56 protein-coding genes are annotated in these 54791 nt (G+C 64.0%); 30 read left to right on the top strand and 26 right to left on the bottom strand.

The genetic code is table 11. The features are described from left to right. The first annotated feature begins 72 nt into the window (after positions 1 to 72). Positions 73 to 1212, top strand: coding sequence for an amidohydrolase/deacetylase family metallohydrolase (locus YUA_RS0141280; protein ID WP_027535868.1), 1140 nt, complete (start codon positions 73 to 75; stop codon positions 1210 to 1212). Positions 1213 to 1284: 72 nt separating this feature from the next. Here YUA_RS0141280 and YUA_RS0141275 read toward each other — a convergent pair whose 3' ends face one another. Further along, on the bottom strand, positions 1285 to 2895 hold the full coding sequence (locus YUA_RS0141275; RefSeq protein WP_027535867.1) for an ABC transporter substrate-binding protein: 1611 nt from the start codon (positions 2893 to 2895) through the stop codon (positions 1285 to 1287). Positions 2896 to 3091: 196 nt separating this feature from the next. Next, positions 3092 to 3817, bottom strand: a complete 726-nt coding sequence (locus tag YUA_RS0141270; RefSeq protein ID WP_027535866.1) for an alpha/beta fold hydrolase — start codon at positions 3815 to 3817, stop codon at positions 3092 to 3094. 158 nt (positions 3818 to 3975) lie between these two features. On the opposite strand from YUA_RS0141270, the gene YUA_RS0141265 reads away from it, so the two are divergent. Further along, complete coding sequence (locus tag YUA_RS0141265) at positions 3976 to 4956, top strand: helix-turn-helix domain-containing protein (RefSeq protein WP_027535865.1); 981 nt, start codon at positions 3976 to 3978, stop codon at positions 4954 to 4956. Between the two features lie 7 nt (positions 4957 to 4963). On the opposite strand, the gene YUA_RS0141260 is transcribed toward YUA_RS0141265, so the two are convergent. Beyond that, positions 4964 to 6109: an acyl-CoA dehydrogenase family protein gene (locus YUA_RS0141260; RefSeq protein WP_027535864.1), complete on the bottom strand. Its 1146-nt coding sequence runs from the start codon at positions 6107 to 6109 to the stop codon at positions 4964 to 4966. Positions 6110 to 6249: 140 nt separating this feature from the next. Further along, positions 6250 to 7194, bottom strand: a complete 945-nt coding sequence (locus tag YUA_RS0141255; protein WP_051383652.1) for an SDR family NAD(P)-dependent oxidoreductase — start codon at positions 7192 to 7194, stop codon at positions 6250 to 6252. A 71-nt stretch (positions 7195 to 7265) separates the two neighbouring features. Between YUA_RS0141255 and YUA_RS0141250 the strand changes: the two genes are divergently transcribed. After that, positions 7266 to 7916 carry a TetR/AcrR family transcriptional regulator gene (locus tag YUA_RS0141250; RefSeq protein ID WP_027535862.1) on the top strand — a complete coding sequence of 217 codons (651 nt, stop codon included), beginning with the start codon at positions 7266 to 7268 and terminating at the stop codon, positions 7914 to 7916. A 19-nt stretch (positions 7917 to 7935) separates the two neighbouring features. After that, on the top strand, positions 7936 to 8610 hold the full coding sequence (locus YUA_RS0141245) for an alpha/beta family hydrolase (RefSeq protein WP_027535861.1): 675 nt from the start codon (positions 7936 to 7938) through the stop codon (positions 8608 to 8610). A gap of 3 nt (positions 8611 to 8613) precedes the next feature. Here YUA_RS0141245 and YUA_RS0141240 read toward each other — a convergent pair whose 3' ends face one another. Then, positions 8614 to 9588 carry a ketopantoate reductase family protein gene (locus tag YUA_RS0141240; protein ID WP_027535860.1) on the bottom strand — a complete coding sequence of 325 codons (975 nt, stop codon included), beginning with the start codon at positions 9586 to 9588 and terminating at the stop codon, positions 8614 to 8616. Positions 9589 to 9746: 158 nt separating this feature from the next. Between YUA_RS0141240 and YUA_RS0141235 the strand changes: the two genes are divergently transcribed. Then, a complete protein-coding gene (locus tag YUA_RS0141235; protein ID WP_027535859.1) occupies positions 9747 to 10550 on the top strand; it encodes an enoyl-CoA hydratase-related protein in 804 nt (267 codons plus the stop codon). A gap of 29 nt (positions 10551 to 10579) precedes the next feature. On the opposite strand, the gene YUA_RS0141230 is transcribed toward YUA_RS0141235, so the two are convergent. Then, on the bottom strand, positions 10580 to 11464 hold the full coding sequence (locus YUA_RS0141230; protein ID WP_027535858.1) for a LysR family transcriptional regulator: 885 nt from the start codon (positions 11462 to 11464) through the stop codon (positions 10580 to 10582). A gap of 109 nt (positions 11465 to 11573) precedes the next feature. Between YUA_RS0141230 and YUA_RS0141225 the strand changes: the two genes are divergently transcribed. The 4 genes from YUA_RS0141225 (at position 11574) to YUA_RS0141210 (ending at position 15730) form a co-directional block, all read left to right on the top strand. Then, entirely contained in the window at positions 11574 to 12938 is a 1365-nt protein-coding gene (locus YUA_RS0141225; protein ID WP_027535857.1) for an FAD-dependent oxidoreductase, read from the top strand. 33 nt (positions 12939 to 12971) lie between these two features. After that, complete coding sequence (locus YUA_RS0141220; RefSeq protein WP_027535856.1) at positions 12972 to 13976, top strand: ABC transporter substrate-binding protein; 1005 nt, start codon at positions 12972 to 12974, stop codon at positions 13974 to 13976. Between the two features lie 166 nt (positions 13977 to 14142). Continuing rightward, a complete protein-coding gene (locus YUA_RS0141215) occupies positions 14143 to 14916 on the top strand; it encodes an ABC transporter ATP-binding protein (protein ID WP_027535855.1) in 774 nt (257 codons plus the stop codon). Then, on the top strand, positions 14909 to 15730 hold the full coding sequence (locus YUA_RS0141210; protein WP_027535854.1) for an ABC transporter permease: 822 nt from the start codon (positions 14909 to 14911) through the stop codon (positions 15728 to 15730). Before YUA_RS0141215 ends, YUA_RS0141210 begins: the two co-directional genes overlap by 8 nt. A 173-nt stretch (positions 15731 to 15903) precedes the next feature. Here the strand turns inward: YUA_RS0141210 and gtdA are convergent, their stop codons facing one another. Next, positions 15904 to 16944, bottom strand: coding sequence for a gentisate 1,2-dioxygenase (gene gtdA / locus YUA_RS0141205; RefSeq protein WP_027535853.1), 1041 nt, complete (start codon positions 16942 to 16944; stop codon positions 15904 to 15906). A gap of 110 nt (positions 16945 to 17054) precedes the next feature. On the opposite strand from gtdA, the gene maiA reads away from it, so the two are divergent. Both maiA and YUA_RS0141195 read left to right on the top strand, forming a co-directional pair. Continuing rightward, a complete protein-coding gene (gene maiA, locus YUA_RS0141200) occupies positions 17055 to 17687 on the top strand; it encodes a maleylacetoacetate isomerase (RefSeq protein ID WP_027535852.1) in 633 nt (210 codons plus the stop codon). Further along, positions 17677 to 18189, top strand: a complete 513-nt coding sequence (locus YUA_RS0141195; RefSeq protein WP_027535851.1) for a MarR family winged helix-turn-helix transcriptional regulator — start codon at positions 17677 to 17679, stop codon at positions 18187 to 18189. Before maiA ends, YUA_RS0141195 begins: the two co-directional genes overlap by 11 nt. Before the next feature lie 196 nt (positions 18190 to 18385). Here the strand turns inward: YUA_RS0141195 and YUA_RS0141190 are convergent, their stop codons facing one another. From YUA_RS0141190 to YUA_RS0141170, 5 genes are all read right to left on the bottom strand, one after another. Continuing rightward, complete coding sequence (locus tag YUA_RS0141190; RefSeq protein ID WP_027535850.1) at positions 18386 to 19999, bottom strand: benzoate-CoA ligase family protein; 1614 nt, start codon at positions 19997 to 19999, stop codon at positions 18386 to 18388. Beyond that, on the bottom strand, positions 19996 to 21135 hold the full coding sequence (locus YUA_RS0141185) for an FAD-dependent monooxygenase (RefSeq protein WP_027535849.1): 1140 nt from the start codon (positions 21133 to 21135) through the stop codon (positions 19996 to 19998). Before YUA_RS0141185 ends, YUA_RS0141190 begins: the two co-directional genes overlap by 4 nt. Positions 21136 to 21324: 189 nt before the next feature. After that, positions 21325 to 21540, bottom strand: coding sequence for a hypothetical protein (locus tag YUA_RS0141180; RefSeq protein ID WP_027535848.1), 216 nt, complete (start codon positions 21538 to 21540; stop codon positions 21325 to 21327). 109 nt (positions 21541 to 21649) lie between these two features. Next, on the bottom strand, positions 21650 to 22495 hold the full coding sequence (locus tag YUA_RS0141175) for a cysteine rich repeat-containing protein (RefSeq protein ID WP_027535847.1): 846 nt from the start codon (positions 22493 to 22495) through the stop codon (positions 21650 to 21652). Between the two features lie 210 nt (positions 22496 to 22705). Further along, positions 22706 to 23707: an NADP-dependent oxidoreductase gene (locus YUA_RS0141170; protein ID WP_027535846.1), complete on the bottom strand. Its 1002-nt coding sequence runs from the start codon at positions 23705 to 23707 to the stop codon at positions 22706 to 22708. Positions 23708 to 23916: 209 nt separating this feature from the next. On the opposite strand from YUA_RS0141170, the gene YUA_RS0141165 reads away from it, so the two are divergent. Both YUA_RS0141165 and YUA_RS0141160 read left to right on the top strand, forming a co-directional pair. Then, a complete protein-coding gene (locus tag YUA_RS0141165; RefSeq protein WP_027535845.1) occupies positions 23917 to 25212 on the top strand; it encodes a dicarboxylate/amino acid:cation symporter in 1296 nt (431 codons plus the stop codon). A 12-nt stretch (positions 25213 to 25224) separates the two neighbouring features. Then, positions 25225 to 26145 carry an amino acid ABC transporter substrate-binding protein gene (locus YUA_RS0141160; RefSeq protein WP_027535844.1) on the top strand — a complete coding sequence of 307 codons (921 nt, stop codon included), beginning with the start codon at positions 25225 to 25227 and terminating at the stop codon, positions 26143 to 26145. A gap of 190 nt (positions 26146 to 26335) precedes the next feature. Here YUA_RS0141160 and YUA_RS0141155 read toward each other — a convergent pair whose 3' ends face one another. After that, positions 26336 to 27139 carry a RimK family alpha-L-glutamate ligase gene (locus tag YUA_RS0141155; RefSeq protein WP_027535843.1) on the bottom strand — a complete coding sequence of 268 codons (804 nt, stop codon included), beginning with the start codon at positions 27137 to 27139 and terminating at the stop codon, positions 26336 to 26338. A 386-nt stretch (positions 27140 to 27525) separates the two neighbouring features. On the opposite strand from YUA_RS0141155, the gene YUA_RS0141150 reads away from it, so the two are divergent. From YUA_RS0141150 to YUA_RS0141140, 3 genes are all read left to right on the top strand, one after another. Then, entirely contained in the window at positions 27526 to 28299 is a 774-nt protein-coding gene (locus YUA_RS0141150; RefSeq protein WP_027535842.1) for a ferredoxin--NADP reductase, read from the top strand. A gap of 271 nt (positions 28300 to 28570) precedes the next feature. Continuing rightward, positions 28571 to 30256, top strand: coding sequence for an FMN-binding glutamate synthase family protein (locus YUA_RS0141145; protein WP_198029601.1), 1686 nt, complete (start codon positions 28571 to 28573; stop codon positions 30254 to 30256). 107 nt (positions 30257 to 30363) lie between these two features. Continuing rightward, positions 30364 to 30603 (top strand): PilZ domain-containing protein, encoded by a 240-nt coding sequence (locus tag YUA_RS0141140; protein WP_027535840.1) that lies wholly within the window; start codon positions 30364 to 30366, stop codon positions 30601 to 30603. Between the two features lie 212 nt (positions 30604 to 30815). Here YUA_RS0141140 and YUA_RS0141135 read toward each other — a convergent pair whose 3' ends face one another. The 4 genes from YUA_RS0141135 to YUA_RS0141120 form a co-directional block, all read right to left on the bottom strand. After that, a complete protein-coding gene (locus YUA_RS0141135; RefSeq protein ID WP_027535839.1) occupies positions 30816 to 32114 on the bottom strand; it encodes a hemolysin family protein in 1299 nt (432 codons plus the stop codon). Positions 32115 to 32239: 125 nt separating this feature from the next. Further along, complete coding sequence (locus YUA_RS0141130; RefSeq protein ID WP_027535838.1) at positions 32240 to 34216, bottom strand: carbohydrate porin; 1977 nt, start codon at positions 34214 to 34216, stop codon at positions 32240 to 32242. Positions 34217 to 34627: 411 nt separating this feature from the next. After that, a complete protein-coding gene (locus YUA_RS0141125; protein ID WP_027535837.1) occupies positions 34628 to 34891 on the bottom strand; it encodes a hypothetical protein in 264 nt (87 codons plus the stop codon). Positions 34892 to 35030: 139 nt separating this feature from the next. Continuing rightward, positions 35031 to 35837 carry a creatininase family protein gene (locus YUA_RS0141120; RefSeq protein ID WP_027535836.1) on the bottom strand — a complete coding sequence of 269 codons (807 nt, stop codon included), beginning with the start codon at positions 35835 to 35837 and terminating at the stop codon, positions 35031 to 35033. A 139-nt stretch (positions 35838 to 35976) separates the two neighbouring features. Between YUA_RS0141120 and YUA_RS0141115 the strand changes: the two genes are divergently transcribed. The 7 genes from YUA_RS0141115 to YUA_RS0141085 all read left to right on the top strand — a co-directional run bounded on the left by YUA_RS0141115 (position 35977) and on the right by YUA_RS0141085 (position 42382). After that, positions 35977 to 36999, top strand: a complete 1023-nt coding sequence (locus YUA_RS0141115; protein WP_027535835.1) for an ABC transporter substrate-binding protein — start codon at positions 35977 to 35979, stop codon at positions 36997 to 36999. 210 nt (positions 37000 to 37209) lie between these two features. Next, the gene (locus YUA_RS0141110; protein ID WP_027535834.1) at positions 37210 to 38025 is read left to right on the top strand and encodes an ABC transporter ATP-binding protein; all 816 of its coding nucleotides are present in this window, start codon (positions 37210 to 37212) and stop codon (positions 38023 to 38025) included. Then, positions 38022 to 38840, top strand: coding sequence for an ABC transporter permease (locus YUA_RS0141105; protein ID WP_027535833.1), 819 nt, complete (start codon positions 38022 to 38024; stop codon positions 38838 to 38840). The genes YUA_RS0141110 and YUA_RS0141105 overlap by 4 nt, the downstream gene beginning before the upstream one ends. Continuing rightward, positions 38840 to 39829, top strand: a complete 990-nt coding sequence (locus YUA_RS0141100) for a 2-hydroxyacid dehydrogenase (RefSeq protein ID WP_027535832.1) — start codon at positions 38840 to 38842, stop codon at positions 39827 to 39829. Before YUA_RS0141105 ends, YUA_RS0141100 begins: the two co-directional genes overlap by 1 nt. Beyond that, complete coding sequence (locus YUA_RS0141095; protein WP_027535831.1) at positions 39829 to 40521, top strand: AprI/Inh family metalloprotease inhibitor; 693 nt, start codon at positions 39829 to 39831, stop codon at positions 40519 to 40521. The genes YUA_RS0141100 and YUA_RS0141095 overlap by 1 nt, the downstream gene beginning before the upstream one ends. A gap of 141 nt (positions 40522 to 40662) precedes the next feature. Then, the gene (locus YUA_RS0141090; RefSeq protein ID WP_027535830.1) at positions 40663 to 41070 is read left to right on the top strand and encodes a YciI family protein; all 408 of its coding nucleotides are present in this window, start codon (positions 40663 to 40665) and stop codon (positions 41068 to 41070) included. Positions 41071 to 41101: 31 nt separating this feature from the next. Beyond that, the gene (locus YUA_RS0141085) at positions 41102 to 42382 is read left to right on the top strand and encodes an RNA polymerase sigma factor (protein WP_027535829.1); all 1281 of its coding nucleotides are present in this window, start codon (positions 41102 to 41104) and stop codon (positions 42380 to 42382) included. Here the strand turns inward: YUA_RS0141085 and YUA_RS0141080 are convergent. After that, the gene (locus YUA_RS0141080; protein ID WP_027535828.1) at positions 42379 to 43776 is read right to left on the bottom strand and encodes a peptidoglycan-binding protein; all 1398 of its coding nucleotides are present in this window, start codon (positions 43774 to 43776) and stop codon (positions 42379 to 42381) included. The genes YUA_RS0141085 and YUA_RS0141080 overlap by 4 nt on opposite strands. A 283-nt stretch (positions 43777 to 44059) precedes the next feature. Here YUA_RS0141080 and YUA_RS0141075 point away from each other — a divergent pair, with 283 nt between their 5' ends. Together YUA_RS0141075 and YUA_RS0141070 are read left to right on the top strand one after the other, a co-directional pair. Continuing rightward, on the top strand, positions 44060 to 44434 hold the full coding sequence (locus tag YUA_RS0141075) for a hypothetical protein (protein ID WP_027535827.1): 375 nt from the start codon (positions 44060 to 44062) through the stop codon (positions 44432 to 44434). A gap of 153 nt (positions 44435 to 44587) precedes the next feature. Then, positions 44588 to 44893 carry a YMGG-like glycine zipper-containing protein gene (locus tag YUA_RS0141070; RefSeq protein ID WP_027535826.1) on the top strand — a complete coding sequence of 102 codons (306 nt, stop codon included), beginning with the start codon at positions 44588 to 44590 and terminating at the stop codon, positions 44891 to 44893. Positions 44894 to 44972: 79 nt separating this feature from the next. Here the strand turns inward: YUA_RS0141070 and YUA_RS0141065 are convergent, their stop codons facing one another. After that, a complete protein-coding gene (locus tag YUA_RS0141065) occupies positions 44973 to 45398 on the bottom strand; it encodes a hypothetical protein (RefSeq protein ID WP_027535825.1) in 426 nt (141 codons plus the stop codon). Between the two features lie 160 nt (positions 45399 to 45558). On the opposite strand from YUA_RS0141065, the gene YUA_RS0141060 reads away from it, so the two are divergent. Next, positions 45559 to 46140, top strand: coding sequence for a TetR/AcrR family transcriptional regulator (locus YUA_RS0141060; protein ID WP_027535824.1), 582 nt, complete (start codon positions 45559 to 45561; stop codon positions 46138 to 46140). Positions 46141 to 46165: 25 nt separating this feature from the next. Continuing rightward, positions 46166 to 46570 (top strand): VOC family protein, encoded by a 405-nt coding sequence (locus YUA_RS0141055; protein ID WP_027535823.1) that lies wholly within the window; start codon positions 46166 to 46168, stop codon positions 46568 to 46570. Here the strand turns inward: YUA_RS0141055 and YUA_RS0141050 are convergent. From YUA_RS0141050 to radC, 5 genes are all read right to left on the bottom strand, one after another. Further along, complete coding sequence (locus tag YUA_RS0141050; RefSeq protein WP_027535822.1) at positions 46567 to 47388, bottom strand: DUF4239 domain-containing protein; 822 nt, start codon at positions 47386 to 47388, stop codon at positions 46567 to 46569. The genes YUA_RS0141055 and YUA_RS0141050 overlap by 4 nt on opposite strands. Positions 47389 to 47587: 199 nt before the next feature. Beyond that, positions 47588 to 48007, bottom strand: a complete 420-nt coding sequence (locus tag YUA_RS49590; protein ID WP_084293246.1) for a hypothetical protein — start codon at positions 48005 to 48007, stop codon at positions 47588 to 47590. 33 nt (positions 48008 to 48040) lie between these two features. Next, positions 48041 to 48265: a DUF4926 domain-containing protein gene (locus YUA_RS0141035; RefSeq protein WP_027535821.1), complete on the bottom strand. Its 225-nt coding sequence runs from the start codon at positions 48263 to 48265 to the stop codon at positions 48041 to 48043. After that, entirely contained in the window at positions 48262 to 48609 is a 348-nt protein-coding gene (locus YUA_RS0141030) for a DUF6883 domain-containing protein (RefSeq protein ID WP_027535820.1), read from the bottom strand. Before YUA_RS0141030 ends, YUA_RS0141035 begins: the two co-directional genes overlap by 4 nt. A 71-nt stretch (positions 48610 to 48680) precedes the next feature. Next, complete coding sequence (radC, locus tag YUA_RS0141025) at positions 48681 to 49394, bottom strand: DNA repair protein RadC (RefSeq protein WP_027535819.1); 714 nt, start codon at positions 49392 to 49394, stop codon at positions 48681 to 48683. A gap of 297 nt (positions 49395 to 49691) precedes the next feature. On the opposite strand from radC, the gene YUA_RS0141020 reads away from it, so the two are divergent. From YUA_RS0141020 to YUA_RS0141010, 3 genes are all read left to right on the top strand, one after another. Continuing rightward, on the top strand, positions 49692 to 50942 hold the full coding sequence (locus YUA_RS0141020; RefSeq protein WP_084293204.1) for a serine hydrolase: 1251 nt from the start codon (positions 49692 to 49694) through the stop codon (positions 50940 to 50942). A gap of 104 nt (positions 50943 to 51046) precedes the next feature. Further along, complete coding sequence (locus YUA_RS0141015; RefSeq protein ID WP_051383650.1) at positions 51047 to 51487, top strand: antibiotic biosynthesis monooxygenase; 441 nt, start codon at positions 51047 to 51049, stop codon at positions 51485 to 51487. Positions 51488 to 51553: 66 nt separating this feature from the next. Continuing rightward, positions 51554 to 52471: a sigma-70 family RNA polymerase sigma factor gene (locus YUA_RS0141010; protein WP_371259953.1), complete on the top strand. Its 918-nt coding sequence runs from the start codon at positions 51554 to 51556 to the stop codon at positions 52469 to 52471. Positions 52472 to 52491: 20 nt separating this feature from the next. Here the strand turns inward: YUA_RS0141010 and map are convergent, their stop codons facing one another. Together map and YUA_RS0141000 are read right to left on the bottom strand one after the other, a co-directional pair. Beyond that, entirely contained in the window at positions 52492 to 53310 is an 819-nt protein-coding gene (gene map / locus YUA_RS0141005; RefSeq protein WP_027535815.1) for a type I methionyl aminopeptidase, read from the bottom strand. Between the two features lie 134 nt (positions 53311 to 53444). Then, complete coding sequence (locus YUA_RS0141000; RefSeq protein ID WP_027535814.1) at positions 53445 to 54761, bottom strand: mechanosensitive ion channel family protein; 1317 nt, start codon at positions 54759 to 54761, stop codon at positions 53445 to 53447. Positions 54762 to 54791 lie beyond the last annotated feature (30 nt).

Raw genomic sequence — 54791 nt, 5'->3', positions numbered from 1 at the left:
CTAGAGTGGGAGGCTTCCTTCCCTTTGGCTGACTGGCGGCCAGCCGCTTCAGTGCGACATCCGGAGACCAGAATGCCTTTCGACTTGATTCTGCGCGGCGGGCGGGTGATCGACCCGTCCCAGAAGCTCGATGCCGTGACCGATGTCGCCTTTGCCGGCGGCAAAATAGCCGCCGTCGGCAGCGGGCTCAAGGCGGATCCCGGCACCGAGGTCCGCGACGTTTCGCAGCTCATCGTCACGCCGGGGCTGATCGATCTCCATACCCACGTCTATTGGGGCGGCACCTCGCTCGGTATCGATGCCGAGGAGTTCTGCCGCGCCTCCGGCGTCACCACCTCGGTCGACACCGGCAGCGCCGGCCCCGGCAATTTCGCCGGATTCCGCAAGCATGTGATCGAGCCGAGCCAGGTCCGCATCCTCGCTTATCTCCACGTCTCCCACGCCGGCATTTTCGGCTTCTCGCACCGGATCATGGTCGGCGAGAGCGAAGAATTGCGGCTGATGAATCCGGTCGACGCGGCCAAGGTCGCCGATGCCAACCGTGACCTCATCGTCGGCATCAAGGTGCGCGTCGGGCTGCATTCCTCGGGTACGTCGGGAGCCGTGCCGCTCGACATCGCGCTCGAGGTCGCGAACGAGGTTGGCATGCCCCTGATGGCGCATATCGATCATCCGCCGCCGAGCTACGAGGAGGTGCTGGCCCGCCTGCGCCCCGGCGACGTGCTGACCCACGCGTTCCGCCCGTTCCCGAACACGCCGGCGACCGCGCAGGGTACGGTGAAGAAGGCGGTGCTGGACGCGCGCGAGCGCGGCGTTCTGTTCGATATCGGCCACGGCAAGGGCTCGTTTGCGTTCAGGACGGCGCGCGCCATGCTCGCCAACGCCTTCTATCCGGACACCATTTCGTCCGATATCCATCAGCTCTGCATCGACGGCCCGGCGTTCGACCAGGTGACGACCATGTCGAAGTTTTTGTGCATGGGCATGGAGCTGTCGGACGTGATCGCGGCGTCGACGGAGAATGCCGCGATGGCGCTGCGGCGGCCCGAGCTCGGCAGCCTCAAGCCGGGCAGCGTCGGCGACGCCACGCTGATCTCGGTGAAGCAAGGCCAGTTCGACTATGAGGACGTCGTCGGCGAGCACCTCATAGGTGATCGCAAGATCGTGTCGGAGGGTGTCGTCATCGGCGGCCGCTGGTGGCACCCGAACTAGGGTTTCGCCTTTCTCCGCAACAGCGGAGAGAGGCGCCTTCCACGCGGCGGTTTGCTGCGCTTGAACCGCAGCTCACTCGTTCTTGTCCACGTTCCAGAACATCGGCGTCGCCGGACCGTCGATCACGCCGGTGAGCGATTTGCGCCATGCGCTCGGCGCCTGGAATTGGCCGAGCGGGACGTAGATTACCTGATCGTACGCTTCCTTCTGCACGTCGAGGGCGATCTTCTTCTGCTCTTCCGGTGAGGTGGCGCGGGCAAAGGCGTCGCGCAGCTGCTCGAGCTTGGGGTCGTCGGACCAGCCGAACCAGCCGCCCTCCTTGCCCTTGCCGACCATCGCGCCATTGACGAGCGGGTTCATCGAGTCGGCGGCGCCCTGGTAGGTGAAGAACATGCTCCAGCCGCCTTCCTTCGGGGGCTTCTGGTTGGCGCGGCGGGTGACCACGGTCTGCCAGTCCATCGCCTGAAGGTCGACTTTGAAGCCGGCCTCGCGCAAAAGCTGCGCGACCACGACCGGCTGCGCTTTCAGCAGGATCTGATCGGTCGGCGCCAGGATCACCACGGGCGTGCCGTCATAGCCGGACTCGACCAGCGCCTTCTTCGCGTCCGCCATGCCGTTGCCCTTGATCAGGGTCTCGCCGCCGGCGTCGCTGGCCAGCGGCGTGTCGCAGATGAAGAATGCGCCGCAGAACTTGTAATATTTGGGATTGCCGATCTGCGCGTCGAGCACGTCCTTCTGGTTGATCGCGAGCAACGCGGCGCGACGGACCTTCACATTATCGAACGGCGGATGCAGGAAGTTCATCCGGCCGAACGACTGGAAGCCGAACTTGTTCAGGATTGCCACGTTGATGTCCGGATTGGACTCGAGCGTGGGCAGCAGGTCGAACGGCGGCGTCTCGACGAAATCAACATCACCGGATTGCAGCGCGTTGAGCGCGGTTTGCGCGTCCGGCATCGTCAGCCACTCGACACGGTCGACCTTGACCACCTTGCCGCCCGATGTCCATTCGGCCGGCTCCTTGCGCGGCAAATAGTCGATGTTCTTCTCGTAAACGGCTTTCACGCCAGGCTGGAATTCGGCAGCCACGAACTTGAACGGGCCGGAGCCGATCTGCTCCGGAATCTGTTTGCTGATCGGCGTCTCCGCGAGCCGCTTGGGCATCATGAAGGCGCAGATCGACGATGGCTTGGCGATCGTCTCCAGCACAAGGCCATAGGGCTCCTTCAGCTTGAGGACGATTGTTTTGGCGTCTGCGGCTTCAATGCCTGCCGTGAAGTCCATCAGCTTGCGCGCCATGCCGTCGACGCTCGTGCCCCAGCGCTTCAGCGAGGTGACGCAATCCTCCGCCGTCACCGGAGCGCCATCATGCCATTTCAGGCCGTCGCGCAGGGTGAAGGTATAGGTCAGCTTGTCTGCGGATACCGTCCAGTCGGCCATTTGCGGCCGCACCTTGAAGCTGGAATCGATGCCGAGCAGCGTATCGTAGACCATGTAGCCATGGTCCCGAGTGATGATGGCCGTCGTGAAGCCGGGATCGGTAACGCGAAGATCCGATTGCATCACCGCAATCAGGATCTTCTTTCCGCCCGCGGCAGACGCAACCGATGTCCAGGCCGCAGGAAGGACCGATGGTGCAACAGCCGCAAGCTGAAGCAGTTTCCGTCGCGAGACGTGAATCATTCGCAATTCTCCCGACTTGAGGCAAACGAGACCAGACGGCGGCTGCCGACGACAGGGAGCGTATGGCGGGGAGCCACACCTGACAAGCGGGGTTGCTTCGACCGATCTGAACTCATTGGTGACCAGGCAAAGGCTGTACCGCCCAAGCGGGCGCCGCAGCAATGCCGAAAGTCGTCTCGCTTTTGACGGACGCGCGCTAGTCGCGTCCCGCCTCGATGATCGCTTTGGCGAGGCGTGCCGGATCGGAGAAGCACAATTCGTGGCTGCCCGGCACCTGCACCAGGCGGAACAGGCCGAGCTTCTCTGACAGCCGCGGATGCCAGCCATAGCTGTGCGGCATCGCGGTGTCCTCAGTACAGTTGATATACGATTTGGCCAGTTGCATCTCCGCCGGGTTGGCCCTGAGCGCGATCTTGTCGGTGAAGGTCGCCAGCGGATGCGGATTGAGCACATCATAGGCGCGCTGAGCCGTGGCGAGATCCGCATCGTTGATGAAGGCTTCGCGCCAGACCGGGAATGGCAACACCACCGAGCCGTCGCCGCGCTCGGCCGCGATGGCGTCGAACAGCCCGATATAGTGCGGCGGCACCATGTCGTTGAGGCATTCGCCGTTGTTGGGCACGAAGGCGTTCCAATAGACCAGGCGGCGGATGCGCTCGGGCGCGAGGTCGGCGACGCCGGTGATGATCATGCCGCCATAGGAATGGCCGACCAGAATGACGTCCTTGAGATTGTTCTCTGCGAGGTAGTCGGCGATCGACTGGATCGCTTCCTTCAGCCCTGTCGTCTTGGCATCGCCCGGGCGGTTGCCTTTGATCGTCGGGAGGTAGACCTGATGACCGGCCGCGCGGATCGGGGCCGCCACAGGCTCGAATTCGGCACCGGTGTGCCAGGCGCCATGGACGAGAACGTAGGTCGACATGTTGTGGCTCCTCCTCAGGATGTGGTTAGATCGGCATGAACTGGGTCCTTTGCGGCGCTGGCGAGGCGCCGTGGACAACTCTTGTTGTGCGAAGTGTGAACCAACTGGCCATTGTTCGCTTGGCTGGGAGTGAACCGGATTGGTCTCGGAGTGAACCGATGCAGCAGATCGAGCGCGCCGCTCCGTCACGCCAATCCGCCTGGAACACCGCAGGCGTGCGTCCGAATGAGCAATTCGCCTATTATCGTGAGGCGATCTGCCAGGCTTTCATGAAGCTAACGCCGGAGCCGATGGCAGAAGCCGGCTTCGCGGCCAGTGTTCAAAGCATCCGTCTCGGCGATGCCGCGATCAACCGGGTCAGCTTTCCCGCGCATGTGGTGCGCCGCTCTGCGGCCGACATAGCGGCGTCAGACCGCAGCTGCTTCTATCTCAACCTCAAACTGGCCGGCCGCTGCCGCATCCGGCAGAACGACCGCGAGATCAGCCTGTCGCCCGGACAGGTCGGCATCTTCGATAGCGATCGGCAGTTTGCGCTCCTGCATGATCGTGGTCCGCAATTACAGGTCGCCTCGTTCTGGGTGCCGGCGGAGGCCTTGCGCGAGCGGTTGCCGGCCTCGTTCGACGTCACGGCGGCCCGCGTCTCCGACGATCCATTTATTGGTCACCTCATCGCCGAGACGGCGCGCACGCTCAGCGACGGTGCGCTGCGCATGACCGAAGATGAGGGCGTACGTCTGTTCCGGGCGTTGATTGAGCTGGTCGCGATGAGCCTGTCACGGCGGGCCCGCGCGCGCACCGCAGAGGCCGAGAGCCTGACTCATGCGACCATGCTGGCGCTGAAGCGGGCCATTCACCGGCGGCTGCGCGAGCCCGGCCTTGCGGTTGCCGATATCGCCGAGGCGGTGGGGATCAGCGAGCGCTATGTGCACAAGCTTCTGGCGCGGTCGGGCTCCGGCTTCACTAATTATGTGATCGACCGTCGTCTCGATGGCATCGCTAGGGACCTCGTGGATCCCGCGATGGCGGACCGCGCGATCGGCGCCATTGCGTTCGACTGGGGCTTTTCGGACCTCTCCCATTTCACGCGGCGCTTCAAGCAGCGCTTTGGCTGCCGCCCGCGTGATTGGAGAGCGCGTTAGCGCCGTCCTACAACGACCTGGCGATCAGCAGTTTCATAATCTCGTTGGTGCCGCCATAGATCTTCTGGATGCGGGAATCGATGAAGATGCGCGAGATCGGATATTCCTGCATGTAGCCGTAACCGCCGAACAGCTGGAGGCATTCGTCGGCGGTCTGGACCTGCTTGTCCGAGCACCAGTATTTCGCCATCGACGCCGTGACGGTGTCGAGATCCCCGGCGACCAGGCGCTCGATGCACCAGTCGACGAAGACGCGCGCGATCATCGCCTCCGTCTTGCGCTCGGCGAGCGTGAAGGCGGTGTTCTGGAAGTCCATCAGCGGCTTGCCGAACGCTTTCCGCTCCTTGGTGTACTCGGTGGTGAGCTTGACGGCGCGCTCCATCGAGGCCACGGCGCCGACCGCGAGCGCGAGGCGCTCCTGCGGCAGCTGCTGCATCAGCTGGGCAAAGCCCTGGCCCTCTTCCTTGCCGAGCAGGTTTTCCGGGGCGACCTGAACATTGTCGAAGAACAGCTCTGACGTGTCGGAGGCGTGCAGGCCGATCTTGTCGAGGTTGCGCCCGCGCTTGTAACCGTCCGCGCCTGCGGTCTCGACCACGATCAGAGAAATGCCTTTGGCGCCGACGTCGCCGGTGCGCGCGACCACGATGACGAGATCGGCGGCCTGTCCGTTGGTGATGAACGTCTTCTGCCCGTTGATGACGTAGGAATTGCCCTGCTTCTTCGCTGTCGTCTTCACGGCTTGCAGGTCTGAGCCAGTGCCGGGCTCGGTCATGGCGACAGCGCCGACCATCTCGCCCGAGGCCATCTTCGGCAGCCAGCGCTTCTTCTGCTCCTCCGAGCCGTAGTTGAGAATGTAGTGCGCGACGATGGCGCTGTGCACGGAGACGCCGGTCGTCAGCTCCGGCACCGTGCTTTCGAGGTCGTCCAGCACCGCTGCGTCGTAGGCGAAGGTCGCGCCCAGCCCGCCATATGCCTCCGGCACGCTCGCCAGCAGCGCACCCATCTCGCCGAGGCCGCGCCAGGCGAAGCGATCGACCATCTTCTGCTCGCGCCATTTCTCGGCATGCGGCGCCAGATCCTTGGCGAGATATTTGCGGAACTGGTCGCGGAAGACGTCGAGCTCTTCGGTCATCCAGGAGGAGCGGTAGGACATGGTCACCTCGGTTGATCTTCTCGTCAACGGCGCGTGCAGATCACGCGTGCCACAACGGCCAAGGCGGGCGCAAGCCCGCCCGCCGTGGTACGCCAACCCCTGGTGCCGATAATTGTGTTTTCAGGCTGCTGGCGCTGCCGTTATCCGGCCTGCGCGGTCTTGCCGCCGTCGATGACGAATTGGCCCCCGGTGGTGTAGGGATGATCGTCCGAGGCCAGCACCAGGGCGAAGGCCGCGATCTCCTCCGGCGTTGCAACGCGTTGCAGACCTGGAACATGTGACTTGGCCCATTGCGCAATGGCGACATGCCAGGCGGCATCGGGGAGATTCTCCATGCCGGCCAGGCGGCGGATGAACGGCGTGTCCGTCGTGCCGGGGATCAGCGTGTTTATGCGGATGCCGTGCTGGGCATATTCCAGCGCTGCAGCCTGGACCAAGCCGACGAGCCCGCGCTTGGCTGCCGAATAGGAGGAACGGTTGGCCGTGGTGGCGATGGCGTTGGATGAAGAGGTAACGACGATCGATCCACCCTTCTGCAACATGTGGGGGATCTGGTACTTCATCGACAGGAATACGCCGCGCAGGTCGGTGCCGATCACGTCGTCAAATTCCGCGGCGCTCAGCTGATGCAGGGGCTTCTCGATGGAAATACCGGCGTTGTTGAAGGCGACGTCGAGATGGCCGTAGCGATCGATGGTCTTCTCGACCAGGGCCTTCACCTCGATCTCGTTGCGCACGTCGGCGCGAATGAAGGCTGCCTCGCCGCCGGCCTCGCGAACCTCGTCCTCCACCTGTTTGCCACGATCGGTGTTGCGCCCGCAGAAGGCGACCCGGCCGCCCTCGGCAGCAAACATAAGCGTCGCGGCACGGCCGATGCCGGAGGTGCCGCCGGTGACGATGACGACCCTGTCGGCAAACCGGCGCTTGCCGCTGGCCTTCTGCTGGGGCAGCGTCGCGCCCTGGCCGAGCGCCACGCCGCCTGCGAGGCCGCCCAGGGCGCCTGCGAGCATGCCGAGGGCTGCGCCTCCGACCAGATGACGACGCTTTACGGGAGGCGTCGTGGTGATATCCTGGATTTCGGTCATTTCGAACTCCGTCCGATCTATCTAAACACTGTTAAGATAGATATGTCGCAATCTGAACAGTGTCAAGTTACATGAAGAAGCCTATCCCTTCCGCAAAGCGCAGCGCCGGGGTCACGCGGCCAAGGCCGGAGCCCGGTTATCATCACGGAGAGTTGCAGGAGGCGCTGATCGCCGCTAGCGAAGCCATTCTGGCAGAGCAGGGTGCTGAAGGCTTTACGTTGCGCGAAGCTGCGCGCCGCGCCGGCGTCTCGCCGGCTGCTCCGTCGCACCATTTCGGCAATGCGCAGGGCCTTTTGACCGAAGTGGCCATCCGCGGTTACGATGCGCTTGCGGACGCCCTGAGGAAGGCGGTATCCGACAAGCGGAGCGCGCGCGAAAAGCTTCATGCACAAGGTATGGCCTATGTCGGGTTTGCGCTCAGGCATCCCGGCCGTTTCCAGATGATGTTTGCGAACAAGCGCCTTCTTGCCGACGATGCACGTCTCCGGCAGGCGAGCAGAGCCGCTGGCGCCGAATTCGAAATGGTCGTTGCTGAACTGGTCGGCGGGACGCCAAAGCAGGCGAAGACGGCGGCTGCGGCGGCGTGGTCCACCGTTCACGGGTTTGCCAAGCTTGCGCTCGAAGAGAAATTCGGCTCTGTGTCGAACGAGGCCGGACGTCGCGAGATCACGATCACGCTCGATCGGATCTTGAACTATCTTTGGCCCGCGAGCGGCGCATAGGTCGAGGCTGCAAGGCGCCATGACGAACACAACAGAGCTCAAGCTTGACATCGATCGCATCGGCGCGGTCTCCGCGATTCTGATGCAGCCGGGCAATGCGCGCGCCTGCTACGTTCTGGCGCACGGCGCGGGCGCGGGGATGCGGCATGCGTCGATGGACAAAATTGCGCAGGGGCTCGCCGAGCGCGGCATCGCGACATTCCGCTTCAATTTTCCCTACATGGAAAACAAGCAGGGCCGTCCCGACCAGCCAGCCGTCGCGCAAGCCGCCGTCCGCGCGGCGGTCGAGGAGGCGGCGCGGCTCTGCCCCGGATTGAAGCTCGTCGCCGGCGGAAAATCCTTCGGCGGACGCATGACCTCGCAGGCGCAATCGAAGACTCCGCTGCCGGGCGTAAAGGGGCTCGCCTTCCTCGGCTTCCCCCTGCATGCCGACAAGAAGCCATCGACCGAGCGCGCCGAGCATCTTGGTGGCGTCGCCATTCCCATGCTGTTTCTTCAGGGCACGCGAGATGGGCTCGCCGATCTCGGCCTTCTCAGGCCCGTCGTCGTGGCGCTCGGGGCGAAGGCGACGCTGCATGAGATCGAAGGCGCCGATCATTCCTTCGCGGTGCTGAAGAAGTCCGGCCGCACCAACGAGGAAGCGCTGACAGAGGTGCTCGACGCGCTCGCGGCCTGGATCGATAAACTCGCTTGAAGCTCAGGCCGAATAAAGCCCCTTGTCGCGCGCCTTCTGGATCGCGAGCGCTGCAATGAGATCAAGCGTCGGTGTCGATAGGCCGGCGGTGCGCGCGAAGGCGGCGGGCGCCTTCACCAGCACGTCGATCTCCATGGCGCGCCCGAGCTCGTAATCCTGCAGCAGCGACGGCTTGTGGTTTGGGGCGGGACCGCTGCGCGTCACGCGCTTGACCTCGGGGATGAAATGGTGGGCGATGTCGTTGGCCTCGTTCAGCATGCGCGGAATGAGCTCGGCGAAGGCGGGATCGTCGCGCACGCCGCGCGCGGTCTGTCCGGTGAGCAGGCACAGCACCGACAGCGACATGTTGGTCAGCAGCTTTGACCAGATCGCCTCGCGGATCTCGGCCACTGACGGCGATTCCAGCCGCGCGTCGTTGAACACGCTGCGGAGTTTGGTGATGCGCTCGCAATTGCGGTCGTCGCATTCGCCAATCAAGAGGCGATTGCGGTCCGGCGTCAGGTTCTGCACTACGCCGGGCGCGGTCACCTCGTTGGAGGAGAAGATCACCCCACCGATGATCCGCTCCTTCGGGATGCAGGCGCGCAGGCGTCCGCCAGGATCGAGGAAGGAAATGTCCGGCGGCGTCGGGTGTCGCGGCGGCAGGCCGATACCGTACCACCAGGGAATGCCGTTCTGGGCGAACACGATCGCGGTATCGTCCTGGAGCAGCGGTTTGATGCTGGAGACCAGTCCGGTGAGTGCCGTGGCCTTCAGCGTCGAGATCACCACGTCCTGCGGGCCGAGCTGGGCCGGGTCGCCGGAGGCGCTCACCTTGGCCGAGACCTCGGAATCGCCGACGCGCAGCTTGAGGCCGTTGGCCCGCACCGCCTCTAGATGCGCGCCGCGCATCACGCATGAGACCTCGTGGCCGGCGCGCGCAAGCCTGACCGCGAGATGGCTTCCGACGGCGCCCGAGCCGAAAATGCAGATGCGCATAAATATGTCCCGTCCCTAATCTCTTGGTCGTCGCCCGGCGGCAGCATGACACAACCCGCCATGCGATGGGCGCGGCTGCCCCACGCTGGAAAGATATGGATCCGGATGCGTTGCCTCGTCCATAGTGCGCGGCAATCAAGTTGATCGGAGGATCGCCGATGACTGCCAGCCCTGTCCTGTGGACCCTCGACGAGCGTGGGGTTGCGACCGTCAAGCTCAACCGCCCGGAGGTCAACAACGCCTATGACGGCGCCCTGATCGCCGGCGTCCTCGCGGCCATGGACGAACTCGGCAAGAAGCCCAACCTTCGTGTTGTCGTGCTCAGGGGCAATGGCAAGCACTTCCAGGCCGGCGCCGACCTCAAATGGATCAACGGCGTGCGGCCGCAATCGCCTGAGGCCAACGAGGCGGCGTCGCGGGCGACGTTCGAGGTGGTGCAGCGGCTCAACACATTGCCGATCCCGACCGTGGCGCTGGTGCAAGGCGGCTGTTTCGGCGGCGGAACTGGCGTGATTGCAGCCTGCGATGTCGTGATCGCCGCCGACAACGCCTTGTTCTCGATCACCGAGGTGCGCTGGGGCCTGACCGCCGCCATCATCATCCCCCAGCTCTGCGACGCCATGAGTGTACGGCAAGTCCGCCGTTACGCGCTGACCGGCGAACGTTTTGGCGCCGAGGACGCCCGCCGCGTCGGCCTTGTCCACGACGTCGTGCCGCTCGCCGATCTCGAAGCCGCCGGCGCCAAGGTGGTCGAACAGCTGCTCGCCAACGGCCCGGAGGCGATGGCGGAGACCAAGCGGCTCGCGCTGGAGAGCTCATTCGGCGGAATGGCGGTGGACGATGCGGCGTACGCGCGGCTCGTCCAACTGCATTCGCTCAAGCGCCAGAGCGCGGAGGCGGCGGAGGGCCTGGCGTCGTTTGCCGAGAAGCGGGCGGCGAATTGGGGCGGCGGGAAAGGCTGAGGCTACGGCTGCTGCATATTTGACAAGGCTTACAGCGAAGGTGCGAGTGACGTTTTCAGCAAAGTCAGCAGCGCCTGCACCGCGGCGGCGTTGCGCCGACGCTCGGGGATGGCGGCCTTCACCCACAATTCCGGAATCGGAAAGTCGAGCAGCACCGGCTTCAGTGTGCCGTCACGCAAGGCGTCGGCGACCAGATAATGTGACATCAGCGCGATGCCGTTGCCGGCGATGGCGCTGCGCGCCAGCACATGTCCCTCGTTGGACGAGAGTAGCGGGCTGACCTGAATGCTGATGCGGCCGCGCGGTCCGTCAAAGATCCATTCCGGGCCGGTCGGCAGGAAGCTGAGGCAGCGATGCTCGACGAGATCGCGCGGATGTTTTGGCGTGCCGTGCTTTTTCAAATAGGCTGGCGAAGCGCAGAGCAGCCGCTTCAGCGCGCACAGCGGTTCGTCGACCACACCGCCGAAAGAATGCGGGAAGGCGCCGATGGCAATGTCGAATCCCTCGGTCACCGGATCGACCGGACGATCGATCAGCACGATCTCGAGCTTCAGCCGTGGATTCTGGGTCTGAAACGCGCTGAACGCGTCCGCAAGTCGCGCCACCGTCAGCGAGGTCGGCGCCTTGATGCGGAGGTGGTCGACGAGATCGTGGCCTTTCTCGCCCATGCGCGAGAGCAAATCGGTGGCGTCGGTGACCACACTGCGCGCGCGATGCACATAGCGTTGACCAGCGTCGGTCAGCCGCAATTGCCGGGTCGAGCGGTGAAACAGCGGCGTGCCGATCCGCGCCTCCAGCTGGGTGACGCGTTTTGCCACCACCGAGGTCGAGACACCGAGTTTTCGCGCGGCGGCGGAGAAGCCGGCTGCGTCCGCGGTGGCGAGAAAAGCCTGCAAGTTCACCAGAATGTCCATCTCGACCTTTCGCGATTCGAGAAAGCTGATCGCATATTTTGGTGGATTGTAGCGTGAGCTGCGTTAATTCATAGTCGGCCTCAAGCAAGAGATTTGGGAAGGACGCGCCATGCGGGCCACGACGATCGAAGAACCGGCGCGCCAGGTGCCGCTTTACGGCGAATATGAAGTTGTCGTGCTCGGCGGCGGCCCGGCCGGCATCGTCGCTGCGGCCTCGGCCGCGCGCGCTGGCCGCAAGACGCTGCTGGTCGAGCGTTACGGTTTTCTCGGCGGCATGGGTACGGCGGCCGGCGTCACCAATTTTTGTGGCCTGCATGGCAATGTCTATGGCCAGGCCCATCGGCTGGTGCAGGGCATGGCGTCCGATCTGCTGGCGCGGATCGATCATCTCAACGGCCTCAACGCGCCGCATCTGATCCTCGGCAAGGTCTTTGCCCAGGCCTATGACACCGCGGCCTACAAGATCGCGGCCGACGAATTGCTGGCCAGCCACAAGGTGCACATTCTCTTCCACGCGCTTGGTGCCGGCGTGGTGATGGGCGGTAACCGCCGCATCGATGCGCTGATGGTGGAGACCAAGGCCGGTCGGCAGGCGGTGCGCTCAGAGATCTTCATCGACTGCTCCGGCGATGGCGATCTCGCCGTCTGGGCCGGTGCGCCGTTCGACATTGGCGATGAGCACGGTCATCCGATGTACCCGTCGATGATGCTCCGCCTCAACGGCATCGATCCCGCAAGGGCGGGCGATGCCTGGCGGACCATCCCGCAATTGATGGAGCAGGCGCTCGCTGCCGGCACCCACGAATTTCCGCGCAAGAGCGCGATCGTGCGGCCGCAAAAATCCGGCATCGAATGGCGGGTGAATTTTACGCAAGTGGCGCGCGAGGACGGCCACGCCATCAACGGCGTCGAGCCCGACGATCTCACCCGCGGCGAGATCGAGGGCCGCAAGCAGGCGCTCGCCGCCTTTGAATTCCTGCGCACCGTCCCCGGTTTTGAAAAGTCCTATATCGTCGATCTGCCGCCGCAACTCGGCATCCGCGAGACCCGCCGCATCAGGGGCGGCTACCAACTCAGCGGCGAGGACGTGCTCGGCTGCGCCTCGTTCGAGGATTCCATCGGCGTCAATGGCTGGCCGATCGAGGCCCACGTTCCAGGCGATGTCGTCTTCACCTTCCCGCCGATCCCGGAATCGCGCGGCTATAACGAGCTGCCGTACCGGATGCTGGTGCCAGAGGGCGTCGATAACCTCCTGGTCGCCGGCCGCTGTGCCTCGATGACCCATGAGGGCCAGTCGGCGGCGCGGGTCTCCGGGGCCTGTTTCGTGATGGGGGAGGCGGCCGGTTCCGCAGCCGCCCTGGCGCTGTCCGGAAACCGGATCCCGCGTGACTTACCCATTGAAAAATTGCAGGAAACGTTGAAACAACAGGGCGCCTTCATCGGGCGGAACCAGCCGGTGCCCGAGGGCCTGTAACGGACTGCAAGAAGAACCATTGGAGGAAGCGGGATGATCGGGATTGCGCGGCTCGCGGCAGCTGGCCTTTTGGCGATGATGGCGATGGGCACGGCCAGGGCCGACGACGCACTGAAGGCCAAGATCGGCGTGCTCCGCCTGTCGTCCTCCGCGCCGGTCTTCATCGCGCAGGACAAGGGCTATTTCCGCGAGGCCGGCCTCGACGTCGAGCTGAAATTCTTCGATGCGGCGCAGCCGATCGCGGTCGCCACCACCTCGGGTGATGTCGATTTCGGTGTCACGGCTTTCACCGCAGGCCTCTACAATCTCGCCGGCAAGGGTGTGCTGAAGGTGATCGGCGGCATGAGCCGCGAGAAGGCCGGCTATCCCCTGATCGGCTATTTCGCCAGCAACAACGCCTACGCCGCCGGGCTCAAGACGCCGAAGGATCTCGCGGGCAAGCGCATCGCGATGACCCAGGTCGGATCATCCTTCCATTATTCGCTCGGCCTGCTCGCCGACAAATACGGCTTCAAGCTCGCTGAGGTGAAGATCGTGCCGCTGCAGTCATTGTCGAACGCAGCCGCCGCGCTGAAGGGCGAGACCGTCGATGCGGCGCTGCTTCCCATCTCCACCGCGCGGAAGCTGATGGACGAAGGCGGCGCAAAATTCCTGGGCTGGGTCGGCGACGAGACGCCCTGGCAATTGGGCGCGGTGTTCGCCTCGCCGAAGACGCTGACCAACAAGGTGCTGGTGACGAAACTGCTCGGCGCGCTGGCCAAGGCCGATCGCGAATATCACGACGTCATTCTCGCTTCGATGAAGGACGGCGTTGCGCCGATCAACGACAAGACCAGGCCGCTGCTGGAGATCATCGCCAAATACACTAACCTGCCGGTCGAGCAGGTGGTCGGCAACTGCGCCTATATCGATCCGGACGGCAAGCTCGACGTGAAGAACGTCGACAACCAGATCAAATGGCTGCAGGAGCAGGGCTTTGCCGACAAGGGCTTTGATGCGAGTGCGATCATTGCCAAGGATTTTGTGAAGGCGGATTGATGCTGCGCGCACCTTTCCAGACCCGTCATCCTGAGGTGCTCGACTTGCGGTCTTCCGCAAGGCGAGCCTCGAAGGATGAGCGGCCCCGCTGCATCCGGGCCATGCATCCTTCGAGGCTCGCTTCGCGAGCACCTCAGGATGACGGGTCGAGAGTGGAAGGCAACGCATGGACCTGATCGCCAACCACATCTCCCACCATTTCGGCGATCTCGCCGTGCTCGACGACATCTCGTTCACCGTCGGGGCCGGCGAGGTGGTGGCGATCGTGGGGCCCTCGGGCTGCGGCAAGAGCACGCTGCTGTCGATCCTCGGCGGGCTGCTGCAGCCGACCTCGGGCGCGGCCGAGCTGCGGAGCGCGCCGCCGGCGGATAGTCTCAATCCGCTGACCTTCGTGTTCCAGGATTTTGCGCTGCTGCCCTGGGCGACGGTCGAAGAGAACGTCGAATTCCCGCTGCTGCACGCGCGACTCTCGGCCGCGCAGCGTCGCGCCCTGGTCGAGGATGCCTTGCGCCGCACGGGCCTCACCGATTTCCGCCAGACCTATCCCAAACAACTCTCCGGCGGGATGCGCCAGCGCGTCGGCATTTCGCGCGCGCTTTCGGTCAAGCCTGCGATCCTGCTGATGGACGAGCCGCTGTCGGCATTGGATTCGCAGACGCGCGAGCTGCTGATGGAAGATTTCGTCCGGCTGCTTGCCGATGGCGGCATGGGGGCGGCCTATGTCACCCACAATCTCGAAGAGGCCGCGCGGTTGGCGGACCGCATCGTGGTGCTGTCGCGCCGGCCCGGCCGCATCCGCGAGGTCGTGACCGTGCCAATGACGCGCGCCGAACGCGGCGAAGGGGCGGCGCGTGAAAAGCTGCTCGCGCTGCAGAACCAGATCTGGTCGCTGATCCGCAACGAGGCGATCGATGCCGAGCGCGAGGTCCAGCATGCTTGATCGCGCGACGGATATATCAGCCAAGGACGACACGACGCGGCGTGTCCGCTTTCGCGGCGCGGGCTTCGTGCCCGCGAGCAGTCGTTTCGGCGGCTGGATCGCGCTCGCGATCGTCATTGCGATCTGGCAGGCAGCCGGCAGCACCGGCCTCGTCAATCCGTTGTTCCTGCCGGCGCCGTCGGCCATCGTGCGGGCGATCTACCAGCTCGCAATGTCGGGCGCGCTCTGGCAGCACCTCTCGGCGTCGCTGCTGCGCATCGGCGTCGGCTGGCTGCTCGGCACCGCGGCCGGCATTGCGGTCGGCTTCGCCATCGGCTTGTCGCGGCTTGCGCGCAGCGTCGGCATCACCTTCATCTCGGCGCTGTTCCCGATCCCGAAGATCGCGCTATTGCCGCTCTTGATCCTCTGGCTCGGCATCGGCGAAGAGCCGAAGATCGCGACGATTGCACTCGGGGTGTTCTTCTCGACCGCGATCTCGGTCTATAGCGGCGTCGACGCCGTGCCGCGCAACCTGATCCGCATGGCGCAAAGCTTCAACGTTCCCTTCGCCACCATCGTGCGCAAGGTGGTCTGGCCCGGCGCACTACCCGCGATCCTCGCCGGCTTCCGCATCACCGCCTCCGTCGCGCTGCTGCTCGTCGTCAGCGCCGAGATGATTGGCGCGCAATACGGCATCGGCGCCTTCGTGCTCCAGGCCGGCAATCTCATGCAGACGGATCAGCTGCTCGCGGGCGTGGTGATCCTGTCGGTGTTCGGGCTTGTGGTGGGGAAGGTGATTAATTTGCTGGAGACGCGGTTGTTGCACTGGCGGTAGCCAAACCGTCGTCCCGGCGAAGGCCGGGACCCATACCGCGTGATCTATCGAGGAAGGGCAGTCCCTGTACCGACGAAGACCTAACTACGAATCTTCGCCAAAACTTCTGCCTGGGGTTATGGGTCCCGGCCTTCGCCGGGACGACACTGAATGTGAGGCGCGCGCACTCCGCCTCACGCGTTCCCGCGATCCTCGCGAAACAGATCGAGCTTCTGCTGCACCGGCCGGTCCGAGAAGCTGAACAGCACGGCATCCTCATCCGCCTCGTGAGTCACCCACTGCCAGCTGGGCACCACGAACAGATCGCGCGGGCCCCACTCGAAAATGGTATCGCCGATGCGGCTGCGGCCTCGGCCTTCGATCGGACAGAACACGGTCGCATCGGTCGCGCGGTAGCGTGCGGTTTTGAACCCCTTGGGCAGCAACTGAATGAACGTGCCGATGGTCGGCATCGCAAAGTCGCCGGTCTCGGGGTTGCTGAACTTGAGCTTTAGCCCGTGGCAGGCGTCCCACTCCTGGCTCGTCCTGGCCTTCTCAAGCGCTTCGCGGGTGTAGGCATAGGGATAGCTGAAAATCGGCGAGGTCTTCGATGACCGCTTCACATCAACCGGCAGCAGATTGTGGCCGTAGCGGGCAAAGCTGTCGCCGGCGGGCTTTGTGATCTTCTGCTGGTCGTCCTTGGAGCCTTCGGCAAACGAGCAATCGAAAAACTGCACCAGCGGAATATCGAGACCGTCGAGCCAGAACATCGGCTCATCAGTTTCGTTGGAATGATCGTGCCAGGTCATCGACGGCGTGATGATGAAATCGCCGGGCTCCATTGCCGTGCGCTCGCCGTCGACAGCCGTGTGGGCGCCTTTGCCTTCGAGCACGAAGCGCAGCGCCGACTGGCTGTGACGGTGCGCGGGCGCGACGTCGCCGGGCACCACCATCTGCACGCCGGCATAGAGCGATGTCGTGATCTTGGATTGTCCGCGCAGGCCCGGATTCTCCAGCACCAGCACCCGCCGTTCGGCTTCCTTGGCGGTGATCAGCTTGCCGGCCTCGGTCATGTAGTCGCGGATGACATCGAACTTCCAAAGGTGCGGACGGCAGGCGCTCTTCGGCTCCGGCGTGATCAAATCGCTCATCACCGTCCACAGCGCGGTGAGATTCTCGCCGTCGATCTTCTTGTAGAACGCCTCGCGTTCCGGCGTCTTGGTCACGGCTTCCACGGGGCGCCCCCTTGTCGTTTTTCTGTAGATTGACAGCATACTGACAATCTTTGTAGCGTCAATGGCGGCCACTCTTGCTAAGTAACGAGAAAATTCACGGGAGGGTTCCGATGAAGCTGCACGGCTATTTCCGCTCCAGCGCGGCCTACCGCGTGCGGATCGCGCTGAATCTGAAGGGCCTCGGAGCCGAGCACCTGCCGCATCATCTTCGCAAGGGCGAGCAGTGCGCGCCGGCCTATCTCGCCATCAACCCGCAAGGCCTGGTGCCGGCGCTGGAGAACGATACCGGCGCAGTGCTGACCCAATCGGTCGCGATCATCGAGTGGCTCGATGAAACGCACCCGAATCCGCCGCTGCTGCCAAAGGATGCGCTGCAGCGCGCCAAGGTGCGGGCGTTCGCGCTGGCGATCGCCTGCGACACCCATCCGGTTCAGAACCTGAAGGTGCTGGCGCGGCTGCGCGAGCTTGGTCTGGCCGAAGAGAAGGTCCAGGAATGGGCGGCGTGGGTCAACCGCGAGGGGCTGTCAGCCTGCGAGACGCTGATCAAGGACGAGCCGGGACCGTTCTGCTTCGGCGATGTGCCGACGCTTGCCGATCTCTGCCTGGTGCCGCAGCTTGCCAATGCGCGCCGCTTCGGCGTCGATGTCGCGGCGTATCCGCACCTGCTCAAGGCGGAAGCGGCCGCCAAGGCACTCCCGGCTTTCGCCAACGCCGCACCGGAGAAGCAGCCCGATGCCGAGTAAGCCTCTTCCTCCGATCACGATGGAGGCGGTCTATGCCGCACCGGGCTATCTGTTCCGGCGCATGCAGCAGATCGCGGTCTCGATCTTCATGGAGGAGTGCCAGGCGTTCGATCTGACCCCGGTGCAATATGCGGCGCTGATCGCGATCCACACCCATCCCGGCATCGACGCGACGCGGCTGTCGGCCGTGATCGCCTTCGACCGCTCCACGCTCGGCAGCGTGATCGAGCGGCTCCAGGCCAAGGATTTTGTCGAGCGGAAGCCGGCACCGGAGGACAAGCGGATCAAGCTGCTGTACCTGACCAAGCAAGGCGCAGCGATCCTGCGCGAGATCATCCCCGCGGTCGAGCGCGCCCAGGCCCGCATGCTGGAGCCGCTCAAGCCCACCGAGCGCAAGGCGCTGATGGGGCTTATGGCGCAGCTCGTCGATCTCAACAACGAGGCGTCGCGGGTGCCGCTGCGGGCGGAGGATGCGCTGGAGCGTTTGGGGAAGGCGGGGTGAGGGGGGATTGAGGCGACGCCGTCGCCTCGATCTCCGCTGTCATCCCGGACAAGCGAAGCGCAGATCCGGGACCCATACACCGCAGCAGTAGTTTGGCGAAGACTGGCAATGACCGTCTCGCACAACAATTGCTGCTGCGGCGTTTGGGTCCCGGCCTTCGCCGGGACGACGGCGAGGGTGTGGCGACGACCTCCCCTTACATCCGCAACAACGCCTGCCGGTCGATCTTCCCCGTGCCCGTCTTCGGCAATTCGTCGATGAAGATCACCTCGCGCGGATATTTGTAGGGCAGCAGCTTGCCCTTGACGTAGTCCTGCAGCCGCCGTGTCGCCTCGCTCTGGTCGGTGGCACGGTTGTTCATTACCACCACCGCCTTCAGCGTCATGCGGCGATCCGGCAGTTCGGCGGCAAACACCGCGCATTCGCGGATCTCGGGGTGATCGGCGAGGCACAACTCGACCTCCAGCGGGTAGACCCACTGGCCCGAGATCTTGATGAGATCGTCGGCGCGGCCGCGGAAGAAGTGAAAACCGTCGCTGTCGCGAACAAAACGGTCGCCGGTGTAGATCCAGCCGTTGTCGCGGATGGTCTCGGCGGATTTGTCCGGCCGGTTCCAGTAGAGCGGCGTGTTGGAATCGCCACGCACCCACAAGATGCCTTCCTCATTGTCGCCGACGTCGCGCCCCTCCTTGTCGCGCAGCGCGACCTCGTAGCCGGGCACGCGCAAGCCCGCGGCGCCGAGCTTCTTCTGCTCGGGACGGTTGGAGAGATAGATGTGCAGCACCTCGGTCGAGCCGAGGCCTTCGACGATCTCCAGCCCCGCGAGCGTCTTCCAGCCATTGAAGACTTCGGCCGAGAGCACTTCGGCCGCGGAGAGCGCCATGCGCAGCGACGAGAAGTCGGTCTTGTTCGCGCCTTCAGCCTTGGTCAGCGAGGTGTAGAGCGTCGGCAGCCCGAAGAAGACCGTCGGCTTGTACTGCTCGATCGCCGCGAAGATCGACGCCGGCTTCGGCTGCCCCGGAAGCAGCAGCGTCGCCGCGCCCGCGGAGAACGGAAACGTGATGGAGTTGCCAAAGCCGTAGGCGAAGAAGATCTTTGGCACGGAGAAGCAAATATCGTCCGGCGTCAGCTTCAGCACGTTCTGGGCAAAAGCGGCCTCGCTATAGGCCATGTCGTGCTGAAGATGCACGATGCCCTTGGGCCGGCCGGTCGAGCCGGAGGAGTACATCCAGAACGCCATCTCGTTGCGATGCGTCGGGGCTTCCTCCAGCTCGGCCGGGAATTGCAGAAGCCAGTCCGCGGCGGCCATCGCCTTCGGTGCGGCGTGATCGCCCACATCGCCACTGACGATGATCAGCGCGCGCAGCTCCGTGTCCTTGCAGGCTTCAGCATTGAAACGTGCGCAGAACTCGGCGTCCGCGACCGCAACGGTCGCGCCGGAATCGGCGAGATAGAATTGCAGCAGGTCCGGCGGCGTCAGCGTGTTAATCAAGAGCGGCACGAAGCCTGCGCGTACCGCGCCGAAGAAGGCGGCGGGATAGGCCGGCGTGTCGTCGAGGAACAGCAGCACGCGGTCGCCGCGCTTCAGGCCGAGCGACGCAAAGCCGTGGCCCCAGCGGCAAGCCTCACCACAGAGCTCGGCATAGGTCCGCGTGCCCGCCGGGCCAATCAGTGCGAGCTTGTCGCTACGGCCTTTGGCGAGATTGTCGAACAGCACGCGGCTGGCATTGTAGATATGCGGAACGGCAAAGCCGATCTCGCGGGCGCCCGCGCTGTCCGCGGGTACCTGGTCGCGTATCTCGTTGCTCATGCCGCGTCTCCGCCGTTCTTCTCGGCCTCGTAGCGGGCCATGAAGGCCGGCGACATTGCGCGCAGCCGGGAATCGTCGATGCGGCCGGAGCGGGTGATGTAGCTGTAGGCAAAGTCCATCAGACCAAGCTGCATGTGCTGGGCAAAGTGTTCGTACCAGAAAGCCGAGGTGCGCGCGGCATTGACGAGCTTCTGCACCACGGGCTTGCGGGCGGCCTGGTAGCGATGCAGTGCGGTCGTCAGATGCGCATCCGATTCCAGCGCCTTCACCAGCGCGATCGCATCCTCGATCGCGAGCCGCGTGCCCGAGCCGATCGAGAAATGCGCCGAGTGCAGCGCGTCGCCGATCAGCACCATGTTCTTGAACGACCAGTGCTCGTTCCAGACCCAGGGAAAGTTGCGCCAGACCGATTTGTTGGAGACCAGGCAATGGCCGCCGAGCGTGTCGGCGAACACCTCCTCGCAGACGCCCTTGGACTGCTCGACGTCCTTGTAGGCGAAGCCATAGGCCTGCCAGGTCGCGTGATCGCATTCGACCAGGAAGGTGCTCATGGTCGGCGAGTAGCGGTAATGGTGCGCATTGAACGCGCCGCGGTCGGTCTTCACAAACGTCTGCGACAACGTGTCGAAGCGTTTTGAGGTGCCGTACCAGACGAATTTGTTGGAGGAGTAGGACAGCGAGGTGCCGAAATCACCCTCATAGGCGCGGCGCACCAGCGAGTTCAAACCGTCGGCGGCGACGATCAGATCGTGGCCGTTGAGCTGGTCGATCGCGTGGATCTGGCTGTCGAAACGCGGGGTGACGCCAGCATCGAGCGCGCGCTGCTGCAGGAATTGCAGGAGCTCGAGCCGTCCGATCGAGGAAAAGCCGACGCCATCGATGGCGACGCTGTCGCCGCCTTGGTTCAGCGTGATGTTCTCCCAGCTCTCCATATGCGGCGCGATCGCATCGACAGTCTCAGGGTCGTCGGCGCGCAGGAACTCGAGGGCCTGGTCGGAGAACACGACGCCAAAGCCCCAGGTCGCGTCGGCCGGGTTCTGTTCGAACAGGTCGACTTGATCCTCGGGGTGACGCTTCTTCCAGAGATAGGCGAAGTAGAGCCCACCGGGCCCCCCGCCAATCACGGCGATCCGCAAATTCTGCCTCCCTAATTGACAGTATACTTACTATCTCAGGGTAGACTAATGGGCTCCGGTCTCCCATGCCAGCGGAATTATCGGCAAGCGAGGTGCGCCGCAGCACGGCTGCGGGCACCCGCTTTGCGCGTGCCCGAAACCGTCAGTTGCGAACCATAGCCAAACTGCGCCGGATTGACTACCCGCGCATCAGACGCAGCGCTTCACATAGACCCCGTTCACCAGCACCCTGGTACAACGGACTACCGGCGCGGGCTTGCGAACGACGACGGCCGCGTTCGGTCCGGCGCAACCGGCGCGGTAGACGCCGCGGGCGCACACCACCGCGTTGGCATCGGAGGCCTCAAAGGTCATGGTTGCCGCGAAGGCGAGCAGCGCGGAAGCGATGAGCAGGAATGCACGCATGTCTTTCTCCCGGTCTTGTCGTGATTGAAATCAGTTGTCCTCAAAAGGTTAGTCGCGAGAGGCGCGCGAAAATTCACGCGCGCCGCCACTATCGATGGCTGCGTGCTGCTTATCGTGCGGCGAACGGCGCAAGCACGTCCTTGCAGCCCGGCGACAGCGACGCCGCGTTGCTGGTGATACACTGCACGATGCGGCCGCCACCGGGCTGGACGCCGGCGCAGAGCGTGCGGATGTCGGCGCCGCAGGCGGAGCGGACGATGAACAGCTCTTCGCGCGGCCGCAGCGGACGCAGAACGATCGCGGCGGGAGCGGCCGCCGGCGCTGCTCCGGCAGCGGGTGCGGCACCGCCTGCTGGCGCCGCCGTCGCGCCGCCGCCACCGGCCGCAGCGGTCACGGCTTTCGCGCAAGCCGCCGAAACCTTGGCCTTGTTCTTCTCCAGGCATTCGAGCGCGGGAGCGCCGCCCGGCGGCACGCTGGCGCAAACCTTGGGATAATCGGCGCGGCACGCGCCCTTGACCGCAGCAACTTGTGTGCTGCTCGGCTGCTTTGCCGCCGCCGCCTTCGGAGCGGATCCTGCAGCCGGCTTCGCCGCAGGCTCGGCTGCTGGCGCTGCCTCAGTCTTTGCAGGTTCAGATTTGGCAGGTTCAGATCTAGCCGGCTCAGATTTGGCGGGCGCCGCCTCGGTCTTCGGGGTTGCAGCCGGCTCGACCGCGCGAACTGCCGTCTGGCATCCCGACGACAGGCTCGACATGTGGCTCTGCAAACATTGATACGCTTCGACGCCGCCGGGCGTCACGCTCGAGCAGTGGGCGATGAAATCCGAGCGGCATGCGGAGCGTATGGCGCTCTTCTGAGCCTCGGTCGGTGCTTGCGCGAACGCGCTTGTTGCAGTTGCGAAGAGTGCTGCGGCGAACAACGCGTGACGCGTTGATGCATGTTTCAACGAGTTGAACATTTGAGTGAATTCCTGCCCTGTCCGTAACGCCGACGCTTTCATAAAAGTGATGCAAACAATCGTCGCGGGTGATGTCGCGTGCAGCATCCTTGGCCGCTTTGGCCACTACCGCAAGTAGATAATACGCGTGAAATTGCGACGTAACTTAGAGCATGATCCGGAAAAGTGTGCAGCGGTTTTCCGAAAGGATCATGCTCAAACAAGACGTCGTCAGAGTTCCACCATGCGCTTGCCACGGTTCTCGCCCGCAAGCAATCCGATCAGCGCGTTCGGCGTGTTCTGCAATCCATCGATGATATCTTCCTGCACCTTCAACTTGCCAGACTTGACCCAGGCCTGGAGATCGGCGAGCGCGCGCTGGCTCTCCTTCATGTAGTCCATCACGATGAAGCCCTGCATGACGAGCCGCTTCACGACGATCAGGCCAGGCACGCCGCGCGGGCCATGCGCCGACGGCGCGCCATCATATTGCGAGATCGCACCGCAACAGGCGATGCGGCCGTAATTGTTCATCTGCGGGATGCAGGCCTCGAGAATGTCGCCGCCGACATTATCGAAATAGACGTCGATGCCCTTCGGCGCGGCGGCGCGCAGCGCCTTGAACACCGCGCCGTCCTTGTAGTCGACGGCGGCATCGAAGCCGAGCTCGGAGGTCAGCCAGTGGCACTTGTCCGCGCCGCCGGCGATGCCGATGACGCGGCATCCTTTGATCTTGGCGATCTGTCCGACGATCGAACCGACCGAGCCCGCAGCCGCCGAGACCACGACGGTCTCGCCGTCCTTGGGCTTGCCGATCTCCAGCAGGCCGAAATAGGCGGTGAGGCCGGCGATGCCGAACACGCTGAGCAGATGCGTCATCGGCTCGAGCTTCGGCATCTTCGTCAAATGCTTTGCGGGCACTGCAGCAAACTCCTGCCAGCCGGTGTCGCCGAACACGATGTCGCCGGGCGCAAGCTCCGGCGCCTTCGAGCTGACGACCTCGGCAATGGCGCCGCCGGCCATTACGCTGTTCGCCTCCACGGCTGAACGATAAGTCGCCCCGTGCATCCAGGCGCGGTTGGCGGCATCGAGCGAGATGTAACGCACGCGCAGCAAGGCCTCGCCGTCCTTCGTATCCGGAAGCGCGCTCTCGACCATCTTGAAATGCTCGAGGCCGAGCTTGCCGCTGGGCTTTTCAACCAGAAGAATTTGGCGATTGATGCTGCCGGTCATGGCGTTCCCTCTCCGATTGTTTGACGATTATTGATGCAGTTGCCGCAAACAAAACATGCAGGCCGCATTCGTTGTGCGCTGCATGAAGGCTAGATCGCCGCGTTCAGTTTCGCAACGGGAACATCGCCCCAAGCGACCGCACGCAAAGCGTGTTGCGTAGTCGTCATATCTGCGACATCATGAACCAGCCGATGTCGTGGGGGTATTCAATGTCGAATAGATTTACGCAATACATTCTGGCGGCGATGGTGCTCGGCATCATCATGGGCTCGGCGATCTATAACTTCCTGCCCGACACGCGGGGCGACTTGGCCTCGTCCATCAACCTGATCGCCGTGATCTTCCTGCGCCTGATCAAAATGATCATCGCGCCGCTGGTGTTTGCGACCCTGGTCGGCGGCATCGCGCATATGGGCAGTGGCTCAAGGCTCGGGCGGATCTTTGCCAAGACCATGGGCTGGTTCGTCAGCGCCTCCTTCGTTTCGCTGCTGCTCGGCCTCGTGATGGTCAATCTGCTCCAGCCCGGCGCCAACTTCCCCGGCACGTTACCGGACAAGGCTCAGTCGACGGGCTTGCCGGTCTCGGCCTTCTCGATCGAAAAATTCCTCACCCATCTGATCCCGACCTCGATCGCGGACGCGATGGCCCAGAATGAAATCCTCCAGATCGTGATCTTCGCGGTCTTCTTCTCGGTGGCGATGGGCGCGTTGCCCGAGCGCTCCAAGCAGATCCTGGCGTTGATCGACGATCTCGGCCACATCATGCTGAAGGTGACGAGCTACGTCATGCTGTTCGCGCCGATCGCGGTCTGGGCCGCCATCACCGCGACGGTTGCCAAGAACGGCCTGCTGGTGCTCTGGAAGCTCATCGTCTTCATGGGCGGCTTCTATCTGTCGCTGTTCATCCTCTGGGGCATCCTGGTGATCGTCGGCTTCGTCGTGATCGGGCCGCGCTACGGCCATCTCCTGAGGCTGATCCGCGAGCCGTTGATGATCGCGTTCTCCACCGCGAGCTCGGAAGCGGCCTATCCCAAGACGCTCGAAGGCCTCAACCGCTTCGGCGCCTCGTCGCGGATCTCGAGCTTCGTGCTGCCGCTCGGTTATTCCTTCAATCTCGACGGCACGATGATGTACTGCACCTTCGCCAGCATCTTCATCGCGCAGACCTATCACATCGAGATGTCGCTCTCGACCCAGCTTGCGATGCTCGCGACGTTGATGATCACGTCCAAGGGCGTCGCGGGCGTGCCGCGCGCCTCCCTCGTGGTGATCGCCTCGACGCTGTCGCAGTTCGGCATCCCCGAGGCTGGGTTGTTGATGATCATGGGAATCGACACCTTCCTCGACATGGGCCGCAGCGCAACCAACGTGATCGGCAACTCGCTCGCCACCGCCGTGGTCGCGAAATGGGAAGGCGAGCTCGGGCCCGAGCATGCGATGGGGCCGGGCGATGTCGTGCCGGGCGACATGGTGCCTGGCGAAGTGCCCGCGATGGCCGGCCACTGACGGGAGTGGGTCATGCGCCCTTTGACAGCGATTTCGGGCGGTCTGTTGCTGGCAGCGTGTTTGCTGGCAACCAGCGCCTCCGCCCAGACCGGCGGCAGCGAAGGGCTTAGCCCGACGCTGTCAGCCATCAAGAGCAGTCACACCGTGCGGCTCGGCTATCGCGAGAGCTCGCCGCCGTTCTCCTTCCTCGACCAGGCCAACCGCCCGATCGGGTACAGCCTCGAATTGTGCGAGGCCATCGTCGAGGAGATCGGCGTCGAGGTCGACGACGCCAATCTGAAGATCGACTACGTCAAGGTTACCTCGGACGACCGCATCGACGCCGTGCTTCAGAACAAGATCGATCTGGAATGCGGCTCGACCACGGCCAATTCCGAGCGCGGCAAACGTGTTGCCTTCTCGCCGCTGATGTTCGTTGCCGGCACCAAGTTGATGGTGCCGAAGGCCTCCAAGGTCCAGTCGCTGACGGACCTGAAGGGCAAGACCATCGTGGTGACGAAGGGCACCACCAACGAGCAGGCGGTCCAGGCGGCCGACAAGAAGTCGTCGCTCGGGTTGAACATCGTCGTCGGCGCCGATCACGAGCAGTCATACCAGATGCTGGTCGACGGCAAGGCCGACGCGTTCGCGACCGACGACATCTTGCTGTCGGGCCTGATCGTGCGCCACAAATCGCAAGACAAATTCCGCGTCACCGGCGACTATCTGTCCTACGATCCCTACGGCATCATGTTCCGCAAGGGCGATCCGCAACTCGCGGCCGTCGTCGACCGCACCTTCCGCAAGCTCGGCTCCAACCATGACCTCGTGCCGCTCTACAACAAATGGTTCATCGCACGCATGCCGACCGGCGAGAAAATGAACGTGCCGATCTCGCTGCAACTGGAAGAAGCGTTTAAAGCGATGGACGATTCGGCGAGCGCGAATAACTAGCGGCGATCTTCTCACCCTCCCCTGGAGGGGGAGGGTCGCTCGCGCGAAGCGCGGGCGGGGTGGGATGATCTCTCCCCACGGGCACTGTTGGATGCGGCGAGACCGTCACTCCACCCCGTCGCACATTTCGCTGCGCTCAACGTGAGCCGACCCTCCCCCTCCAGGGGAGGGTGCAGCGAGTTCGCGGCTACTATTTTCTTCCAAACACCCGGTCCAGCGCCGAGTCATATGTCGCCTGCACCAGTTCCGGATGCAGCTTCGCCAGCGCCTCCATCATCACGCCGGAATTGATCTCCAGCACGCGCCAGGCGCCATCCACGCGCACCACGTCAATTGACGCAAAGACGATTCCGATAGCGCTCGCCGCGCTGGTCGCGAGCTTCACGCACGCCGTGCGGACCTCGCCGTCCTCCAGCAGCACGGGCTTTGCGCCGGCATCGAGATTGTGACGCCAATCCGAGCCGCGCTGCTTGCTGTAGACGACGAAGGGCACCTCATCGAGCAGGATCACGCGGACCTCGTCCTCGATCTCGACATAAGGCGAGATCACCAGCCCTGTGCTCATCGAGAAGACTTCGCCAGCCGCGTGGTCGAGCTCCATCTCCGTCGTCACCCTGAAGACCGATCGTCCTGACGTCCCCTCGTTGGGCTTCACCACCACGCCTTGCGGATTGTCGTGAAGCAGCCCCAGCATGGTCTCTCGCCAGGCGACGCCAACAACCTTCTCGCCCAGCTTCGGGTTGAGGAAGAGGTGATGCGGAATGCAGGGCACGCCCTGAAGCGACAGCGCCTCGGCGGTTGCCGATTTGTCGTTGGCGAGGCGATGCGCGATCGCGCCGTTGAGGCCGATGTCGTAGCCGAAGGCGAAGCGGCGCATCTCGCCACGGCGCATCGCGATCAGCCAGCCGCCGGCGCGGACATCGACGTCGATGCCATGGCGGCCGCCATAGCTCCTGATCGACTGGACGAATATCCGCTCGCCGCTTGCCGCCATGTGTTCAGTCGCTTGTCCTGATCGTTCCTGTCGCCAAAAGCCGCAAAAATGCGGGAAACGGCGCCAAACCGGGGATGAAAGTCAGAGCTATTCTTAATGAAATTCTCGCGAGCTGGATGGAAATTAAGTGCTGCTTTCGCGCCTGAAAGGGAAAAGAAATTGCCCTCTACACGCCTCGAACAGCAGATCCGTTAATGATGTGGCCATTTCCGCCGCAAATGCCGCTTTGACCGGCATCAATTGTATCCGGAACGAGGTTGATTATTGGTCTCAATGGCGTAGATCACACACGCGAAATCCTCCGCCATGGCAATGGTGTCCGCCCGTTTTCAGGGCCGGGCAACGCTTTTGCCCTAAAACCGCAATTATTCGGAATATCGAAAATCATGAGCGCGTTTTACCGAGAGAAGGTTCTTTCCGTCCAGCACTGGACCGACACGCTGTTCAGCTTCCGCGCCACGCGCGACACCGGCTTCCGCTTCCAGAACGGCCAGTTCGCGATGATCGGCCTCGAGGTCGACGGCCGGCCGCTGTTGCGTGCCTACAGCATGGCCAGCGCCAATCACGAGGAAGAGCTCGAGTTCTTCTCGATCAAGGTGCAGGACGGTCCGCTGACCTCGCGCCTGCAGAAGATCAAGGAAGGCGACATCATCCTGGTCGGGCGCAAGGCGACCGGCACGTTGATCACCGACAACCTCATTCCCGGCAAGCGGCTGATGCTGCTCTCGACCGGCACCGGCCTCGCGCCGTTCGCGAGCCTGATCAAGGACCCCGAGGTCTATGACCAGTTCGAGAGCATCGTGCTGGTCCACGGCTGCCGCCAGGTCTCCGAGCTCGCTTACGGCGAGAAGCTCGTCGCGAATTTGCGCGAGGACGAGCTGTTCGGCGAGCTGCTCGCGGACAAGCTGATCTATTATCCGACCGTGACCCGCGAGCCGTTCCGCAATCGCGGCCGCATTACCGACCTCATCAACTCCGGGCAGATCTTCAACGACATCGGCCAGGGCCCGCTCGACATCGCAACCGACCGCGTCATGATGTGCGGCAGCCCGGCGATGCTCGAAGAGCTCAAGGTGATGTTCGAAGGCCGCGATTTCATCGAAGGCTCCGGCAACAAGCCCGGCCATTTCGTGATCGAGAAGGCGTTCGTCGAGCGGTAAGCGCGGTTCGCTGCCACCATCTGCTCTCCCAGCCCAGAGTCCTTTGGTCCCGGGTCTGCGCTTACGCTTGCCCGGGATGGACAGGTCAACTGCGGCCGCTTTCCATCCTTACCTATGCTGCATTGCAGCAGCCCGCCCATCGGGCTGATTGATTTGTCCCGGTCAAATTCGCTAGCCTGAAACAAGCGCCACGTCATATCCGTATGACAGGCGCAGGCGTATCGTATCGCCTCATGCTGGCGAGAGGATGGGAATCGTGGCCGACAACAACATGCAGGAAGCGCCCAACCCCCCATCACCCAAGCGCCTGCCGCTGGCGGAAGAGGGGATGATGGAAACGCTGCTGCTTCCTTTCTCTCCGCGCTTCATCATCCTGACGATCTGCGCGGTCGTCACCGCGCTCCTGATCGGCATCGGCATCGCCGACCGCAAGATCTTCGGCATCCTCCTGATCCCGATTGCGATCTTCGGCGCGCTGACGGTTCTCGGCGTCCGCGATCTCATGCAAAAGGGCCATGCGGTTCTGCGCAACTACCCGATCTCGGCGCACATCCGCTTTCTGCTCGAAGAGATCAGGCCGGAGATGCGGCAGTATTTCTTCGAGAGCGAGAAGGACGGCATGCCGTTCTCGCGCGACATTCGCGCGGTGGTCTATCAGCGCGCCAAGATGCAGCTCGACAAGCGTCCGTTCGGCACCCAGGAGGACGTCTATCGCGAGGGCTATGAGTGGATGCATCACTCGGTGTCGCCGAAAGCGCATGCCGAGCAGAAGTTTCGCGTCACCATCGGGGGGCCGGATTGCGCAAAGCCCTATTCGGCCTCGGTGTTCAACATCTCGGCGATGAGCTTTGGCGCGCTCAGCCCGAACGCGGTGCGGGCGCTCAATGCCGGCGCCAAGAAGGGCGGCTTCGCCCATGACACCGGCGAGGGCGGCTTCAGCCCCTATCACGCCGAGATGGGCGGCGACATCATCTGGGAAATCGGCTCCGGCTATTTCGGATGCCGCCATCTCGACGGCACCTTCGATCCCGATGCGTTCGCGCGGGTCGCGAGCCAGGACCAGATCAAGATGGTCGAGCTGAAGATCAGCCAGGGCGCCAAGCCCGGTCATGGCGGCGTGCTGCCGGCGGCGAAAGTCTCCGAGGAGATCTCCAAGATCCGCGGCGTCTCGATGGGCGAGGACTGCATATCGCCGGCCTCGCACCGCGCCTTCTCCACGCCGACAGGCATGATGCAGTTCATCGCCGAGATGCGAAAGCTCTCCGGTGGCAAGCCGGCCGGCTTCAAGCTCTGCATCGGCCATCCCTGGGAGTTTCTGGCGATCTGCAAGGCGATGCTGGAAACCGGGATCTATCCGGACTTCATCGTCGTCGACGGCAACGAGGGCGGCACCGGTGCCGCGCCGCTGGAGTTCATGGATCACCTGGGCATGCCGATGCGCGAAGGCGTCAATTTCGTCCACAACGCGCTGGTCGGCATCAATGCGCGCGATCGCATCAAGCTCGGTGCGTCCGGCAAGATCGCCACCGCTTTCGACATGGCGCGCGCGATGGCGATCGGCGCCGACTGGTGCAATTCGGCGCGCGGCTTCATGTTCTCGCTCGGCTGCATCCAGTCGCTGAGTTGCCACACCGACCGCTGCCCGACCGGGGTTGCGACCCAGGACCCGACGCGGGCGCGCGCGCTGTATGTGCCGCTCAAGATCGACCGCGTGCACAATTATCACCACGCGACGTTGCACTCGCTGACCGAGTTGATCGCCGCGGCGGGCCTCGAGCATCCGCAGCAACTGCGCCCGATCCACTTCAGCCAGCGGACATCGACGACTCATGTGCAATCCTTCGCTCAGCTCTATCCGCCGCTGCGCCGGGGCGAGCTGCTCGAAGGCACGGAAGACCCTCGGTTTCGCGACGCCTGGCGGATGGCGCGGACGGATTCGTTTCAGCCGGCGCTGTGAGCGCCCGGCCCACCGGATGATCCGCCTGCTCCTGCGGCGGCGCGAAATTTGTGAAGGGTAGGGTAGCGCTTTAACGTCTGTGTCAGCTTTGGGTGTAAATTGGCCCCATGGATGAACGGCGTGACAAAACTAGGCATCGTGTATTGAAAGCCGGAACCATCAAGTTCGGCGGCGGCGCGATCGACTGCACCGTCCGCAATTTTTCGGACATCGGCGCGGCGCTGGATGTCACCAGCCCGGTCGGAATTCCCGAGCACTTCACCCTGTCCGTCAAGGCCGACGGAGCGCATCTGCCCTGCACCGTGGTGTGGCGCAAGGAAAAGCGGATCGGGGTGCGGTTCGGGTGAGGGTTTGGCGCGAGCTCGCGCAACAGATTCGGCGTCGTCCCGGCGAAGGCCGGGACCCATACCGCGTGATTTATCGAGCATGCGCAGGCAGCAGTACCGCGCAACTACCAGACTTCGCAAAATTCAATTTTGTGGTTATGGGTCCCGGCCTTCGCCGGGACGACGAGTGGAGCTTGATGCGCCGTCCTGCGTTCTAGCACATCACCGTTCGCTCACCCCGTCACGACTTCACCGAGCCGGCTCGCCAAAATCTTGTCGATCCTCCTGCCGTCGAGATCGACCACCTCGATGTGCCAGCCGGCGAAGTCGAAGGCGTCGCCGACATTGGGCAGCACTGTGAATTGCTGCAGCACGAGGCCTGCCACCGTGTTGTAGCGGTGATGCGGCGGCAGCTCGACGCTGAGAAGCTCGCCGAACTCGTCGACGGGCATCCAGCCTGAGACGAGGAGTGTGTCGTCCGCGCGTCTGACATAGGCCGGCTCCGGCGGGCCTTCTTCGGAATGGAAGGCGCCGACGATCGACTCGAGGATGTCGGCCGTCGTCACCACGCCCTCGAAGGCGCCGTATTCGTCATAGACAAGGCCGACATGAACCGGAGCAGCTTTCAGGATCGCCAGCACATCGCGGGCGTCTGCTGACGCGGGAATCCCCGGCGCCTCGCGAACAAGCGCGCGCAGATCCGGCGTGCGTTCGTTCATGTAGGCGACCAGCAGGTCCTTGGCCTGAAGCACGCCGATCGGCTTGTCGCGATCGCCGTCCGAGACAGGAAAGCGCGAATGCGGGCTCTTTGCGATGGTCGCTTGAATGGTCTCCGGTGGATCGCGCAGGTCGATCTCGTTGACCTCCGTACGCGGCGTCATGATCGCGCCGACCGGCCGGTCGCCGAGCCGCATCACGCCCGCGATCATCTCCTTTTCGCCCGACTCCAGCACGCCCGCGCTCTCGGCTTCGCTGACGAGATGATGGATCTCGTCCTCCGACACCTTCTCCTCGGCCTTGCCGCCGCGGCCGAGCAGCGTGAGGATCAGCTTGCCCGAGACGTCGAGCAGGAAGACGAGCGGCAGCGAGACCTTCGCAAGCACGTCCATCGCCGGCGCGACCTTGACCGCGATGCTTTCAGGGTCGCGCAGCGCCACCTGCTTCGGCACCAGCTCGCCGACGATCAGGGTCGCATAGGTGATGAGCGTGACGACGATGCCGACGCCGACGATGTCGGCGACACCCGACGACAGGCCGAGCTCCATCAGCCATTGCGTCAGCCGCTGCCCAAGCGTCGCGCCCGAGAACGCACCCGAGAGCACGCCGACCAGCGTGATGCCGATCTGCACCGTCGACAGGAATTTTCCGGGGTCGGCCGCAAGCCGCAGCGCGCGCTCGGCACCGCGCACGCCCTTGGCGGCGAGCAGCGACAGCCTGGCGGGGCGGGACGAGACCACGGCGAGCTCCGACATGGAGAGCAGACCGTTGATGACGATCAGGACGACGACGATGAGAAGTTCGACGGACAGCATTTTGCGCAATGAAATGGAGAATCGGGTCCGGCGGACGCCGGCCCGAGTGCACCATATATGAACTCGACACGCGATTTGCCGGTTCCGCCCAAATTGTCGCACCGGGCTGGAACTGGGCTTGAGGCTCAGAACTCGGCGTGCAGACGGCCGGAAACAATCGAGACCGGACCGCGGTCCGCGTTGTAGGCGGGATTGACCACGAGCTGATAGTCGGCGGTCAGCGTCACGCCCTTGATCACCGAATAGGCGTAGTAGGCCTCGAGAATGCGTTCGGTGCGATAGTTGAGCTGGCCGTCGCCGATCAGCAGACCCGTGCCGCCGGCGGCGAGGAAGTCGCGATGCGCGGCCGACAGGCCGTTGATGGCGCCGCCGATGCCGACCGTGTCGTCCGCACGTCCCCAGCGGCTGCCCTTGATCGACAGGCCGCCCGACAGGCAGCGGTCGATGTCGGTGAAGGAGAGGATCTGGTTCTGGCCGTCGTTCCAGCTGGCGCGGACGAACAGTCCGACGTCGTTGACGAGCTGCTGCTCGAGATTGACGTAGAAGCCGTATTTGGAGCGGTCGCGCCGGTTCGCAACCGCGATGTCGTTGATGTCCAGCGCGGGATTGGCCGCGGCCAGCGCCACCACGTCGCGATAGTTCGCGGTATTGCCGCTGTTGGCGAAGACGCCGACACGCAGCTTGCCGGGCTGCTCGAAGATCGAATGGCGCTCCTCGAACTCGACGACCGCGCCGCCCGTCTTGTAGACCAGCGTATCACTGTTGGGTGCATCGGGGACCTGGAACAGTCCGCCGCGGACGGCCCAGTCCTTGCGATTGAGCTCGACCACGGCACCGCGCGTATAGCCGGGCAGGTCGGCGGGAAAATCATAGGCGGCCGAGGCCCACATCGCCCAGTTCATGAAGTCCGCGCGCGGATCCTTGGCGTAGGAATTGCCGTCGAAGAAATCGCCCACGGCGAAGCGGCCAACGATCAGCGTGACGCGGTCGATATCGCGCTTGCCGGCCAGCTGGTTCGGAGCGTCGGGAACTTCTTCCTGCTCGCCGCCAAGACCAAAAGTCTGCTTGAAGTAGTAGCGCTGCGCGCGGATTTTCGGGAACGCCGCGCCGGCCTTCTGCGCCTCGCCGTTGGGGAAACCGGCGAGCCCGAGCGTGCCATTGATGCCAAAACCCTGCGCCAGCTCGGGATTGAAATAGAACTCGCCGCCGTCCCACAAACGCGCACCCAGGAAAGCCGTCGTGGTCCATGTCGCCTGAAACTGGCCACTGCCCGGCAGGCTTTGAGGAGTGGCATAGGGCGAGTGGATCGGCCCGTAGCCCTGCGGCAGCACGGTCGTCTGCGCGTGAACGTTCCAGTCGCTGGACTCCGGCAACTTCGTCTTGCCGTTGATGGGCGCCATCCAGGGCGTATCGCCAAACTGGTAGTTCAGGCCGAGCTTGAACAGGTGAGCGCGCGGTTCGACATCGACATTGCCGAGGCCAAAGCCGCTGAGATCGTAGGTTCGCCGCGACAGCGCGACGTAATCGTACTCGGCCTTCGCGGTCCAATTGCCGCTGACAGCGAATTCAAGGCCGAGGCCTGCGGTCCACCCGGTCTGATACTTTCCGACCGGAAATAGCTCGGAGACTCCGTCGGCATCGTTGACGTTGATATGCGTGTGGCCCCAGGTGAAGCCGCCGGTGACGAAGGGCATGAAGCGGTCGAAGGCATAACCGATGCGGCCGCGCACGGTGCCGACATAGTCGAGTGTGGTGTTGAACGGAGTCGGCGATCGTTCATGCGCGACGATATCGCGCGTGCCGGTGAACGTGGAGTCCGCCTCGATTCCAAGCACGATTCGGTTGGCGAGCTGGCGGTTGTAGCCGAGCTGATAGCCCCCGCTGAGCCCGGTTGCGCTGTGGGGCAGGACGACGCCTTGCTCGGGCAACGGATTGGTGCCGGGTCCGAAGCTCGCGTCGCCGTAGCCGAAGTGGCCGCCGACATAGAAGCCGGTCCACTCGTAGACTGTTTTCGCAGTGCGCGCCTTCAGTGGCAGGTCGGCAGCGAAGCTGGCACCCGGAAACACGAGCACGCCCGAGACGAGCGCCGTGGCCCTCCGCAAATACCGATGTCGGTGACCTCTCAACGTCAAAACCTACGCCCCCAGACGCGACTGTGCCCCAACCGCTGCCGACATCCCTGCCGATTCGCGGTGCTCTTGTCATCAGAGTCTTGGCTGTTCATGCGACCGGACGAGACGAGCTCGTTTCGATGCGTTTCACCCCAAGGTCTTGCCAAGCCCCTGCGCTTGTTGCGAACCTTATTGCTAATAAGTCGCAATAGCAACTAGTGCAGAGTGTCGCAGTGGTTGGTTCGCACCGTTATGTGACGCGACTGCAACAAAGTCCCGGTCTTCAAAAAGGATGACCCCGCCCGGGGGGACAGCCGGGCGGGGTCGGGGGCACGACACGGGGTGGATGAGGCGCCCGTGTCGGACGCAGGATCCACGTAAGATCGGCCTCAGAGCCTTAAATCAGTAGCAAGTACGAACGTTGCCGACGAACTGGCCGTAAGCGTTGTACTGGGCGACCCAGCCGCAGCGGTGATAGCCGTTGTAATAGGGCTGGTTGCCGGCAGCGATCGCGGTGCTGACGATGGCGGCGGTGGCGATGCCAGCGCCGACACCCCAGCCCCAGCCGAGCGGCTTGGCTTGAGCCGTCGACGTGGTGGACGCGACGCCGGCGGTGACGGTGAGGGCAGCGAGAGCGACGGCGGCAATCTTGGTCTTGATCGACATGTGAAACTCCATCCGGGTTGAGGCGGTCCGTTGTGGTCCGCGTGCCCAATTGGACGGAGACTTGCCGGAACCGGTTCGAAAGCGCCTCAGGCGGCCTGGGAATCTAGCGCTTTCCCGAATGATTTCAGATAGATGTGAGCTAGCCGAGGGGGCCTTTGGCGAGCCTGTTCACGTCGAAGTTATCGACTTCAGTCAGCAGTTCACAGAAGGCGCGCGCGCCCTGGTCGATGAGCTGCTCGCCCTTCTCGGCTACGGCCAACGTCGCGTCACCGACGGCGCCGCTAACGTTGAGATCCTGCGCCTGCCAGGCAAAAGGCGCGGGCCGCTGCGTCGAGAGCCAGCGATATTGTTTCTCCATCGCGACGCTGCTCGCGGGGAAATCCGCGATCGCATTGGCGCGCACCTGGTCGGGATAGCGCGCCAGCATGATCGAGGTCTCGACCGCGCCACCATGAATGCCGTGGCGCACTTCATCGGCCGGGAACAGTTTTTTCGCGCCAGACAGGCGCGACCATGACGTCGTCACCACAAATAGTTTTTGATGCGCGCGAAGATCCTGGGCGATTAGCATCATGGCCGCGCTGTTGCCACCATGGCTGGTGATGATGACGAGCTTTTTCATGCCGCGTCGCGCGACGTCCTCGCCGATCGCTGTCCAGCGCTTCAGCGCCACCTCGGTCGGTAGCGTCTGCGTGCCCGGATAGTCGATATGCTCGGTGGAAATGCCGATGGGTTCGACCGGCAGGAACGTCGCGGGAATGGTCGCGGGCAGCACCTCCTGCACGCGCGCAAGATAGGCGTCTGCGATCAGCACGTCGGTCTCGAGCGGCAGATGCGGGCCGTGCTGCTCGGTCGCCGCCAGCGGCAGCACCGCGATCCAGCGCGATACGTCCGCGGGAGCGGCATCGGCCCAGCGGATCTCGGTCCAGTCGCGCGAAGGCGTCATCAAGGTTTCTTTGCCCGAATTTGTCACGTAGTTTGGTGCGATGAAGGGGACGCGGGCCTGGCCGGTTCGCGTCCCCGAATGTCTTGCGGTTTTATCGCGTTGTTTTCATATCGGCCAGACTCGATCGACGGAGTGCATCATGAGCCCTTCCCATCTGCGGCGAGCGTTAACGATCGGCCTGCTGGCCGCGGTCGTGTCGATCCTGCCGGCGCGCGCGGAAACCCTGGACAAGGTCACCTTCGGCACCAACTGGGTCGCCGAGGCCGAGCATGGCGGCTTCTTCCAGGCGGTCGCCGACGGCACTTACAAGAAATATGGGCTCGACGTCACCATCGTTCCGGGCGGGCCCAACGAGAACAACCGGATGCTGCTGATCGCCGGCAAGATCGATTTCTTCATGGCCGCGAACACCCTGATGTCGTTCGACGCGGTCGCCAACAACGTTCCCGTCGTGACCATCGCCGCGATCTTCCAGAAGGACCCGCAGGTGTTGCTGACGCAGCCGGATGCGAAGGTCAGCAAGATCGAGGATCTCAAGCCGCTGACGCTGTTCGTCTCCAAGGAGGGCATGGGAAGCTACTTCCAGTGGCTGAAGTCCGAATATGGTTTCAGCGAGAAGAACGTCCGGCCGTATAATTTCAATCCGCAGCCCTTCATCGCCAACCCCAAGAGCGCGATGCAGGGCTATCTGACCTCCGAGCCTTTCGCGGTCGAGAAGGCGGCGGGCTTCAAGCCCAACGTCATCCTGCTCGCCGATGCCGGCTTCAACACCTATTCGACCCTGATCGAGACCCGCCGCGACCTGGTCGAGAAGAAGGCGGATCTGGTGCAGCGCTTCGTCGATGCCTCCATGATCGGCTGGTACAATTACATCTACGGCGACAATTCCGCCGGCAATGCCATGATCAAGACGCTCAATCCGGAGATGACCGACGAGCTGCTCGCCTATTCCGTCTCCAAGATGAAGGAATACGGCATCGTCGATTCCGGCGACAGCCTGAAGAACGGCATCGGCGCGATGAGCGACGATCGCTACACCTCATTCTTCAACAAGATGGTGAAGGCCGGCGTCGTGAAGGGCGATCTCGACTTCCGCAAGTCCTACACGCTGCGCTTCGTCAACAAGGGCGTCGGTGTCGAGCTGCGCCCCGCCAAGCCGTAACCGTATGCTTGAGTTAGACCACCATGCCGCGGCGCAGTTCACCTCTCCCGTAGGGAGAGATCGGATCGCATCGACAGATGCGATCCGGGTGAGGGGATGTGTACCCTCGTGGGACCTGAGCCCCCTCACCCGCGCCTTCGGCGCGACCTCTCCCCGGTGGGGAGAGGTGCAGGTTGCAGCTCGGTCCCCCCACATCACAGCCACCGATCGATGGTAGAGAGCAAAACTTCGCCCACGGTCGAGGCCAGCCTGACGGCTCTCGCCGTCAGCCTGCGCGGCGTAACGAAGACCTATGACAATGGCGTTATGGCGCTCGGTCCGCTCGACCTTGCGGTCCGCAAAGGCGAGTTCATCTCGCTGCTCGGTCCGTCCGGCTGCGGCAAGTCGACGGCGCTGAGACTGATTGCGGGGCTCAGCGCAGTGTCATCCGGCACAGTGCGAATGTCACGTCATGGAGGCCCGGCGCAAAGCGGCCATGGCATCGGCTTCGTGTTCCAGGAGCCGACCCTGATGCCCTGGACCAATGTGCGCGAAAACGTGCGGCTGCCCCTGAAGCTCGGCGGCGTCCCGAAGGCCGAAGGGCGGGCGCGGGCCGATGCAGCGCTGGCGAGCGTGGGGCTTGCCGATTTCGCCGACGCCTTTCCACGCGAATTGTCTGGCGGGATGAAGATGCGGGTGTCGCTCGCGCGCGCGCTCGTCACCGACCCTGATATCCTCCTGATGGATGAGCCGTTCGCGGCGCTCGACGAGATCACGCGCTTTCGCCTCAACAACGATCTGCTCGCGCTGTGGCGCAGCCTTCGCAAGACTGTCATCTTCGTCACCCATTCGGTGTTCGAATCCGTCTATCTATCGCAGCGCGTCGTGGTCATGACGGCGCGGCCCGGCCGCATCCAGGCGGATATCCGCATCGAGACTGTCGAGCCGCGTGGCGAGGAGTTTCGTACCTCGGCCGCTTACTCCGATTATTGCAGGAAAGTGTCGGCCGCGCTGGCGCCGTCCTATTCGGGACAGTCGATGCTATGAACGCGCAAGCCCCCGTCACCGCAAAGCCGTCAGCTGCGCAAAGCGCGGTGCGCTTCGTGCTGCCCGTCGTCGTGTTCGCGGCCGGCCTTGCCGCCTGGGAGCTCGTTGTCCGCATCCGGGAGATCCCGCCTTACGTGCTGCCGGCGCCGTCGGTGATTTTTCTGACGCTGATCAAGGACTGGGCGGTGCTGTCACAATCGCTCGCGACCACGCTTCTGACGACGCTGGAAGGTTTTATCGCGGCCAGCATCGGCGGCATCGCGCTGGCGCTGCTGTTCAATCAGTCGAAATGGGTGGAATATTCGCTGTTTCCCTATGCCGTCGTGCTGCAGGTGACGCCGGTGATCGCGATCGCGCCGCTTCTCCTGATCTATCTGGAACAGCAGACCGCGGTCGTCGTCTGCGCCTTCATCGTCGCCTTTTTCCCGGTGCTGTCCAACACCACGCTCGGGCTGAATTCGGTCGACCGCAACCTCGCTGGCCTGTTCCAGCTCTACGGCGCCTCGCCGCCGCAAACCCTGCGCTTCCTGAAGCTGCCGGCGGCGCTGCCCTATATTCTCGGCGGCCTCCGCATCGCCGGCGGCCTGTCGCTGATCGGCGCGGTCGTGGCCGAGATCGCGGCGGGAACGGCAGGCGCCGGCTCCGGGCTCGCCTACCGGATCGCGGAATCCGGCTATCGATTGAACATACCCCGCATGTTCGCAGCGCTGCTTTTGTTGTCGCTGGCCGGGATTGTCATCTATGGGGTGCTGGCGCTAGTTTCCCACCTCGTTTTACGGCGCTGGCATGAAAGCGCGCTTGGAAAGGAAAACTGATGTCTACCGGTTCGATTTCGTCCGACAAGATCGACCTTCTGATCTATGGGCCGGTGCGGCCGATCCTCGAGAACGGGTTTTCCGATCATTTCGTCGTGCACAAGGCCGAGACGCGAGGCGACCTCGAACGCCTGACGCCAGCGGTCCGCGAAAAGATCCGCGGCGTCGCCGTGACCTATCACACGGTCCGCGCCGACAAGGATTCGCTGTCGCAGCTGCCCAAGATCGAGATGGTGGCAAGCTTCGGGGTCGGCTACGACCACATCGATGCCAAATACGCGGCCGAGCACAACATCATCGTCACCAACACGCCTGATGTGCTGACCGAGGAGGTCGCCGACGTCGCGATGGGCCTGCTGATTTCGACCGTGCGCGAATTCATCAAGGCCGATCGCTACGTTCGCTCCGGTCTCTGGCAGACGCAGAACTATCCGCTCAGCGTCGGCTCGCTGCGCGACCGCAAGGTCGGCATCGTCGGCATGGGCCGGATCGGCCAGGCCATTGCGCGCCGGCTCGATGCCTCGCTGGTGCCGGTGGTCTATCACTCCCGCAATCCGTCCAAGGACGTCTCCTACAAGCACTATCCTGACCTGATCGAGATGGCGAAGGCGGTGGACACGCTGATGGTGATCGTGCCGGGCGGCGCCTCGACCAACAAGATGATCAATGCCGAGGTGTTCAAGGCGCTAGGCCCGCGCGGCGTGCTGGTCAATGTGGCGCGCGGCTCGGTGGTCGACGAGCCGGCGCTGGTCCAGGCGCTGAAATCAGGCACCATCCTCGCCGCCGGTCTCGACGTGTTCGCGGCCGAGCCCACTGTGCCGGACGAGCTCAAGACCATGCAGAACGTGGTGCTGCTGCCGCATATCGGCTCGGCCTCCGTGGTGACGCGTAACGCCATGGACCAGCTCGTGGTCGACAACCTCAAATCCTGGTTCGCCGGCAAGGCGCCGCTGACGCCGGTTGCGGAAACGCCGTTCAAGGGGCGCTGATGATCGCTCTTCGGGTCGTTGCATTGCTGATCGTGGCCACTGTCGCTGCGATCGGCGCTGCGCGCGCGCAGGATGCGACGACCCTCAAGAAGGAAATGCTCGGGCAGTGGGAGCTCTCGACCACCGAGCGCAGCAAGACCTGCGTCGTCACGATCAAGGGCGATCCCGTGGCGCAGGGTTTCAAGCTGGAGCTGGAGCCGGCCTGCAAGACCGCGCTGCCCTTCACCAAGGATATCGTGGCCTGGAGCATCAAAGGTCTCGACATCGTCCGCTTGCAGGATGCGACCGGTGAATCCGTGATCGACTTCACCGAGGTCGAGGCCGGCATCTTCGAAGGCCTGCGGCAGGGCGAGGGCGTCTACATCCTGCAGGACCTCGCCGCCGCCCGCTCGATGGCCAAGTCAATGGACCAGATGATCGGCGACTGGGCGATGGTGCGCGGCAACGGCCAGCCGATCTGCGGATTGACGCTGACCAATACGGAAGCCGAGCAGGACAATTTCCAGGTCTTCCTCAAGCCGAAATGCGATGCGGCCATCGCCCAGTTCAACCCGACGCAATGGCGGCTCGAGCGCGGCCAGATCCTCCTGATGTCGAAATCGGGCGACGTCTGGCAGTTCGAGGCCGACGACAACGCGCAATGGCGGCGGGTTCCCGATACGGCCGATCCCCTGATCATGCTGCGCCAATAGGCGCGGATTAGGCCTCTTAATTCTCTGCTCTCGCAATTTTTCCTGCACCCATGTCGATCCGGCCCCAGCTGGATCGTCATCCCAATAGCGAGCTGATCGCGCGGCCGAACCGGCCGCGTCTCGCCTCAACAGGAGTTTTGCATGCGCTTCATGTACATCGTCACCTCCAGCCAGCCGATGAAGGGCCCGTCTCCGGCGCTGATGGAGGCCATGCAGAAAATATCCGAGCGGGAAATCAAGGCCGGGCGGATGATCGACAATGGCGGCCTGATGCCGCTTGCGACAGGCGCACGCGTGCGGATCGTCGACGGCGAGCTCAGCGTCATCGATGGCCCCTTCATCGAGGCCAAGGAAGTGGTCGGCGGCTACGCCATTTTCGAGCTGCGCGACAAGGTGGAAGCCCTGGCGATGGCCAAGGAATTCATGCAGCTGCATCTCGATCACATGCCGGGCTGGGACGGGACCTGCGAGCTGCGGGCCTTCGCCACGCCGGGCGTGGACACCGCCTGCGAGGTCGATTCGCGGTCAGGAGTGGCCGCCCACGCCTGATGGACAGCACAGTTTGTCCCGGTCGGCGGCGATGACGGCCGCCGACATCGATCAGATCATCCGCGCTACGATTCACGCAACTTGGCGCGTTGTGCAGCCACGACTGATCGCGACGCTGTCGCGGATGCTGCGCGACGTGCCGCTTGCGGAAGAGCTGACCCAGGACGCGCTGGTTGCGGCGCTCGAGGCCTGGCCCAGCATCGGCGTGCCCGACAATCCCGGCGCCTGGCTCATGACGACCGCAAGGCGCCGTGCGCTCGATGTCTTGCGCCGCGGCAAGATGCTTGCGGACAAGCATGACATGCTGGCGCGCGACATGTTGCAGGAGCAGGAGATCGTGCCCGATTTCGATGCCGGCCTCGACGACGACATCGATGATGAAATGTTGCGGCTGGTCTTCACCGCCTGCCACCCGATCCTGTCGCGCGAGGCGCGCGCGGCGCTGGCGCTGTGCATGATCTGCGGCTTGACCACGTCCGAAATCGCGCGCGCCTATCTCGTGCCGGAAGCAACCATCTCCCAGCGCATTGTCCGCGCCAAGCGAACGTTGTCGGGATCCGGCCTTGCCTACGAGACGCCGGCCGGTGAGGCCCTGTCGGAGCGTCTCGCCTCGGTGCTGGAGGTGGTCTATTTGATCTTCAACGAAGGCTACCTCGCGGCGCGTGGCGATGAATGGCTGCGGCCGCAGCTCTGCGACGAGGCGCTGCGCATGGGCCGGGTGCTCGCCGGCCTCGCCCCGGACGAGCCCGAGGTTCACGGCCTCGTCGCCCTGATGGATTTGAATGCCGGGCGGGCGCGTGCGCGCACCGACGCGAATGGCGCCCCCATTCTGCTGATGGACCAAGATCGCTCGCTCTGGGATCAATCGCAGATTCGGCGCGGCCTGCGCTCGCTCCGACGTGCCGGCGAGCTCGGCGGCGAGGGACGGTTTTACGCCCTTCAGGCTGCGATCGCGGCGTGTCACGCCACGGCGGAGACGGCCGCAGATACCGACTGGCCGCGCATCGCGCAGCTTTACGCCGAGCTGGCGCGGCTGGTGCGCTCGCCGATCATCGAGCTCAATCGCGCGGTGGCGGTCGGGATGGCCGAGGGACCGCAAGCCGGACTTGACGTACTGGACGAGATCGCCGGTGCGCCGGCGCTGGCGGCCTATCATCATCTGCCGGCGGTTCGTGGTGATTTCCTGCAAAAGCTCGGCCGGCTCGCAGAGGCGCGGCAGGCGTTCGAGGCTGCCGCACATCTTGCGACCAATGGGCGTGAACGCGCGCTGATGGAGCGCCGCGCCGCGGCGCTCCAGGTTCAAGATGTCTAGGCCGTCGCCTTGGGCGGCGGCGCGGTGCCCTGCGCCCATTTCTCCATCTTGCCGAGCACGCCCCAGGCCGTGAGCGCCAGCGAGATCGGAAGCGCGAATTGGCTCAGGCCCGGCACCGCGGAGGCGATCGTTCCGAACAGTCCGGCAAGGCCTCCGGCGTTCGGGCTTGCCGTCACCGCGGAGAGCAGCGCGGTGATGAGGGAGCCGCCGATACCGAGCGCGGTCTTCTTGCCGTTCAGGAGATTGCCGATGGTTTCGCCAAGCGCGCCGTTGACCTGGCCGAGCACGGGCTTGCCGTCCTTGTTGAGCAGGACGCCGAGCAGGTCGAGCACCGGCTTCAACTGGTCGACGGGGGCGGGATTGGTCGGAGCGGTCGTTCCGGGTGTGGGCGCTGTCTTGTTGACGAGAGAGAACAGCCGTTCGAGCAGTCCGATCGGATCGTTGGTGGCCACCGTCGTGCCACCGGATGTCGTACCGCCAGATGGTGCGGCTCCTGGTGACGCGCCCGCGCCTTGCAACAATTGCGCGAGACCTTCCAGCCTTCTCAGGATCTGGGAGAGATCGACGTTTGCCGTCTGGACCGGCTGCACACCCGCGCGTGTGATGGCGGCGATCGTGGTCCCGTCGAGCAGGCCGGTATCCTCGAGAGCGTGTTGTTGCTGAAATTGCGAGACCGCCGCCTTGGTCTTGGGGCCGCTGATGCCGTCTTCGTCGAGCGGCGGATTGGCGCCCAGCTTGTTGAGGGTCTGCTGCATCAGCAGCACCGACGACGCCACGTCCTCGTCGGGCTCGGAACGGGGGACAATGGACGGGCTGTCGTCGAGCGTGATCGAGGAATCCAGCGACATCATCGCATGCAGGATGACCGCGGTGCCGAGCTGGGAATCGACATGGTTCGAGTCGAACACGTGGTCCGCGACGAATTTGCCGCCCCTCGCCTCGGTCGGTCCGTAAAGGGTCGAGCCGCCGTAGAGATAGGGCGAGTTGACGCCCTTGGCGTGATAGCCGAGGCCGTTGAAGCATTCGAGCCGGTACAGCGTGCGCGCGATGCACCAGTCCTGCGTGCCGACGAAGTGCTGGATCCTCAGCGCGTCCACGGCGCCGTCGATGAACGAGGCGAACGGGCCGCGCCCTTTCGGGACGAGGCACGTCACGCGCTTCAGCGTTTCGCCGTTGCCGAGATAGGTGTCGAAATCGAAATTGGACTCGCGATAGTGGCAGAGCGCGACGAAGTACCAGGGCACACCGGTCAGCCGTTCGACCTGCTGATAGGTTGCCTTGCCGTTGATGGCCTTGCGTGCCGTCGCGTTGGCCTCGCCAAGACGTACGGGCCGGATCTCGAGATTGGCCCAGTTCCTCTCATACCCACTCTTCAGGCTTTCGTATGACACCATCTCCCGCTCCCGCGAATTGATAAACTATCGGTTCGTTGTGCAAATCAGGCGTGAGCCGCGTGCCGCCATCTGCGGGCACAGGCTTTGGGCGTGGTTCGGCAAATGTGGCAGGCCATCGCCGGAGCGCATGTGAAATGGCTTACAGGTGCGGCGCGAAAGATTGCGGTCAAAGGACGCAATACCAGTGATGTACGCGCGAGTGCGCGGCCGTCAGCCGCAATCCGGGAACCGGCCGGGCGGCCGTCCGTTAGCAACGGAGACGGTCTGGCTCAGGGATTCTGCAATGGCCAAGCGCGTCCTCGCGATCGGCATCGAACCCGGCAATGCGGATTATAGCACGTTCCCGCAGCTCACGCCGGCGCTCGTGCGCAATTATATCGAGGCGCAGCTCCTGCGCCTGCGCGGCCTCGGCTACGAGGTCACGAGCTGCCTGATCGATCTCGACGCGGCCGCTGAAGCTGCCGTGACGGCGGCGCTGCGCGACGAGCGCTTCGATTGCATCGTCATCGGTGCGGGCCTGCGCGAGCCGAAGGAGCGGCTGCTGCTGTTCGAGAAGGTGCTCAACCTCGTCCACCGCCTGGCGCCGCAGGCGGCCATCTGCTTCAACACGACACCTGCAGATACGGCAGAATCCGTGCAGCGCTGGATCGAGCCGTAACCAGCCGTGCCCTCGATCTGAGGCATCAGCTGGTTGTCGCGACAGGCTGGCCTTGTGACGTAAAGGGCGGAAGCGAGCCGGATTCACGCGATTATTCTGGCCCGGGATCGTTTCAAACGCTATGACTGGCCGCATCAGATGGGAGGATTCGGGATGCTTCGACGTCTTGGAATTGCAGTTTGTTTCTCGGTCGCGATGGCTGTCCCGGTCCATGACGCGATGGCGCAGGACGCTGTCGGCGGCGCCATCATCGGTGGCGTGGGCGGAGCGATCTTGGGCGGCGCGCTCGGCGGTGGCCGCGGCGCGGCCATCGGTGCAGTCGTCGGCGCCGGCACGGGTGCTGCGATCGCCTCGGAAGGCGAACGCCGCCGGTCCGGCTATTACGCGTATCAGCGCGGCTGCTACATGCAGCGCCCGGACGGCCGCTACGTCCCGGTCGATCCGCGATACTGCTACTGAACCGACACCGCGCCGGCGCCGTCTCGCACGCGCCGGCGCCTCCATGTCTGCTGATCGCTGCATGTCTGATCGCTGCGCCTTAAGCAGCGCTGGCGCGGCTGACTGCGTCGCCGAGCTCGGCATTGGTGTAGGCCTTGCCGCCGATGCCCCACAGGCCGTCCACCGCATAGACCATGTTGACGAAAATACGCTCGCGCGGATGACGGCCCTCCGCGGCCCTGAACGCGATATCGGTGGCCTCTTTGACGAAGCCCGCCTTTTGCGCAGGCGCCGCCAGCCCGAAGGACGGGACTTTCAATTCGACCACGACGATGTCGTTCGACGTCCCGCCGGCGAAGGACCGGCCTTTCGGGATAGTGCTGATTTCGCCGATCACGTTCGGCGTGATGAACGCATTGCCTGCCAGATCGTGATGCCTGAGAAACGAGGCGGTCAGCTCGGCGAACATGGTTTTCTCGGCTGCGGCACTGAAGATGCCATCCGTGGCGACGACGGTGATCGGCATGATTGAAGCTCCCTTCGTGATGTGAGCGCCGCGAACGCCGGCTGCGATCGCGGCTTGCGATAATATTGCGATCGTTATATAACGATCGTGACTGCATTCGCACGGAGCGGGCGATGCCGTCAACATTAAAATAGCGATCGTTATGTAAAAAGGTGCGGTGGTGCGATACAAGTCCGGTCACAAGGAAGAGGCCCGCGCGCGCATGGTCGCGGCTGCCGGCCGTGGCTTCCGCCGCCAGGGTTTTGGCGGCATCGGCGTCGACGGTCTCGCCAAGGAGGCCGAGGTCACCTCCGGCGCATTCTACGGGCACTTCTCGTCCAAGGGCGAGGCATTCAAGGCTGCGCTGGTGGCGGGCCTTGAGGAGCTGCGTATCGGAGTCGAGAATTTGCGCGCCGAGCACGGTCCCAAATGGGTCGAGGTGTTCGTCGACTTCTATCTCGGACAAAAGCGGATCTGCGAGCTGGGATCGAGCTGTGCCTTGCAGAGTCTCACCTCGGAGGTCCAGCGCGCCGATGCCGGGATCAAATCGGTTTTTGAGGCCGAGATCGAGCGTGTGGCGGCCGCGGTTGCGGACGGGCTCCCCGGCCGGTCGCGCAAGGAGAGGCGCGCACGCGCCTGGGCGCTGCTCTCGATCCTGTCCGGCGGTGTCACGATGGCCCGGGCGGTCGCCGACAGAGACGTCAGCGCCGCGATAGCATCCGCCTGCCGCGTGGCCGCTCTCAACGCCTGCGCAGAGACCTGATCAATTCAAGCGAGGAGTGCGAAATATGCGCCTGTCGAACTATCTCTTTTTTACGACCCAGTGCGAGCCGGCGCTTGCCTTCTACGCTGCCTGCGGTCTCGGCAACGTCACCGAGATCATGCGCCACGGCGAGCCCGGCATGCCGCTGCGGAGTCCCGCGATGCGGGGCAAGATCATGCACGCGAAGTTCGAAGGCCCCGGCATCTGCTTCTATGCATCGGACAATGACGACGCCGAGCCAATGCGCGGCTCTGCCCATATCCTCGCGATGGATGATCAGGAGGCAACGACGGACCTGTTCGCGCGTCTCGCCGAAGGCGGCACGATCACCACGCCGCTCGGCATCCAGCCCTGGGGCGACTATTATGGCAAGCTCACCGATCGCTTCGGTGTGCAATGGATGCTGAACTGCGCGCTGGCGCGCGCCTAGCGCCGAAGACTGTTTGCCGGCGCGGTCAATTCCGTCCCGCCGGGCGCCTCCGGCATGATCTGGCGCAGCGGCTCCGGCGAGATCGATATCTGGCCGGTGAACGGGCGGTCATGCGCCGCGATCAGGAGCACCGAGGTGGCGACGCCGGTCGCAAACAGGCCCATCGCGATCGCCGATCCCAGGCGGTTGTCGCAATGAACGAAGCCGATCACCAGCAGCTCGCACAGGGCCTGGAGATACAGGCACCACCATTTCACCGAGTTGACCGAGGCCAGGCTGACGATGATCCGCTGCCGCCGCGCATCCAGCGCCTGCTCCAGCGCGGCGACGATCTCGTGCTGCGTGGTCTCCTGTGCCCGACCCTGCGGCGCCATGGTGACGACGAGCTGCAGGGCTTCGGCGAGCGCCGGCGGCGTCGCCTTCAGGGAGGCCTCCTGATGCGCCATCTCCGGCCATTCCACCGTGACGGCCTGCTCGACATAGTCACGCACCAGCCCGCGCAGCTTGGCTTCCTGCTCCGCCGGCAGGCCGGCGGCGAGCAGCACGGCGCTGCGAAGCGCGCTGGCCTCGCGGCTCACCGCGGCGCCGGCGCGGTCGCTGTCACCCCAGACCTGGGCCGCGGTGAAGGCGACGAACAGGCCGAAAATGATGCCGAGCACCGGCAGCATGCCGGGCGAGATCGCCTTCAGCGCTTTCGCGCGCTCCCCCGTCGCCACCAACGCGACGGAGACGAACACCACTGCCGCCAGCAGATAGGTGAAGCCGAAGATCACCAGCGCCATCAAGGGCACCGGCTGGTTGTGCAGCCAATCGCTCATGGTCCCTTGTGACGTGATTCGAAGCCCGAGATCAAACGCATCCTGCGCTGGCTGGCATGTCCGCTCTTCCCGACGATGATGTGGTCGTGCACGGCGATGCCGAGCGGCTTGGGGCCCAACAGCAGATGTCGTGTTTCGTGAACCCGAGCCCGAGACTAGCTGCAGGCAGAAGGGGCGCCAATTGCGATCGAGGCGTGACTTAAGGGCTTTGATCTGGCCAAGGATCGGTTGCACTCAGATTTCGCAAGTAACTCTCGACGCGCTTCAGCAAAAGAGAACAACGCTGGATCGTGACCTCACTGTCAACCAACTGTTGACGGTCGAGCACGACGAAGTCTCGGACAACTGAGCCTACGGGAAATTGCTGCCAGCTGAAGTCAATGTGATACCAGCAGTCGCCAGTAGGCAGAGCATTCCAAAAGTGAACTTCTTCTCTCTGACCCGTCCAGACATTACCCTTGATGATTTCGGTTGCCGGATAGTAATGTTGCACCACTCGCGAGGTCGGATAACACTGACCGAGGGTAGGGTTGCCCGCGTATTCGACTGCTCCGTACGCAGTTTGCCGATCCCAGATTTCATCACGAACCGCATTTGTGCACGGGATGGTCGCGGTCACAGAGAATTCGACTCTTTGCCCAGCCACCAGCAGTCACCTCACCGCACGCGCATGAACGATCTCGCGTGGCTCGACCGGTCGCACGTCGGCCGCATCGAGGGTCACGACCGTAACGGTGTCACCCGACAGCGTCGTGAATTCAACCTCATAGCCTTCACCGTGCCGATGCACCAAGACGACGGTCCCAACATCACCGGCAGCTAGCCGCTCCGCGGGCAAATCGCGTTTCAAGACGACGAGGTCCAGTTCATCGATCATCGAGCAACAATCCTCGGTACCAAGGTCACCAGGCGAGGAGCAGTTTCCTGCGTCTCCACAAACCATACCACACGAACGATCGGGTTACGACCGTCTGGTGTCGGCAGCGGGCCGTCGATCTCATATCCGGTGCCGAATGGAGTTTGGTGCAACGCAGTGATGTCGTTTGCCGTCGCGTGGACGATGATGGCATCACGCAGCTTGCGCCAATCCTTGGCACGAAACCCGAAGCCCTCAAGGAATCGTGCTTTCGCGCGCCCGCCGGGGTGCCGGAGGCTCAACAGATAACCCGCGATCTTTGCCTCAGGGATGACTGCACGATCCAGATTAGACAGCCGTGGCATGCATCTTCGCTCAACGTGTCGACGCTGTTTCAAATTCCTAGCACAACCGAGAAGCGCAATTCGGCTCCAGGTCAGATTAACCGCATCCCCCGCAAACTCGCATGTCCGTTCTTGCCGACGATGATGTGATCATGCACGGCAATCCCGAGCGGCTTGGCGATGTCGATGATCGCCTTGGTCATCTGGATATCGGCCTGCGAGGGGGAGGGATCGCCTGAGGGATGGTTGTGCACCAGGATCAACGCGGTCGCCGACAGCTCCAGCGCGCGCTTGACCACCTCGCGCGGATAGACCGGCGTGTGGTCGACGGTGCCAGTCTGCTGCACCTCGTCGGCGATGAGCTGGTTGCGCTTGTCGAGGAACAGCAGGCGAAACTGCTCCTTGTCGGCAAAGGCCATGCTGGTGCGGCAATAGGCGATCACCTCGTTCCAGGACGACAGCGCGTTGCGGCTGTTGACCTCGCCCTTGGCGACACGGTGCGCGGCCGCCGCAATCAGCTTGAGCTGGTTGATGGCGGCTTCGCCGACGCCGTCGATCTCCCGCAACCGTGCCACCGGCGCGTGGACGACCTCGGCGAACGAGCCGAAGATCTTGATCAGCGTCTTCGCCAGCGGCTTGGTGTCGCGCCGCGGCAGCGCCGGAAACAGCGCCATCTCCAGGAGCTCGTAGTCGCTGAGCGCATCCGCGCCCGAGCTGTAGAAGCGCTCGCGCAGCCGTTCGCGATGGCCGAGATAATGCGGCGTGTCCTCGGGCTTGCTGTCGTCTTGGTCGGTTTTGGCGGGCATCGGCCGGCAGCATTGCCGGGGATCTCCGCTTTTGCAACCGTCAATTGCGACGGGCCGGCGGTCGCGACCGCCGCGCCGGCCGGCAGTGCAGGGGCAAGGCGCGCGTCGGTCGTCTGCCCGGCGATTGGGGTCGAGTGTCAGCGTTGCGACGTCGCCGCGCTCGCCCCGCCCTGCGAAAAAAATCTTGGCAGCACCGTTCCGAATGGCTGGTCCCGTTCGTCTTGCCCCATTGTGAGCTTCGCCGTATTTCGCACGCCATCCGGCGGGCAGGCCCAGCTCCCCAATGGAGACAAACCGATGTGGCCGTTCGTAAGCCTCACACGCCGGACCATTCTTGCCCGAAGCGCCGCTGCGACCCTTGCTGCCGCTGCACCCGCGCTGGGCGGGACCGCGCGAGCGGAAACGACGGCCGACGACCGCGCGCTGCACCTCGACCAGGTGATAGATCGCGCCATTGCCGCGCGGCGCATCGTCGGCAGCGTTGTGGTGGTGATGCAGGACGGTGAAATCGTCTATCGCCGCGCGGCCGGCCACGCCGATCGCGAGGCCGATCGGCCGATGCGCGAGGACGCCATGTTCCGCCTTGCGTCGCTGTCGAAGCCGATCGTCTCGGTCGCCGCCATGGCGCTGGTCGAGCGCGGCCGGCTGGATCCGCAGGACCCCGTCCAAAAATGGCTGCCGGATTTCCGGCCGCAGACCGCTGACGGCAAGGTCCCCGCCCTCACCATCCATCATCTGCTCACCCATACAGCCGGGCTCTCCTATGGATTCCTGCAGCCGGCGGATGGGCCCTATCAGCGCGCGGGCATCTCCGACGCCCTCGACCGTTCGGATATCACCCTCGATGAGGAGATCCGCCGTATCGCAGCCGCGCCGCTCCTCTACGAGCCGGGCACGCGATGGGGCTATTCACTCGCGACCGACGTGCTCGGTGCCGTGATCGCCAAGGCCGCCGGTGAGCCGCTGCCGGACGCAGTTCGCCGCCTCGTCACGGCACCGCTTGCGATGCGCGATACGGCCTTCCTTGTCGACGACGGAGCGCGGCTTGCGGTGCCCTATCTCGACGGCAAGCCGGAGCCGTCGCGCATGCAAGACCCGCAACCCGTGCCATTCCGGGGCGCCGGAATCATTCACGTGTCCCCGTCGCGCGCGTTCGATCGTGCGTCGTTCCCATCAGGCGGCGCCGGGCTTGTCAGCACGGCCGGCGACTACGCCCGCTTGGCCGAAGCGCTCCGCCTCGGCGGCGCGCCGGTCCTGAAGGCGTCGACGGTGCACCAGATCACGACAAGCCAGATCGGCGATTTGACGCCGACGGGGCTTCCGGCCTGGGGCTTTGGTTACGGGGCCCTCGTCCTGAAGGACAGCGCGTTGGCGAAATCGCCGCAGGCGACGGGAACCTGGACCTTCAACTGCGCCTATGGCCAGAGCTTTTTCGTCGACCCCGTCGAGAGGCTGACCGTCATCGCCTTTACCAACACGGGGCTGGAGGGCGGTTTTGGTGCCTTCCCGATCGAAATTCGCGACGCCGTCTACGGGCGGAGTGGCTAAGCGAAAAAAATCGCACCGACCGCTTCCTTTTCACGTCCTCGTTCGTCTCAGCGCTGTGGGCCTCGTCGAGCGGCCAGCAGAGCTTTTCGCAAAGGAGAACCTCAATGCAAGAGATCAAAGCCGTGCCGTCGCGTCGCGCTGTCGTTGCCACCGGCGTCAGTGCCGGCGCCTTGCTCGCCGCTCAAATCGTCCCGTCCTACAGCCAGAACAGGAGTTCGAACATGGAAGCCACCATCCGCATCGGCAGCGACATCACCACGCTGGTCAACATCTTCACGGTCGAACCGGATAACCAGCAAAAGCTGGTCCAGCTCCTGAAGGAGGGCACTGAGTCCTTTTTCAGCAAGCAGCCCGGCTTCATCTCGTCCAGCGTCCACGCCGGCAAGGAGGGCGGGCGCGCCATCAACTACTCGCAATGGCGAAGCGCGGGGGATATCGAGAACTTCCGCAAGGATCCGAAATTCGCGCCGTACATCCAGCGCCTTGCCGCGATCGCGAAGGCCGAGACGATCCTGTGCGAGGTCGTCGAGGTCAATCATGCCTGAGCTTCGGCGAGTAGCGCCTCGCCCCCGATTGACATATCACGCTTATCGGTGAGTGGGAGATCCTGCTTGGCAGACGATGCGACGAACGAAGGCGCAGGGGCGGTCCGACAGACCGCCCAGCAGATTCTCGAGCGTCTTGCCGTGGAAATGCGGCCGCAGCTGCATCGTTACTGCGCGCGCATGACGGGCTCGGTCATCGACGGCGAGGACGTGCTGCAGGAGGCGCTGCTCAAGGCCATCGAGGCGGCGCCGCGGACCGAGCCGCTGGACAATCCGGAAGGCTGGCTGTTTCGCATCGCCCACAACGCCGCGCTGGATTTTCTGCGCCGGCGCGCGCGCTACAACGCTGCGCACTCCGATGAAGATCTCGACATGATCGCCGCTCTGACCAGCCCCGTGACCGAACGTGAGATCGTATCTGCGAGCCTCGGGACCTTCATGCGCCTGCCGGTGACGCAGCGAGGTGCTGTGATCCTGCGCGACGTGCTCGGCTATTCCGTCGACGAGGTCTGCGCCATCATGGGCGGTAGCGTCCCTGCCACCAAGGGCGCCCTGCAACGTGGGCGGGTCCGTCTGCGCGAGCTCGCGGAGGAATCCGACGACATCAGGCCTCCCGAACTGGAGACGGCCGAACGCGCCCGCTTGATGCACTATGTCGAGCGCTTCAATGCCCGCGACTTCGATTCGTTGCGCGACATGCTTGCCGACGACGTGCGGCTGGAGATGGTCAACCGGATACGCAGGGCCGGCCGCCGCGACGTCAGCGAGTACTTTGGGCGTTATGCGCAGACCAGCGCCTGGCATTGCGTTCCCGGATTCGTCGACCGGCGTCCTGCGATCATCATGTTTGATCCGCAGGATCCCTCAGGTCCGCCGCGCTACTTCGTGCTCCTCGACTGGGAGAACGGCAGCATCGTCAACATCCGGGATTTTCTGTTCGCGCACTATGCGATCGAAGGCGCGGAATTGTTCACGCTGGATTGACGGCGCGGAACGGCGACCAATCAGCCGATCTGCTTCTCGCCATGCCGCTCCGACAGCGTGAATATCTCAACGCCCGTCGCAGTCACACCGACCGAGTGCTCGAACTGCGCCGACAGCGAACGGTCGCGGGTGACCGCGGTCCAGCCGTCGGACAGGATCTTCACATGCGGCTTGCCGAGATTGATCATCGGCTCGATGGTGAAGAACATGCCGGGCTTGAGTTGCACGCCTTCACCGGGCCGGCCGATATGGATGATGTTCGGCTCGTCGTGGAACATGCGCCCGAGGCCATGGCCGCAGAAATCGCGGACCACGCTCATGCCCTGCGGCTCGACGAAACTCTGGATGGCGTGGCCAATGTCGCCGGTGGTGGCGCCGGGCTTCACGGCGGCGATGCCGCGCATCATCGCTTCATAGGTCACTTCGATCAGCCGCTCGGCCTTGCGGGCGATCGGGCCGACCGCATACATCCGGCTGGAATCGCCGTACCAGCCGTCGACGATGAAGGTGACGTCGATATTGACGATGTCGCCTTCCTTCAGCGGACGGTCGCCGGGCATGCCGTGGCAGACCACGTGGTTGAGCGAGGTGCAGGTCGAGTAGCGATAGCCGCGATACATCAGCGTCGCCGGATAGGCGCCATGGCTGAAGGCGTACTCGCGGACGAATTCGTCGATGCGATCGGTCGGCACGCCGGGGCCGACGATGTCGGTGAGCTCGTCGAGGCACTTCGCCACCAGGGCACCTGCCTTGCGCATGCCGGCAAAGGCGGCTGGCCCATGCAGCTTGATCTGTCCGGTCTTGCGCAGGGAGGTATCGGTGGCTTCGACGTAGCTCATGCGGGTCTGGTCTTCTGCTTGTCTTTTTGGGCCCGGTCTCGGTGCGGGCGGAAAGGCTTGATTTCAGGCCCTAATTTAATGATCGCGGGGCTTGGTGCAAGCTTAGCCTAGCCACCATGCGCCCGAAAGCAGGCTCAATTCGGGACTTCTACGGTGGTTTCCACCGGCAGCGCCCCGCCGCGGATGCGGATTTCGCGGACCGGATAGGGAACCCGGATGCCCTCGCGCTTGAAGGCGTCCCACAGCGCCAACATCACGTCGCTTTTGACATTGTCCATGCCATCGGGGTCCGCAATCCAGAAGGTCAGCGAGAACTTCATGCCGGCCTCGGCGAATTCGGTCAAAATGCTGTTCGGCGGCTTGCCCTTCTGCGCGCGCGGATGGGCGGCTGCGGTCTCGGCGGCGAGCTTGCACACGAGTCTTGGATCGGCGTCGTAATTGGTGCCGAAGGCGATCTTCACCAGCGTGTTCTTGTCGGTATAGGTCCAGTTGACGACCTTCTGCGTCACCAGATCCTCGTTCGGCACCAGGAATTCGCGGCCGTCGCCGGCGGCAACGGAAATATAGCGCGTCTTCATCGCGCTGATGCGCCCGGTGTTGTCGCCGATGGTGACGAGGTCGCCCGGCTTCACCGATTTGTCGGCGAGCAGGATGATGCCGGAGATGAAGTTGGCGACGATCTTCTGCAGGCCGATACCGATGCCGACGCCGACTGCGCCGGAGAACACCGCAAGCGCGGAGAGATTGATGCCGACCGTGCCGAGCGCAATGACAATAGCGACGGCAAGAAGTCCGATGCGGATGATCTTCACCAGCAGCACCTGGACCGACGGTGTCAGGTCCGTCGCCGAGTTGATCTTGCTCTCGGCGAAATTGCTGGCGATGTTGGTGAGCCAGAGTGCGAGGATCAACAGCGCGCCGGCCTTGAGCACCAGAAGCGGCGTCAGCCGCAATCCGCCGAGCACGATCGCGTAGGAGTCCAGCAGATCGACCGTAGTGTCGAGCTGGCCGAGGATGGACAGCGCGGCGACGAACCATGCCGCAACCGACACCAGCTTGACGATGAAGGCGTTGCGCAGCACCGAGGTCAGGAGCCGGATCGCGAGCCAGGCGAGCCCCAGCTTGGCGGCGACCATCAGCAGATAGCTGCGGCTCGGCCAGGTCGCGTGATACATCACCACGCGGGATATGATCACGAGCAGGGTGAACACCGCCGTCGAGCCGCTGGAGACCATCACGCGGGCGAAGTGCCGGAGCGGCAGCGGCCAGCGCATCGCCAGCGAGGTCATGTCGACCCGGTTGCGAATGGCGGCCTCCGCCGCATAGGCGACCCCGGACGCCGCCAGAATGAGCCCGAATTGCAGGTAGAACCAGGGCGAGGAGATTTCCGCCCCGACGCTGCGCGCGGTGGTCTGCACGAACTCCATGACGTCTTTGAGGTCCATGTCCATCGGGCGGTCTCGTCGGGATGCGGGCGGGAG

It is taken from the genome of Bradyrhizobium sp. WSM3983 (assembly GCF_000473045.1).
GTDB lineage: Bacteria > Pseudomonadota > Alphaproteobacteria > Rhizobiales > Xanthobacteraceae > Bradyrhizobium.
Note: the sequence above shows the minus strand (reverse complement) of the source record. Positions and strands in the feature narration are given on the sequence as shown.

Bases quoted from the DNA above. Each gene is read 5' to 3' on its own strand.
- YUA_RS0141280 (WP_027535868.1), top strand. From the start codon at position 73: ATGCCTTTCGACTTGATTCTGCGCGGCGGGCGGGTGATCGACCCGTCC.
- YUA_RS0141275 (WP_027535867.1), bottom strand. From the start codon at position 2,895: ATGATTCACGTCTCGCGACGGAAACTGCTTCAGCTTGCGGCTGTTGCA.
- YUA_RS0141270 (WP_027535866.1), bottom strand. From the start codon at position 3,817: ATGTCGACCTACGTTCTCGTCCATGGCGCCTGGCACACCGGTGCCGAA.
- YUA_RS0141265 (WP_027535865.1), top strand. From the start codon at position 3,976: ATGCAGCAGATCGAGCGCGCCGCTCCGTCACGCCAATCCGCCTGGAAC.
- YUA_RS0141260 (WP_027535864.1), bottom strand. From the start codon at position 6,109: ATGTCCTACCGCTCCTCCTGGATGACCGAAGAGCTCGACGTCTTCCGC.
- YUA_RS0141255 (WP_051383652.1), bottom strand. From the start codon at position 7,194: ATGACCGAAATCCAGGATATCACCACGACGCCTCCCGTAAAGCGTCGT.
- YUA_RS0141250 (WP_027535862.1), top strand. From the start codon at position 7,266: ATGAAGAAGCCTATCCCTTCCGCAAAGCGCAGCGCCGGGGTCACGCGG.
- YUA_RS0141245 (WP_027535861.1), top strand. From the start codon at position 7,936: ATGACGAACACAACAGAGCTCAAGCTTGACATCGATCGCATCGGCGCG.
- YUA_RS0141240 (WP_027535860.1), bottom strand. From the start codon at position 9,588: ATGCGCATCTGCATTTTCGGCTCGGGCGCCGTCGGAAGCCATCTCGCG.
- YUA_RS0141235 (WP_027535859.1), top strand. From the start codon at position 9,747: ATGACTGCCAGCCCTGTCCTGTGGACCCTCGACGAGCGTGGGGTTGCG.
- YUA_RS0141230 (WP_027535858.1), bottom strand. From the start codon at position 11,464: ATGGACATTCTGGTGAACTTGCAGGCTTTTCTCGCCACCGCGGACGCA.
- YUA_RS0141225 (WP_027535857.1), top strand. From the start codon at position 11,574: ATGCGGGCCACGACGATCGAAGAACCGGCGCGCCAGGTGCCGCTTTAC.
- YUA_RS0141220 (WP_027535856.1), top strand. From the start codon at position 12,972: ATGATCGGGATTGCGCGGCTCGCGGCAGCTGGCCTTTTGGCGATGATG.
- YUA_RS0141215 (WP_027535855.1), top strand. From the start codon at position 14,143: ATGGACCTGATCGCCAACCACATCTCCCACCATTTCGGCGATCTCGCC.
- YUA_RS0141210 (WP_027535854.1), top strand. From the start codon at position 14,909: ATGCTTGATCGCGCGACGGATATATCAGCCAAGGACGACACGACGCGG.
- maiA (WP_027535852.1), top strand. From the start codon at position 17,055: ATGAAGCTGCACGGCTATTTCCGCTCCAGCGCGGCCTACCGCGTGCGG.
- YUA_RS0141195 (WP_027535851.1), top strand. From the start codon at position 17,677: ATGCCGAGTAAGCCTCTTCCTCCGATCACGATGGAGGCGGTCTATGCC.
- YUA_RS0141190 (WP_027535850.1), bottom strand. From the start codon at position 19,999: ATGAGCAACGAGATACGCGACCAGGTACCCGCGGACAGCGCGGGCGCC.
- YUA_RS0141180 (WP_027535848.1), bottom strand. From the start codon at position 21,540: ATGCGTGCATTCCTGCTCATCGCTTCCGCGCTGCTCGCCTTCGCGGCA.
- YUA_RS0141175 (WP_027535847.1), bottom strand. From the start codon at position 22,495: ATGTTCAACTCGTTGAAACATGCATCAACGCGTCACGCGTTGTTCGCC.
- YUA_RS0141170 (WP_027535846.1), bottom strand. From the start codon at position 23,707: ATGACCGGCAGCATCAATCGCCAAATTCTTCTGGTTGAAAAGCCCAGC.
- YUA_RS0141165 (WP_027535845.1), top strand. From the start codon at position 23,917: ATGTCGAATAGATTTACGCAATACATTCTGGCGGCGATGGTGCTCGGC.
- YUA_RS0141160 (WP_027535844.1), top strand. From the start codon at position 25,225: ATGCGCCCTTTGACAGCGATTTCGGGCGGTCTGTTGCTGGCAGCGTGT.
- YUA_RS0141155 (WP_027535843.1), bottom strand. From the start codon at position 27,139: ATGGCGGCAAGCGGCGAGCGGATATTCGTCCAGTCGATCAGGAGCTAT.
- YUA_RS0141150 (WP_027535842.1), top strand. From the start codon at position 27,526: ATGAGCGCGTTTTACCGAGAGAAGGTTCTTTCCGTCCAGCACTGGACC.
- YUA_RS0141145 (WP_198029601.1), top strand. From the start codon at position 28,571: ATGCAGGAAGCGCCCAACCCCCCATCACCCAAGCGCCTGCCGCTGGCG.
- YUA_RS0141140 (WP_027535840.1), top strand. From the start codon at position 30,364: ATGGATGAACGGCGTGACAAAACTAGGCATCGTGTATTGAAAGCCGGA.
- YUA_RS0141135 (WP_027535839.1), bottom strand. From the start codon at position 32,114: ATGCTGTCCGTCGAACTTCTCATCGTCGTCGTCCTGATCGTCATCAAC.
- YUA_RS0141125 (WP_027535837.1), bottom strand. From the start codon at position 34,891: ATGTCGATCAAGACCAAGATTGCCGCCGTCGCTCTCGCTGCCCTCACC.
- YUA_RS0141120 (WP_027535836.1), bottom strand. From the start codon at position 35,837: ATGACGCCTTCGCGCGACTGGACCGAGATCCGCTGGGCCGATGCCGCT.
- YUA_RS0141115 (WP_027535835.1), top strand. From the start codon at position 35,977: ATGAGCCCTTCCCATCTGCGGCGAGCGTTAACGATCGGCCTGCTGGCC.
- YUA_RS0141110 (WP_027535834.1), top strand. From the start codon at position 37,210: ATGGTAGAGAGCAAAACTTCGCCCACGGTCGAGGCCAGCCTGACGGCT.
- YUA_RS0141105 (WP_027535833.1), top strand. From the start codon at position 38,022: ATGAACGCGCAAGCCCCCGTCACCGCAAAGCCGTCAGCTGCGCAAAGC.
- YUA_RS0141100 (WP_027535832.1), top strand. From the start codon at position 38,840: ATGTCTACCGGTTCGATTTCGTCCGACAAGATCGACCTTCTGATCTAT.
- YUA_RS0141095 (WP_027535831.1), top strand. From the start codon at position 39,829: ATGATCGCTCTTCGGGTCGTTGCATTGCTGATCGTGGCCACTGTCGCT.
- YUA_RS0141090 (WP_027535830.1), top strand. From the start codon at position 40,663: ATGCGCTTCATGTACATCGTCACCTCCAGCCAGCCGATGAAGGGCCCG.
- YUA_RS0141085 (WP_027535829.1), top strand. From the start codon at position 41,102: ATGACGGCCGCCGACATCGATCAGATCATCCGCGCTACGATTCACGCA.
- YUA_RS0141080 (WP_027535828.1), bottom strand. From the start codon at position 43,776: ATGGTGTCATACGAAAGCCTGAAGAGTGGGTATGAGAGGAACTGGGCC.
- YUA_RS0141075 (WP_027535827.1), top strand. From the start codon at position 44,060: ATGGCCAAGCGCGTCCTCGCGATCGGCATCGAACCCGGCAATGCGGAT.
- YUA_RS0141070 (WP_027535826.1), top strand. From the start codon at position 44,588: ATGCTTCGACGTCTTGGAATTGCAGTTTGTTTCTCGGTCGCGATGGCT.
- YUA_RS0141065 (WP_027535825.1), bottom strand. From the start codon at position 45,398: ATGCCGATCACCGTCGTCGCCACGGATGGCATCTTCAGTGCCGCAGCC.
- YUA_RS0141055 (WP_027535823.1), top strand. From the start codon at position 46,166: ATGCGCCTGTCGAACTATCTCTTTTTTACGACCCAGTGCGAGCCGGCG.
- YUA_RS0141050 (WP_027535822.1), bottom strand. From the start codon at position 47,388: ATGAGCGATTGGCTGCACAACCAGCCGGTGCCCTTGATGGCGCTGGTG.
- YUA_RS0141035 (WP_027535821.1), bottom strand. From the start codon at position 48,265: ATGATCGATGAACTGGACCTCGTCGTCTTGAAACGCGATTTGCCCGCG.
- YUA_RS0141030 (WP_027535820.1), bottom strand. From the start codon at position 48,609: ATGCCACGGCTGTCTAATCTGGATCGTGCAGTCATCCCTGAGGCAAAG.
- radC (WP_027535819.1), bottom strand. From the start codon at position 49,394: ATGCCCGCCAAAACCGACCAAGACGACAGCAAGCCCGAGGACACGCCG.
- YUA_RS0141020 (WP_084293204.1), top strand. From the start codon at position 49,692: ATGTGGCCGTTCGTAAGCCTCACACGCCGGACCATTCTTGCCCGAAGC.
- YUA_RS0141015 (WP_051383650.1), top strand. From the start codon at position 51,047: ATGCAAGAGATCAAAGCCGTGCCGTCGCGTCGCGCTGTCGTTGCCACC.
- map (WP_027535815.1), bottom strand. From the start codon at position 53,310: ATGAGCTACGTCGAAGCCACCGATACCTCCCTGCGCAAGACCGGACAG.
- YUA_RS0141000 (WP_027535814.1), bottom strand. From the start codon at position 54,761: ATGGACATGGACCTCAAAGACGTCATGGAGTTCGTGCAGACCACCGCG.